Source organism: Acinetobacter sp. ANC 4636 (assembly GCF_054454555.1).
The window spans coordinates 1-57671 of record NZ_JBTKVD010000013.1; the positions used below are offsets into that span (position 1 = coordinate 1).

At 40.8% G+C, this 57671-nt stretch carries 60 protein-coding genes and 4 pseudogenes (1 of these 64 running past the window's edge); 18 read left to right on the forward strand and 46 right to left on the reverse strand.

What is annotated here, in order from left to right; all coding sequences use genetic code 11:
• The 9 genes from ACX1N5_RS12905 to ACX1N5_RS12945 all read right to left on the reverse strand — a co-directional run.
• Positions 1-432, reverse strand: a 432-nt coding sequence (locus tag ACX1N5_RS12905; protein ID WP_458802559.1) for a 3-oxoacid CoA-transferase subunit A, incomplete at its 3' end; no start/stop codon positions are given.
• A gap of 12 nt (positions 433-444) precedes the next feature.
• A complete protein-coding gene (locus ACX1N5_RS12910; RefSeq protein ID WP_116730355.1) occupies positions 445-1656 on the reverse strand; it encodes a benzoate/H(+) symporter BenE family transporter in 1212 nt (403 codons plus the stop codon).
• Positions 1657-1694: 38 nt separating this feature from the next.
• A complete protein-coding gene (locus ACX1N5_RS12915) occupies positions 1695-2477 on the reverse strand; it encodes a 1,6-dihydroxycyclohexa-2,4-diene-1-carboxylate dehydrogenase (RefSeq protein WP_458802561.1) in 783 nt (260 codons plus the stop codon).
• Between the two features lie 40 nt (positions 2478-2517).
• Positions 2518-3534, reverse strand: coding sequence for a benzoate 1,2-dioxygenase electron transfer component BenC (gene benC / locus ACX1N5_RS12920; RefSeq protein ID WP_458802563.1), 1017 nt, complete (start codon positions 3532-3534; stop codon positions 2518-2520).
• A gap of 90 nt (positions 3535-3624) precedes the next feature.
• Positions 3625-4116, reverse strand: coding sequence for a benzoate 1,2-dioxygenase small subunit (gene benB, locus ACX1N5_RS12925; protein WP_131381613.1), 492 nt, complete (start codon positions 4114-4116; stop codon positions 3625-3627).
• Positions 4113-5498 carry a benzoate 1,2-dioxygenase large subunit gene (gene benA / locus ACX1N5_RS12930; RefSeq protein WP_458802566.1) on the reverse strand — a complete coding sequence of 462 codons (1386 nt, stop codon included), beginning with the start codon at positions 5496-5498 and terminating at the stop codon, positions 4113-4115. The genes benB and benA overlap by 4 nt, the downstream gene beginning before the upstream one ends.
• A 90-nt stretch (positions 5499-5588) precedes the next feature.
• Positions 5589-6509 (reverse strand): catechol 1,2-dioxygenase, encoded by a 921-nt coding sequence (catA, locus tag ACX1N5_RS12935; RefSeq protein ID WP_131389777.1) that lies wholly within the window; start codon positions 6507-6509, stop codon positions 5589-5591.
• Positions 6510-6626: 117 nt separating this feature from the next.
• On the reverse strand, positions 6627-6917 hold the full coding sequence (gene catC, locus ACX1N5_RS12940) for a muconolactone Delta-isomerase (RefSeq protein ID WP_004752227.1): 291 nt from the start codon (positions 6915-6917) through the stop codon (positions 6627-6629).
• A 21-nt stretch (positions 6918-6938) separates the two neighbouring features.
• Positions 6939-8048 carry a muconate/chloromuconate family cycloisomerase gene (locus ACX1N5_RS12945; protein WP_458802568.1) on the reverse strand — a complete coding sequence of 370 codons (1110 nt, stop codon included), beginning with the start codon at positions 8046-8048 and terminating at the stop codon, positions 6939-6941.
• Positions 8049-8159: 111 nt separating this feature from the next.
• Between ACX1N5_RS12945 and ACX1N5_RS12950 the strand changes: the two genes are divergently transcribed.
• The gene (locus tag ACX1N5_RS12950; protein WP_458802570.1) at positions 8160-9089 is read left to right on the forward strand and encodes a LysR substrate-binding domain-containing protein; all 930 of its coding nucleotides are present in this window, start codon (positions 8160-8162) and stop codon (positions 9087-9089) included.
• A 277-nt stretch (positions 9090-9366) separates the two neighbouring features.
• Here the strand turns inward: ACX1N5_RS12950 and ACX1N5_RS12955 are convergent, their stop codons facing one another.
• The 7 genes from ACX1N5_RS12955 to rpiA all read right to left on the reverse strand — a co-directional run bounded on the left by ACX1N5_RS12955 (position 9367) and on the right by rpiA (position 15796).
• Entirely contained in the window at positions 9367-9726 is a 360-nt protein-coding gene (locus ACX1N5_RS12955) for a YnfA family protein (protein ID WP_458802572.1), read from the reverse strand.
• A gap of 6 nt (positions 9727-9732) precedes the next feature.
• Positions 9733-12006 carry an ATP-dependent Clp protease ATP-binding subunit ClpA gene (clpA, locus tag ACX1N5_RS12960; RefSeq protein WP_458802574.1) on the reverse strand — a complete coding sequence of 758 codons (2274 nt, stop codon included), beginning with the start codon at positions 12004-12006 and terminating at the stop codon, positions 9733-9735.
• Positions 12007-12019: 13 nt separating this feature from the next.
• Positions 12020-12424, reverse strand: coding sequence for an ATP-dependent Clp protease adapter ClpS (gene clpS, locus ACX1N5_RS12965; protein WP_155757307.1), 405 nt, complete (start codon positions 12422-12424; stop codon positions 12020-12022).
• A gap of 26 nt (positions 12425-12450) precedes the next feature.
• Positions 12451-13206, reverse strand: coding sequence for a DUF6776 family protein (locus ACX1N5_RS12970; protein WP_458802576.1), 756 nt, complete (start codon positions 13204-13206; stop codon positions 12451-12453).
• A 63-nt stretch (positions 13207-13269) separates the two neighbouring features.
• The gene (argC, locus tag ACX1N5_RS12975) at positions 13270-14319 is read right to left on the reverse strand and encodes an N-acetyl-gamma-glutamyl-phosphate reductase (RefSeq protein ID WP_458802578.1); all 1050 of its coding nucleotides are present in this window, start codon (positions 14317-14319) and stop codon (positions 13270-13272) included.
• A 120-nt stretch (positions 14320-14439) separates the two neighbouring features.
• Positions 14440-15108, reverse strand: a complete 669-nt coding sequence (locus ACX1N5_RS12980) for a M48 family metallopeptidase (protein WP_458802580.1) — start codon at positions 15106-15108, stop codon at positions 14440-14442.
• 1 nt (position 15109) lies between these two features.
• Entirely contained in the window at positions 15110-15796 is a 687-nt protein-coding gene (rpiA, locus tag ACX1N5_RS12985; RefSeq protein ID WP_458802582.1) for a ribose-5-phosphate isomerase RpiA, read from the reverse strand.
• Positions 15797-15906: 110 nt separating this feature from the next.
• Here rpiA and ilvA point away from each other — a divergent pair, with 110 nt between their 5' ends.
• Complete coding sequence (ilvA, locus tag ACX1N5_RS12990; RefSeq protein ID WP_171458748.1) at positions 15907-17451, forward strand: threonine ammonia-lyase, biosynthetic; 1545 nt, start codon at positions 15907-15909, stop codon at positions 17449-17451.
• Between the two features lie 426 nt (positions 17452-17877).
• On the opposite strand, the gene ACX1N5_RS12995 is transcribed toward ilvA, so the two are convergent.
• Entirely contained in the window at positions 17878-19074 is a 1197-nt protein-coding gene (locus ACX1N5_RS12995) for a phospholipase A (RefSeq protein WP_458802584.1), read from the reverse strand.
• 19 nt (positions 19075-19093) lie between these two features.
• The gene (locus ACX1N5_RS13000; protein ID WP_458802586.1) at positions 19094-22036 is read right to left on the reverse strand and encodes an insulinase family protein; all 2943 of its coding nucleotides are present in this window, start codon (positions 22034-22036) and stop codon (positions 19094-19096) included.
• 303 nt (positions 22037-22339) lie between these two features.
• Here ACX1N5_RS13000 and ACX1N5_RS13005 point away from each other — a divergent pair, with 303 nt between their 5' ends.
• The 8 genes and pseudogenes from ACX1N5_RS13005 to ACX1N5_RS13040 form a co-directional block, all read left to right on the forward strand.
• Positions 22340-22702 (forward strand): hypothetical protein, encoded by a 363-nt coding sequence (locus ACX1N5_RS13005; RefSeq protein ID WP_458802587.1) that lies wholly within the window; start codon positions 22340-22342, stop codon positions 22700-22702.
• 524 nt (positions 22703-23226) lie between these two features.
• Complete coding sequence (locus tag ACX1N5_RS13010) at positions 23227-24231, forward strand: adenosine kinase (protein ID WP_458802589.1); 1005 nt, start codon at positions 23227-23229, stop codon at positions 24229-24231.
• Positions 24232-24248: 17 nt separating this feature from the next.
• Complete coding sequence (locus tag ACX1N5_RS13015; protein WP_165494849.1) at positions 24249-24554, forward strand: Rieske (2Fe-2S) protein; 306 nt, start codon at positions 24249-24251, stop codon at positions 24552-24554.
• Positions 24555-24561: 7 nt separating this feature from the next.
• On the forward strand, positions 24562-25197 hold the full coding sequence (locus tag ACX1N5_RS13020) for an OB-fold-containig protein (protein ID WP_034426237.1): 636 nt from the start codon (positions 24562-24564) through the stop codon (positions 25195-25197).
• A 109-nt stretch (positions 25198-25306) separates the two neighbouring features.
• Positions 25307-25870: a 1-acyl-sn-glycerol-3-phosphate acyltransferase gene (locus ACX1N5_RS13025; RefSeq protein WP_458802591.1), complete on the forward strand. Its 564-nt coding sequence runs from the start codon at positions 25307-25309 to the stop codon at positions 25868-25870.
• 108 nt (positions 25871-25978) lie between these two features.
• The gene (locus tag ACX1N5_RS13030; RefSeq protein WP_004752261.1) at positions 25979-26728 is read left to right on the forward strand and encodes a YebC/PmpR family DNA-binding transcriptional regulator; all 750 of its coding nucleotides are present in this window, start codon (positions 25979-25981) and stop codon (positions 26726-26728) included.
• 204 nt (positions 26729-26932) lie between these two features.
• Positions 26933-27667 carry a COG4705 family protein gene (locus ACX1N5_RS13035; RefSeq protein ID WP_458802593.1) on the forward strand — a complete coding sequence of 245 codons (735 nt, stop codon included), beginning with the start codon at positions 26933-26935 and terminating at the stop codon, positions 27665-27667.
• 236 nt (positions 27668-27903) lie between these two features.
• Positions 27904-28029 (forward strand): annotated as a pseudogene (locus ACX1N5_RS13040) (IS5/IS1182 family transposase); the annotation flags it as partial.
• Between the two features lie 37 nt (positions 28030-28066).
• On the opposite strand, the gene ACX1N5_RS13045 reads toward ACX1N5_RS13040, so the two are convergent.
• Together ACX1N5_RS13045 and ACX1N5_RS13050 are read right to left on the reverse strand one after the other, a co-directional pair.
• Positions 28067-29116, reverse strand: coding sequence for an MBL fold metallo-hydrolase (locus ACX1N5_RS13045; RefSeq protein ID WP_458802595.1), 1050 nt, complete (start codon positions 29114-29116; stop codon positions 28067-28069).
• Positions 29117-29274: 158 nt separating this feature from the next.
• Positions 29275-29405, reverse strand: a pseudogene (locus ACX1N5_RS13050) (IS3 family transposase); the annotation flags it as partial.
• 344 nt (positions 29406-29749) lie between these two features.
• Here ACX1N5_RS13050 and ACX1N5_RS13055 point away from each other — a divergent pair.
• The 5 genes and pseudogenes from ACX1N5_RS13055 to ACX1N5_RS13075 all read left to right on the forward strand — a co-directional run bounded on the left by ACX1N5_RS13055 (position 29750) and on the right by ACX1N5_RS13075 (position 33288).
• Positions 29750-30139 carry a PAS domain-containing protein gene (locus ACX1N5_RS13055; RefSeq protein ID WP_458802597.1) on the forward strand — a complete coding sequence of 130 codons (390 nt, stop codon included), beginning with the start codon at positions 29750-29752 and terminating at the stop codon, positions 30137-30139.
• Positions 30140-30239: 100 nt separating this feature from the next.
• A pseudogene (locus tag ACX1N5_RS13060) lies at positions 30240-30334 on the forward strand (transposase); the annotation flags it as partial.
• Between the two features lie 53 nt (positions 30335-30387).
• Positions 30388-31107, forward strand: a complete 720-nt coding sequence (locus ACX1N5_RS13065; RefSeq protein WP_458802599.1) for an ABC transporter ATP-binding protein — start codon at positions 30388-30390, stop codon at positions 31105-31107.
• Entirely contained in the window at positions 31104-32057 is a 954-nt protein-coding gene (locus ACX1N5_RS13070; RefSeq protein WP_458802601.1) for an efflux RND transporter periplasmic adaptor subunit, read from the forward strand. The genes ACX1N5_RS13065 and ACX1N5_RS13070 overlap by 4 nt, the downstream gene beginning before the upstream one ends.
• Before the next feature lie 37 nt (positions 32058-32094).
• Entirely contained in the window at positions 32095-33288 is a 1194-nt protein-coding gene (locus ACX1N5_RS13075; protein WP_458802603.1) for an FtsX-like permease family protein, read from the forward strand.
• A gap of 330 nt (positions 33289-33618) precedes the next feature.
• Here the strand turns inward: ACX1N5_RS13075 and ACX1N5_RS13080 are convergent, their stop codons facing one another.
• Positions 33619-34611 (reverse strand): NAD(P)H-quinone oxidoreductase, encoded by a 993-nt coding sequence (locus ACX1N5_RS13080; RefSeq protein ID WP_458802605.1) that lies wholly within the window; start codon positions 34609-34611, stop codon positions 33619-33621.
• Between the two features lie 132 nt (positions 34612-34743).
• Here ACX1N5_RS13080 and ACX1N5_RS13085 point away from each other — a divergent pair, with 132 nt between their 5' ends.
• Entirely contained in the window at positions 34744-35070 is a 327-nt protein-coding gene (locus tag ACX1N5_RS13085) for a thioredoxin family protein (RefSeq protein WP_131381637.1), read from the forward strand.
• Between the two features lie 410 nt (positions 35071-35480).
• Here the strand turns inward: ACX1N5_RS13085 and ACX1N5_RS13090 are convergent, their stop codons facing one another.
• Together ACX1N5_RS13090 and arsH are read right to left on the reverse strand one after the other, a co-directional pair.
• The gene (locus ACX1N5_RS13090; protein ID WP_131381639.1) at positions 35481-36539 is read right to left on the reverse strand and encodes an ArsO family NAD(P)H-dependent flavin-containing monooxygenase; all 1059 of its coding nucleotides are present in this window, start codon (positions 36537-36539) and stop codon (positions 35481-35483) included.
• A gap of 476 nt (positions 36540-37015) precedes the next feature.
• Positions 37016-37720: an arsenical resistance protein ArsH gene (gene arsH, locus ACX1N5_RS13095; RefSeq protein WP_458802608.1), complete on the reverse strand. Its 705-nt coding sequence runs from the start codon at positions 37718-37720 to the stop codon at positions 37016-37018.
• A 589-nt stretch (positions 37721-38309) separates the two neighbouring features.
• Between arsH and ACX1N5_RS13100 the strand changes: the two genes are divergently transcribed.
• On the forward strand, positions 38310-38705 hold the full coding sequence (locus ACX1N5_RS13100; protein WP_458802609.1) for a universal stress protein: 396 nt from the start codon (positions 38310-38312) through the stop codon (positions 38703-38705).
• 140 nt (positions 38706-38845) lie between these two features.
• Here the strand turns inward: ACX1N5_RS13100 and ACX1N5_RS13105 are convergent, their stop codons facing one another.
• From ACX1N5_RS13105 to ACX1N5_RS13135, 7 genes are all read right to left on the reverse strand, one after another.
• Positions 38846-39085, reverse strand: coding sequence for a thioredoxin family protein (locus tag ACX1N5_RS13105; RefSeq protein WP_131381642.1), 240 nt, complete (start codon positions 39083-39085; stop codon positions 38846-38848).
• 18 nt (positions 39086-39103) lie between these two features.
• Positions 39104-40123 (reverse strand): permease, encoded by a 1020-nt coding sequence (locus ACX1N5_RS13110; protein ID WP_458802611.1) that lies wholly within the window; start codon positions 40121-40123, stop codon positions 39104-39106.
• A gap of 226 nt (positions 40124-40349) precedes the next feature.
• Positions 40350-40652: a hypothetical protein gene (locus tag ACX1N5_RS13115; protein WP_458802613.1), complete on the reverse strand. Its 303-nt coding sequence runs from the start codon at positions 40650-40652 to the stop codon at positions 40350-40352.
• 1 nt (position 40653) lies between these two features.
• Positions 40654-40950 carry a hypothetical protein gene (locus ACX1N5_RS13120; RefSeq protein ID WP_458802614.1) on the reverse strand — a complete coding sequence of 99 codons (297 nt, stop codon included), beginning with the start codon at positions 40948-40950 and terminating at the stop codon, positions 40654-40656.
• A 1032-nt stretch (positions 40951-41982) separates the two neighbouring features.
• Positions 41983-42183 carry a hypothetical protein gene (locus ACX1N5_RS13125; protein ID WP_458802616.1) on the reverse strand — a complete coding sequence of 67 codons (201 nt, stop codon included), beginning with the start codon at positions 42181-42183 and terminating at the stop codon, positions 41983-41985.
• Positions 42184-42203: 20 nt separating this feature from the next.
• Positions 42204-42632, reverse strand: a complete 429-nt coding sequence (locus tag ACX1N5_RS13130; RefSeq protein WP_458802618.1) for a lipoprotein — start codon at positions 42630-42632, stop codon at positions 42204-42206.
• Between the two features lie 322 nt (positions 42633-42954).
• The gene (locus ACX1N5_RS13135) at positions 42955-43323 is read right to left on the reverse strand and encodes a hypothetical protein (protein WP_458803639.1); all 369 of its coding nucleotides are present in this window, start codon (positions 43321-43323) and stop codon (positions 42955-42957) included.
• A 334-nt stretch (positions 43324-43657) separates the two neighbouring features.
• On the opposite strand from ACX1N5_RS13135, the pseudogene ACX1N5_RS13140 reads away from it, so the two are divergent.
• Positions 43658-43808, forward strand: a pseudogene (locus ACX1N5_RS13140) (IS1595 family transposase); the annotation flags it as partial.
• Between the two features lie 43 nt (positions 43809-43851).
• On the opposite strand, the gene ACX1N5_RS13145 reads toward ACX1N5_RS13140, so the two are convergent.
• The 16 genes from ACX1N5_RS13145 to ACX1N5_RS13220 form a co-directional block, all read right to left on the reverse strand.
• Positions 43852-45525 carry a sigma 54-interacting transcriptional regulator gene (locus ACX1N5_RS13145; protein ID WP_458802621.1) on the reverse strand — a complete coding sequence of 558 codons (1674 nt, stop codon included), beginning with the start codon at positions 45523-45525 and terminating at the stop codon, positions 43852-43854.
• 268 nt (positions 45526-45793) lie between these two features.
• Positions 45794-46825 carry a 4-hydroxy-2-oxovalerate aldolase gene (gene dmpG / locus ACX1N5_RS13150; protein ID WP_458802623.1) on the reverse strand — a complete coding sequence of 344 codons (1032 nt, stop codon included), beginning with the start codon at positions 46823-46825 and terminating at the stop codon, positions 45794-45796.
• Between the two features lie 3 nt (positions 46826-46828).
• The gene (locus tag ACX1N5_RS13155) at positions 46829-47785 is read right to left on the reverse strand and encodes an acetaldehyde dehydrogenase (acetylating) (protein WP_458802625.1); all 957 of its coding nucleotides are present in this window, start codon (positions 47783-47785) and stop codon (positions 46829-46831) included.
• 11 nt (positions 47786-47796) lie between these two features.
• A complete protein-coding gene (locus ACX1N5_RS13160; RefSeq protein ID WP_458802665.1) occupies positions 47797-48594 on the reverse strand; it encodes a 2-keto-4-pentenoate hydratase in 798 nt (265 codons plus the stop codon).
• 7 nt (positions 48595-48601) lie between these two features.
• Positions 48602-49474 (reverse strand): SphA family protein, encoded by an 873-nt coding sequence (locus ACX1N5_RS13165; RefSeq protein ID WP_458802627.1) that lies wholly within the window; start codon positions 49472-49474, stop codon positions 48602-48604.
• A gap of 61 nt (positions 49475-49535) precedes the next feature.
• On the reverse strand, positions 49536-50369 hold the full coding sequence (locus ACX1N5_RS13170) for an alpha/beta fold hydrolase (protein WP_458802628.1): 834 nt from the start codon (positions 50367-50369) through the stop codon (positions 49536-49538).
• A gap of 37 nt (positions 50370-50406) precedes the next feature.
• Positions 50407-51327 (reverse strand): catechol 2,3-dioxygenase, encoded by a 921-nt coding sequence (locus ACX1N5_RS13175; RefSeq protein WP_458802630.1) that lies wholly within the window; start codon positions 51325-51327, stop codon positions 50407-50409.
• An 11-nt stretch (positions 51328-51338) separates the two neighbouring features.
• The gene (locus ACX1N5_RS13180; protein WP_131389871.1) at positions 51339-51647 is read right to left on the reverse strand and encodes a 2Fe-2S iron-sulfur cluster-binding protein; all 309 of its coding nucleotides are present in this window, start codon (positions 51645-51647) and stop codon (positions 51339-51341) included.
• A gap of 15 nt (positions 51648-51662) precedes the next feature.
• The gene (locus tag ACX1N5_RS13185; RefSeq protein WP_458802632.1) at positions 51663-52724 is read right to left on the reverse strand and encodes a 2Fe-2S iron-sulfur cluster-binding protein; all 1062 of its coding nucleotides are present in this window, start codon (positions 52722-52724) and stop codon (positions 51663-51665) included.
• 11 nt (positions 52725-52735) lie between these two features.
• On the reverse strand, positions 52736-53086 hold the full coding sequence (locus ACX1N5_RS13190) for a phenol hydroxylase subunit P4 (protein ID WP_458802634.1): 351 nt from the start codon (positions 53084-53086) through the stop codon (positions 52736-52738).
• Positions 53087-53167: 81 nt separating this feature from the next.
• A complete protein-coding gene (locus ACX1N5_RS13195) occupies positions 53168-54697 on the reverse strand; it encodes an aromatic/alkene/methane monooxygenase hydroxylase/oxygenase subunit alpha (RefSeq protein ID WP_458802636.1) in 1530 nt (509 codons plus the stop codon).
• A gap of 58 nt (positions 54698-54755) precedes the next feature.
• Positions 54756-55028 (reverse strand): MmoB/DmpM family protein, encoded by a 273-nt coding sequence (locus ACX1N5_RS13200; protein WP_004752315.1) that lies wholly within the window; start codon positions 55026-55028, stop codon positions 54756-54758.
• A complete protein-coding gene (locus ACX1N5_RS13205; protein WP_458802638.1) occupies positions 55025-56029 on the reverse strand; it encodes an aromatic/alkene monooxygenase hydroxylase subunit beta in 1005 nt (334 codons plus the stop codon). The genes ACX1N5_RS13200 and ACX1N5_RS13205 overlap by 4 nt, the downstream gene beginning before the upstream one ends.
• A 30-nt stretch (positions 56030-56059) precedes the next feature.
• Positions 56060-56308, reverse strand: coding sequence for a phenol hydroxylase subunit (locus tag ACX1N5_RS13210; protein WP_004752319.1), 249 nt, complete (start codon positions 56306-56308; stop codon positions 56060-56062).
• A gap of 554 nt (positions 56309-56862) precedes the next feature.
• Positions 56863-57480 (reverse strand): LysE family translocator, encoded by a 618-nt coding sequence (locus ACX1N5_RS13215; protein WP_458802640.1) that lies wholly within the window; start codon positions 57478-57480, stop codon positions 56863-56865.
• 51 nt (positions 57481-57531) lie between these two features.
• Positions 57532-57671: the 3' portion of a helix-turn-helix transcriptional regulator gene (locus ACX1N5_RS13220; protein WP_458802667.1), read on the reverse strand. 709 nt of this gene lie beyond the right edge of the window; 140 of the gene's 849 nt are visible here — the last part of the coding sequence; the start codon falls outside the window, past its right edge — the gene reads right to left on this strand; the stop codon is at positions 57532-57534.

The window sequence follows — 57671 nt, forward strand, 5'->3', positions numbered from 1 at the left end:
ATAGTCCTTGCCATCGATATGGCGGGTTTCTTTACCTTCAGCCAGTAACGTGCCATAGCCTGTAGGCGTAAATACTGCACCCAAGCCCATACCCGCAGCCTGAATACGACAAGCGAGGTTGCCTTGAGGCACCAGTTCCAGCTCGATTTTGCCTGCACGATATAGCTCATCGAACACCCAAGAGTCAGACTGGCGTGGGAAAGAACAGATGACTTTTTTCACAGCGCCTGCTTTGAGCAATTTCGCCAGACCATAGTCGCCATTACCTGCATTGTTGCTGACAATGGTCAGGTCTTTGATGCCCAAATCCAGCAAGCCATCAATGAGTTCGGCAGGCTGACCTGCGGTGCCAAAGCCACCAATCATGATGGTCGAACCATCTTTAATTTGCGACAGCACTTCTGTTATAGAAGCTGAACTTTTGTCAATCATAATATTTCCTAATCAAACCTTACTGTGCTTGAACTTTAAAGAATGCGTTGTTTTGAAGCTCAAAATGAAATGGGCAAGCATGCCGATACAAATGCCCCAAAACACCGAACTTAAACCAAGAAAATGCATACCTGAAACACTGGCTAAAAATGTGATCACGGCAGATTCACGTTGCTGTTCGTCACGCAGTGCAATGGTTAAGTTGTTGGTAATGGCACTGAGCAATGCCAAACCTGCTAAAGCTGCAATTAACTCTTTGGGAAATAAGCTAAATAACAACACAATACTACTGGCAAACAATCCACCAAGCAGATAGAACAGCCCATTGGCAATACCTGCAATATAGCGGCGCTGCGGCTGTTCATGACAATGTTCACTCATACATAGTGATGCAGTAATTGATGCCAAAACAATACTAATGCCACCCGTACATGCAACGAGTAATGAGGCCAGACTGGTCGTGCCAATCACGGTACGCCCAGACACCTCATAATCATGCAATTTAAACAGCGCCATGCCTGGTAAAAATTGTCCTGTAATACTCACCAAGATAAGAGGTAAAGCAAAATTGAGCGTCGATGCCCATGTCCAGTGTGGGCTAATCCATTCGGGAACAGTCAGTGACAATTGCAAAGCCACAGGATGTAATTTCCCGAGAAATAGACTAAGGAGAATGCCCGTACACAAGACCCATAACATGCTATAACGCGGGTTGTAACGTTTGGCACACAGATACACCACGAGCATGGTAAATACGATGGTCGGCATATGATTGGTGGCTTGAAATACACCTAAACCAAATTGAAATAAAATACCTGCCATCATACCTGCGGCAATACCCGATGGAATCCAGCGCAACAAACGATCAAATGAACCACTGACACCAATCAGCAGCATGACGACTGCTGCGGTTATATATGCAGCAACGACTTCATTTAAACTAATATGTGGAAATAACGTCACCAAGAGCGCTGTGCCTGGTGCTGACCATGCGGTAATTACAGGCACTTTGTAACGAATTGACAGGTAAATTCCTGAAATGGCAGCGCCAATCGAAATGCCCCAAATCCATGAACTGAGCATATGTGAATCGATCTGCGCTTGTTGAGCCGCCTGAAAAAAGATAACCAATGGCCCAGAATAAGAAATCAATACAGCCAGAAAACCTGCAATGGTGGCTGAAATTGACCAATCTTGTTTGAGGGACTGGATCAGATTAGACATCGTATGCCTCCATGCTCACGATATTATTCATTCTGAATTTAACCGAGGTCACCACCGCCGACAGGTACAACACTACCTGTAATATACGAAGCTTCATCAGACGCAAGGAAAGTAATCACATTGACTTGTTCATCAATTGTGCCGTAGCGTTTAAGGAACGTACGATCCACAGTTTGATCTACAACTTCTTGCATCCACGCTTTGTCCTGTTCAGACATTGGTGCGCTATTACGCGGCACTTTACGTGGCGGAGCTTCTGTTCCACCTGTTGCCACAGCATTCACGCGAATCCCATCATCAGCATGTTCAAATGCCAAAGATGCAGTTAAACCATTTACACCACCCTTTGCAGCAGAGTAAGGAATACGGTTAATACCACGCGTTGCTACAGAAGATACGTTTACAATGGCACCAGACTGCTGAGCGATCATGCTCGGCAATACGGCATGGCAGCACCACAGGGTTGGAAATAGTGAGCGGCGAATCTCCTTCTCTACTTCTTCAGGTTTGAACTCCTGAAAAGGTTTCATCCAGATTGCGCCACCCACGATATTGAGGAGTACATCCACACGGCCATATTTTTCCAAGGCAGCATCAACAACTTTCTCTGCACCTTCGAACTGTTCCAGATCTGCACGTACCGTGATAGCTTCACCGCCAGCATCAATGACTTCTTTAAGGACGTCTTCGACATACTCGGAAAAATCTGCCATGACAACTTTTCCGCCTTCACGGGCAACGCGTAGAGCTACACCACGACCAATACCTTGTGCCGCACCTGTGACAATAACCACTTTATTGCTGAAACGTTGTTGACTCATCTTTACTTCCTTATCTTGCATGAATGAACCATGTTAAAATTTAGTTCGCAGAGAATTTCTCGAACAAGAAGTTAGCAGGTTTCACGCCTTCTTTATCTAACCAGCCACGCACTGCTTCAACCATTAGCACTGGACCACAAAGGTAGATATCAACATCACCGCGATTGAGCCATTCATTGTCGACATGTCCAGTCACATAACCTTTACGTTCATGTGCAGATTCTGGGTTAGCAACGACTGTACGGTATTCAAACCATGGGAATTTCGCTTGCATTTCATTCAAGCGTTCGATTGCAACCAAGTCAAAGTCATTGGTTACACCAAACACAAGACGTACAGGTTGTTCAGAACCTTTTTCTTCCAGTACTGAAAGCATAGATAAGAACGGTGCAATCCCTGTACCGCCAGCCAGCATAAGAACTGGACGAGTCACGCTACGTAAATAGAAGCTACCAAATGGACCAGTGAAAGTCATTTTGTCGCCTACTTTTGCAGTTTGGCTGAGGAAACTACTCATTTTGCCATTTGGTACGTTACGAACAACGAAACCTGTTTGACGATCGCCTGGTTTAGAACTGAATGAATAAGAACGAGTTTCAGTTGTGCCAGGGATACCAACATTGACATATTGACCCGCAAGGAAGTTGATGTCTGGTTCTGCTGCATCAAGTTCAATGCCAAAGGTAATCGTAGAATCAGACAGGTTTTCAACCGAAGTTAACGTACCTTGATATGTATGAATTTCAGTTTTACATACATCTGAAGTTGCGTGAATCTGGAAAACTGCATCTGATGTAGGGCGGCATTGACAAGCCAGAATATAGCCTTCTGCGGCTTCTTCAGGCGTTAATGCATCTTCAATATAAGTGTCTTCAGGCATGTCATATGAACCTGATTCACAAAACGCTCGGCAGGTCCCGCAAGCACCGTCACGGCAGTCTAGCGGAATATTGATCTTTTGACGGTAAGCAGCATCAGATAGTGTTTCACCATCTGTAACACTGATAAAACGTGTAACGCCATCTTCAAATTGAAGTGCAACATTGTGGTTTGACATGGCTGAATATCCTATATAAAGCTTTAAAACTAGACCTTTCAACCAATTTTCCATTTGATTGAAAGGTTTTTCCTTGCTGTATGAACAGCTTTAGAGATGGTAAATATCGATAACCTGATTAATGTAATCGTTTTTCAACACGACATATTTGTTGACGATTTTTGGCTCATCACCAGAAAAATCAATTACATAACGAGACATACCGAAATAGCTATAGCTAGTTTTGTAACGGAAACTTAAAGTATTCCAGTTAAAACGAACTGTAACTAAATCACCATCTTGTTCCACAATTTCAATATTGCTAATGTTGTGGCTAGTACGCGTATCTGGCATGGTTGCAGATGAGCGTTCTGTTTTGATACGGAACACACGATCTTCTAAACCTTGACGATCTGGGTAGAAAATCAATGAGATTTCAGACTGTGGGTCTTGGGTTAGCTTGTCATCATCATCCCAAGCTGGCATCCAGAATTGTGCAGTTGGTGCATAACATTGCAACCAGTTATCCCATTGTTCGTCATCTAAAAAACGTGCTTCGCGATAGAGGAACTGAGCAATATTTTCTAGCGTAATCGTGCTCATGCGTTTTCTCCTTCAGTTACAGCCATTTCTTTTTCAGTCGCAATTGCTTTTTTCATGAGTTTTAACCAGTATTCATGTTGAGCAAGGTACAAACCTTCATCTTCAGTTTTGATACCAGAAAGTTTTGGTTTTAGACCAATTTCATTCGCAGCATCATCTGGTCCTTGAACCCAGTGTTTTGCACCACGGCTCATGTCGTTCCATTCAAGGGCGATTCCTGCATAACCTGCTTGGCATGCACGGAATTCTTCCAAGTCATCTGGAGTTGCCATGCCTGACGCATTAAAGAAGTCTTCGTACTGGCGAATGCGGCGTGCACGTGCTTCAGGTGCTTCACCCTTAGGCGCGATACAGTAAATGGTGACTTCAGTTTTATCTACAGACAATGGGCGAAGAACACGGATTTGTGAACCGAACTGATCCATGAAGTAAACGTTTGGATACAAGCAAAGGTTACGAGAACGCTCGATCATCCATTTTGCCATTGCAGCGCCATAACGCTCAGTGTATTCGTCTTTTTTCGGGAAGTTTGGACGGTCTTCAGGGTTTGCCCATTGTGTCCAAAGCAACATGTGGCCATTTTCAAAACCGTAAGAGCCACCACCTTGTTTACCCCAGGCACCAGCGCTCATAGCACGAATGTTATCGCCACCTTGTTTTTCTTTACGTTGCTGCGTAGTTGCAGCATAGTTCCAGTGTACAGCAGACACGTGGTAACCATCGGCACCGTTTTCAGCCGTGAGTTTCCAGTTACCTTCATAAGTATACGTAGACGCACCACGAAGAACTTCAAGACCGTCTTCAGATTGACCGACGATCATGTCAATGATTTTAGTTGCTTCACCCAAGTATTCTTCAAGAGAAGGAACATCAGGGTTTAAGCTACCAAACAAAAAGCCTTTATAGCTTTCAAAACGAGCAACTTTTTTCAAGTCATGTGAGCCATCTTGATTAAAGCAGTCTGAATAACCCGCATCGCTTGGGTCTTTAACCTTAAGCAATTTTCCTGAGTTATTGAATGTCCATCCATGAAATGGGCAGGTATAAGTGGCTTTATTACCACGTTTATTACGGCAAAGCTGTGCACCACGGTGCGAACAAGTGTTAATCATTGCATTAAGTTCACCATTACGGTTACGTGCAATAATGATCGGCTGACGTCCGATATAAGTAGTGTAGAAATCGTTATTATTCGGAATTTGGCTTTCGTGTGCCAAGTATACCCAGTTACCCTCAAAAATATATTTCATTTCAAGGTCAAAAATGTCCTGATCGGTGAAAACAGAACGATGGAGTTTAAATTCACCTGTTTCATAATTTTCAACAAGTAATTCATCGATACGATCTAAGTGACTGGTATTGATTACAGGAATACGTGGCATGTCCGTTCTCCGACTTTCCAAAAGTTAGGAAGTCACCAAAACGCTTGAGTGTAAAAAATTAAGCGTTTTGGTTCCTTAAGATATGGTGAGTTAAGCGCTTGCGCGACGACGTTCAACTTCAGTAGAAGGAGCGCCAGTTTTGTCTTTTTGCAGCACAACATTGAACTGGATGTGTTTGAAAGGACCTTTCAAACCGCGACGTGCAATTTCAGCTTCGTCAGTTACATCAACAGCAGTTGCAACTAGGCCTTCACGAGTACCGAATGCAAAGTCGTCCCAAAGGTATTTGTCACCTTCGATGTTGAACTGAGTCGTCAATTTACGGTGACCTGGTGCAGAGATGAAATAATGCACGTGTGCAGGACGTTGACCGTGACGAGAAATCTGGTTCAACACACCTTGTAGTGGGCCTTCAGGGTTCAAGCCATAACCTACTGGCATAGTTGTTTGCGCAGTGTAGTTACCGTTTGCATCAGATAAGATTGTACGACGCAAGTTGAAGTGAGACTGTGACTTGTCGAAGAACGAGTAGTTACCATGGCTGTTTGCATGCCACATTTCAACTTTCGCACCAGGAATGATGTCACCATCAGTATCTGTTACTGTACCGTCGATGATCAAAGTTGCGATTTTACCTTCTTCAGAACCGTCGTCCATACGTGCAAAACCAGTAGATTCAGGTGCACCAGCAACGTATAAAGGACCTTCAATCGTACGTGGTGTACCACCTGTCAAGCCAGCTTTAGCATCAGCTTCATCGGCACGAAGGTCAAGGAAGTGTTCAAGACCTACCGCAGAACCCATAAGTGCGAGTTCATCAGCTTTAGCGATATCGATCATAGTTTCGATACCTTTCCAAACTTCAGACTGGCTGAGGTCAAGATCTTCGATTGCTTGGAACAAATCCGTAACCAAACGTACAAGAACTTGCTGTACACGTGGATTTACTGGACCTTCAGAAGTGTCCACGTTACATGTTTTAACTATATTTTCAATTGTTTGGCGATCCATATAAATTCTCCTTGAATATGAATACTGGCTAATTGTGGCAAGCTATTCCTAAAAGCTGGCAAATGTTGCTAACCACATCCTTGTTTAAAAACTAAATTCTGTCCGTGCCTGTATCGACTAGCGATCATCTTCACGAATAGATGACGGGTGACGATTAAGTGCCATCACTTCAACATTCATGTATGGGTACAATGGCAACCCTTGTAAAATCTGGTGCAATTCTTCATTGCTCTCAACATCAAAAATACTGATGTTGGAATACTGCCCTGTAATACGCCAAATATGGCGCCATTTACCTTGACGTTGCAATTCCTGTGAGTAGGCTTTTTCAACAGCTTTGATTTCAGCTGCTTTCTCTACTGGCATATCTAATGGAATATTGACATCCATGCGTACCTGAAAAAGCATATGCGCGACTCCTTTTAAACCTTACTTACGACGTAATTGATCAATTTTATCTTCATCCACTTCAATCCCAAGCCCAGAACCTGTTGGAATCTTAAGCTCAAAGTTTTCATATTGGAGTGGAGTTTTGAGAATGTCCTGAGTCAGTAGCAATGGCCCAAATAACTCAGTGCCATAGGCAAGCGATTCAAATGTTGAAAAAGCATGTGCTGAAGCAATTGTGCCAATAGGACCTTCCAGCATCGTACCGCCATACAGATCAATACCTGCAAGCTTGGCAATTTTGGCAACTTCACATGCTTCGATCAGACCCGCAGACTGATTAATCTTGACAGCAAAAACATCTGCACCATGCTGTTTAGCAAGACGGTATGCACTATCTGGTCCAGTTAATGCTTCATCTGCCATAATCGCGACATCAAAACGCTGGGTTAAACGAGCAAGAGCATTTGTATTTTCAATTGCACAAGGTTGTTCGATTAAATCAATGCCGCCATCTTGTAACTGTTGAATTCCTTTAATGCATTCAATTTCAGACCAGGCACGATTGACGTCTACACGAACACTAATGTCATCACCAAGCGCTTTTTTAATTGCAATAACGTGATCAACATCTTGTTGTAATTTGTTGGCACCAATTTTTAGCTTGAATGCATTGTGACGTTTAATCTCAATGAGTTGCTGCGCTTCAGCAATATCTTTCGCAGTATCGCCAGAAGCTAAAGTCCAAAGCACAGGTAAGGCATCACGTAAACGACCACCAAGTAATTCGCTGACTGGAACACCTAAGCGTTTACCCTGAATATCAAGCAAAGCCGTTTGAATTGCACATTTCGCAAAACGGTTACCATTAATGCTCTTACGAATCATTTTTAATGTTTGAGCAATATTCAAACCTTTAACTGATTTCAATAAAGGTGCGAAATAAGTTTCAACATTTGTTTTTACACTTTCTGGGCTTTCTTCACCATAATTCAAACCGCCAATAGTGGTTGCCTCACCCCAGCCAATAAAACCATCGTCTGTTGTAATTTTTACCAATACCAATGTTTGTGTACTCATCGTTGCAACAGAGAGTTTATGTGCACGAATTGTTGGTATATCAATCAGAATTGTTTCAATGGATTTATACATGGTCTTTAGTGTCCAAAACATTCTTGCTTGTGTATACTTTAAATGAATGATTAATTTATGTGAAAGACTGTTTTTGCATTTTTATATATCTTTTAGGTATGGAGTAAGGGTATGGAATTACGTCATCTGCGCTATTTTGTGGCGGTGGTAGAGGAGCAAAGCTTCACAAAAGCAGCTGAACGATTGTTCATTGCTCAACCTCCCCTTAGTCGGCAAATTCAGAATTTAGAGCAAGAGCTTGGAATTCAGTTATTTGAACGGGGAAGCCGCCCTTTAAAAACAACACCCGCAGGGCAATTCTTTTATCAGCATGCCATTAAACTTTTGTCGAATGCAGAACAAATGGTATCAATGACTCAGCGCATTAATGCTGTACAGACCACCATTCGTATTGGTTTTGTCAGCTCATTATTATTTGGTTTATTACCTAGAATTATTTATTTATATCGACAAAAGCATCCTGAGTTAAAAATCGAGCTGATTGAAATGGGTACGCAAACACAAATTGAGGCATTAAAAGATGGGCGAATCGATGTTGGATTTGGGCGCCTTAAAATTAGTGATCCTGCAATTAAACGTGTTTTATTACGCAATGAAAAACTGACTGTCGCAGTACACGCCAGTCATCCACTCAATCAACATAAAGATAAAGGGGTTCATTTAGCGGATTTAGTGGATGAAAATATTTTACTTTACCCGTCTACTGCCAAACCAAATTTTTCAACACATGTGCTCTCTATTTTTTCAGAGCATGGTTTAGAGCCGCAAAAATTAACAGAAGCTCGTGAAATTCAACTGGCTTTAGGGTTAGTGGCTGCAGGTGAAGGCGTTTGTATTGTGCCTGAGAGTACAAATAGTATTCAGTTAGCTCAATTGAATTACTTACCATTAATTGATCCAAATGCTTTAAGCCCTATATTTTTGGCTATTCGTAATATGGAAGATAGTAATTATATTTATACTTTATTTGAAACAATTCGGCGTATCTATGATTATGAAGGATTTCTCTATGATGATTATATTGATTTTAAGAATTTTTAATTTGCTTAGGCTATTATGATTACTAAATTTTAAAAGATTGTAGCACAGAGGTATTCTTATAAGAGCTTTTGTGCTGCTCCATTAAGTTGTTAGCTAGATGATATAAATGAGTTTTCATAATAAATAGACTTTTTCCATAATTGTTTATGTTCTTTTTTATATTGAGATATAAAGCAGATTTATAAAAACATTGGATGCATATTTATAATTTTTTAGCTGAAATATTTAAAATTACCCGTTTTATTTTTTTATTACTCTACTTAGGCTATTTTAATGATTAACGTAATAAACCTTGTGGCTGTAATATGATGATTGCAGCACCGACAAGTACAATGATCCCACCCAAAACATCCCAACGGGTTAAGGCCACTTGATCAACAAAGCGTAGCCAGAGCAAGGCCGTAAAAATATAAACCCCACCATATGCTGCATAAATTTTACCTGAAGCGGCAGGATGCAATGTCAGTAACCAAACAAATAACATCAGGCTGATTGCCGTTGGCAGCCAGAGCCATACACTCCTCCCCTGATTCAAAATTAAATAAGGGAAATAACACCCAAGTAGTTCAGCAATTGCTGTAATAAGAAATAACCCAAATACACGAAGTATTTGGGTTATAGGTAAAATTTCATTCATAAATAATTATGCAGGTTCAGCAGTTTGATCTTCAAATACAATAAGTTGTAGACCAACATCCTTCCCATTCTCTTTTTTAACAGTCACAGCAACATTGCCGCCATATTCTGCTAACTCTCCAAACAGGATCATTTCAGCCAATGGTTTTTTCAAGTGTTCCTGGATAAGACGCTGCATTGGGCGAGCCCCCATGAGGCGATCATAGCCATTAACTGCCAACCAATCACGTGCGCTTTGATCCACTTCAAGCACCACTCTTTTATCATCAAGCTGTGCTTGCAATTCAGTTAAGAATTTATCAACCACAGATTCGATTACCACTGGTGGCAAGGCTTTAAATTGAATCACACTGTCTAAACGGTTACGGAACTCAGGTGAGAATGCTCGTTTCATTGCTTCCTGATTGTCATTGCTGTTGTCTTGTTCAGTAAAACCAATGCTGCTTCGTGAGATACTCTCTGCACCAATATTGGTAGTAAGAACTAAAATAACATTACGGAAATCAGATCTACGACCATTATTATCGGTTAATGAACCATGATCCATAATTTGCAACAACAAGTTATAAACGTCAGGATGTGCTTTCTCAATTTCATCAAGCAGCAACACGCAGTGCGGATTTTTATGAATTGCGTCTGTGAGCAATCCGCCTTGATCAAAACCGACATAACCAGGAGGCGCGCCAATTAAACGAGAGACTGCATGACGCTCCATGTACTCAGACATATCAAAACGTACTAGCTCTACACCTAAGATTTTTGCCAATTGTTTGGTGACTTCGGTTTTACCCACCCCTGTTGGACCTGCAAATACAAAACTACCCACAGGTTTATCTGGTGATTTCAAACCAGCACGCGATAGTTTAATCGCAGAAGCCAAAGCTGTAATTGCTTCATCTTGACCAAAAACCACACGTTTCAAATCACGTTCAAGATTTTCCAGAACGGTTTTATCGTCTTTCGATACTGTTTTTGGTGGAATACGGGCAATTTTAGCAACAACATCTTCAATGTTTTCAACCGTAATCAGATTGTTATCTTCTTTTGGTTTTAAGCGGCGCTGTGCCCCTGCCTCATCGATGACATCAATGGCTTTATCTGGCAAGAAACGGTCTGTAATGAATTTCGCTGCAAGTTCAACGGCTGAAACAAGCGCTTTATCATCATATTCCACATGATGGAATTCTTCGAATTTGCTTTTCAATCCACGAAGAATATCGATGGTTTCTGAAATGCTTGGTTCATTGACATCCACTTTTTGAAAACGACGTGACAAAGCATGATCTTTTTCAAATACCTGACGGTATTCTTGGAATGTGGTTGAACCAATGCAGCGCAATGTACCATTTGCTAATGCAGGCTTAATCAAGTTTGATGCATCCATCGTGCTGCCCATGCTTGAGCCAGCACCAATAATCATATGAATTTCATCAATAAATAAAATTGCATTTGGATTTTTTTTCAACGCATTCAATAATTGTTTCAAGCGTTTTTCAAAATCACCACGATACTTGGTTCCTGCAACCAATGCACCAATATCTAGACTATAAACTTCAGCTTTACTCAGTGGTTGTGGTGCTTTTCCATTCACAATCAACCAAGCCAAGCCTTCGGCAATTGAGGTTTTACCTACGCCTGGATCACCCACAAGAAGCGGGTTGTTTTTGCGGCGGCGGCAAAGAATCTGTGCAGTACGTTCAATTTCTTTTTCACGACCAATGAGCGGGTCAGTTTTACCTTTGGCAGCTTCAACATTTAAATTGGTTGTGTATTGTTCTAGTGGACCTGCTGCCGTGTTGGTGGTTTCACCTTCAAGATCATCAGATTCTTCTTCAACCTGAATTTCTTCTTTACGTGAACCATGAGAAAGATATTGAGTCAAAGTTAAACGATTAATTTGATGGCGTTTTAATAAATAAACAGCAAAAGTATCTCGTTCAGAATACATGGCAACAAGGACATCTGCACCTTCTACAGTACGGTCTCCGCCGCTAGATTGCACATGGAAAATCGCACGTTGCAAAATGCGATCAAAACTTTCAGTCGGATGTGGTGCCTGCTCGCTATTTTCGCCAAGTTTTGGCGTATGTTGCTCAACATATTCTTCTAACTCTTTGCGCAACGTAACAACATCTGCACCACATGCTTTTAAGGCATTGACCGCAGAATCATTGTCGAGCAATGCAAGGAGTAAATGTTCAACCGTCAAAAACTCATGTCTCTTTTGCCGAGCCATGCTTACAGCTAAACGCAATGATACTTCTAATTGGCGACTGAGCATGTTGACCCCCTTATTATGATTTTGGCTCAATCTGGCAAAGTAATGGATGACCTTGTGACCGAGCGTAATTATTTACCTGATTTGCTTTTGTCTCAGCAATATCTCGAGGATAGGTGCCAGCGACACCTTTCCCCTCATAATGTACAGTTAGCATTACTTGAGTGGCTTGGTCAAGATTCATTGCAAAGAATTCTTGTAAAATTTCAATAACAAAGTCCATAGGTGTGTAATCATCATTCAACAACACCACAGCATACAATGGAGGACGCTTTAGTTCGGGCGGAGCCGTTTTAACAGCGAGGTCAGAATCAGGGTGTTCTTCAGACTGATCATGCAAAGACGGGTTGAAATGCCAATCGACATATCCTGATTGCTGAAAGGTCATTTTGACATCATTTAAACAAATTTTTCGTTTCATATTTGCTGTAATATCTAATTTCATGGTTATTCTGCTCGAGCTTCGGCTTGTGGGACTTCGGAAACGAAAGCTGATGAATTTTTCACTTCTTCTCCGCGTAACCAGCTAAAGCGTTTGACTTCCGACACAGCACCATTTAAATGAATTTCAATATATTGTGGCACAAAGTCTTTTGGCATCGTCCAACGCCCTGTAAGCCGCTCAAAGTCCATAAAGTTGAATTGGCTATCTTCCATAGGTACAGTCAACACTTCAGTACCACGAATCAGACGAATTTCAACTGAGCCAACTGCACGGCTGTTATTTGGACTGACTTGTGCCAAATCAAGCTGATATTCATAGGCATTTTCAGGTAATGGCTTAACACTTAAATTTTGAATGCTTAAACTTAAACCGCCACGCTGACGTAAAACATCGCGATAAATTTTACTTTGTGATTGTGCAATCGATAAATCATCTCTGGTCTTTTTCAAAACTGCCGTCAAGTCATTGGTATTGCTCACAGCGATATCACGTTCCTGAACCGCCATGTTATAACTTTTATTGAGATTACTCAGGTTATCTTTTTGCTTTTGTACAATCCCGACTAACTCCTGAGCGTCAACATCGTAACCAACCACTGACAAACCTTGTCGATGCCCTACAGAATACCCCAGTATTGTTCCGCCACATAGCAGCACAATACCAGCCAATATCAAAAATTTATTGGATTGTAAAAAGGGAGTTTTTGGCTCAGAGTATGAATCTAAAGGATTATTCGATTCTGTAGTTTGATCTGTCATCTCGAATGCTCAATTTTTTACTGTGCCATCACAATAATGGCACTTCTTTTTTGCTTCAAAAAATTATGGTAATAAACCAATACCTGCCAAGCCTTCATCTTCTGCAAAACCGAACATGATGTTCATATTTTGCACGGCTTGCCCTGCTGCACCTTTCACCAGATTATCTTGTGCAGACAGCACGATCAGCTTGTTTGGATGAGGTTTATGTAAAGCAATACGCAACTGGTTTGCACCACGTACACTACGAGTTTCTGGTGAACTACCCGCTGGCATCACATCGACAAATGGCTCATTGGCATAAAACTGCTCGTACAAGGCTTGTAAATCGGTCTGAGCACCTGCTTCAGTCAAGTCCACATAAATGGTGCTTAACATGCCACGAATCATTGACACTAAGTGCGGAACAAAAATAATGTGCTCAAATACGCCTGTTTTACCTGAAATATTTTCAAGTGCTTCAACAATTTCAGGATGATGGCGATGCCCTGCAACCCCATACGCCTTGAAGTTATCGGCATTTTCTGAGTAGATCATACCAAGACTGGCTTTACGACCAGCACCTGAAACACCCGATTTAGCATCAATGATAATACTTTCAGGTTTAATGAGGTCTTGTGCTGCTTTTAACACAGGCGCCAAACCCAGTTGTACAGTTGTCGGATAACAACCTGGGTTACCAATCACGCTGGCCTGTTTGATTTTGTCACGATTTAATTCAGACAAACCATAGACCGAATCTTTTAACAACTCAGGGCAAGCGTGCTGCATGCCATACCATTTTTCAAACTGTTCAAGGTTTTGTAAGCGGAAGTCAGCCGCTAAATCAATCACTTTGGTGTTTGCTTCAGTCAGTGCTTTAGCATGTTGCATGGCAACCCCATGCGGTGTCGCAAAAAACACCACATCACACTGTTTCAGCACATTAATATCTAAATCAGAAAATTCTAGATCGGTATGCCCGCGTAAATTCGGAAACATATCGGCAACACGTTTACCAGCTTCAGTCCGTGAAGTGAGAACTTGCACTTGAGCTTGCGTATGTCGAAGTAAAATACGCAAAAGTTCAACACCTGTATAACCCGTGCCACCCACAATACCCACTGAAATCACTTTGTGTTACCTCATGCTGTACTTTAAAAAAATAGGTCTAGTATGACAGGAAGATTGGCTTTTCTAAACCTATTTCATAATCAACCGGATAGATTTTTCAAGCCTTGAATCAAAATCGCTTTAACCAAGCCACCAATTTGACCACTGAAATTTTTTCAATATCTGCCGATGTTGCTGAAAATTGACATCGTGTCGAGCAACTTCCTGCCAAAATTCAGCACTATGGTTAAAATGGCGTGTATGCGCAAGCTCATGCACACAGACATAGCGAATAATTTCTTTGGGCAATAAAACCAGCGCGGCATTCAGCATAATTTTGTGCTGAGTACTACAACTTCCCCAACGCGACTTGGCAAAACGTATCTGATAAGACTGATAAGGCAAGCTGATCTGCTGGCTTACATCTTCAAGAAATTCTGGTAACGTATTTTTGGCATGGGCGATCACAAAACTCTTCAAAGCTTTAGCAGACTGTTGCTGATGTAAATAAACACAGTTATTTTCAGGCTCAAAGACAAAGTTTTGTTGCTGTAAGCGAGGTACAATTGCCAGTTGAGGAAAGTTAAACAAATCTAAATATTCAGGAAAATCACTAATTTTTTGTTGTTGGATTTTTTGCCAAGTGTCTTGTAGCCAAAGCTGTGAATCTTCTAAGAATTGTTGAACCTGTTTTTGTTTGCAGCGCAATGGAACTGTTAAGCGAATCTCATGCGTGTAGACACGCAAGCGCAACTGAGTTGCTCTTGCGTGACGTACAATTTTAATTTCAGGTAGTGCAACCTGCGACATATTAAACTGCGATACGCTCTTCAATGCCATTGTTAGTGGCAACAATCGCAATATCAGCTTTGTTTAGCGCAAAAATACCATTGGTCACGACACCTGGAATGTTATTGATGGTTTTTTCAAGTTCCAGTGCATCTAGAATATTTAAGTTATAAACATCCAGAATCACGTTGCCATTGTCTGTAATGACTGCTTTTTCCTGATCATCTACACGAAATACAGGATCACCACCCAAAGCGACCAGTTTACGTGCAACAGCTGAACGCGCCATAGGAATCACTTCTACAGGAAGCGGGAACTCACGGCCTAGTTGTTCAACCCATTTTGAGTCATCAACGATACATACAAATTTACGTGCAATTGATGCTACGATTTTTTCACGAGTTAACGCTGCGCCACCACCTTTGATCATATGCAAATGACGGTCAATTTCATCTGCACCATCAACGTAGGCATCGAGACTTCCCACCTGATTCATATCAACAACTTCAATCCCTAGCTTTGTTAAACGCTCAGCAGTTGCTTTTGAACTTGCCACAGCAGCTTCAAGTTGTAGTTCTGGTAACAAGTCAATTAAAAAGTTAACTGTACTGCCTGTACCAACACCTAAAATGCCGCCTTTAGGCAAATGTTTCAATGCGGCTTGTGCTGCAGCTTGTTTTTTCGCATCTTGGGTTGCATATAGACTCATAATGGTTTTAACTCAATATCTCAAATGATGAAAGATTTAGCGTAATTTAGCCGCCCAAAAGACAAGCGGTTTGTTACAATGTAAATCTATTTTAAACTGTTAAATGGAAGATGAACATGTTGTTTCGCTTGGTAAGACAAATTTTACAAGCAACAGTCTATGACGTTGCAATTGAATCTCCTCTCGAAGCGGCACCACGAATTAGTCAAAAACTCAATAATAATATTCGTCTGAAGCGTGAAGATTTACAACCTGTTTTTTCTTTCAAGCTGCGTGGTGCTTATAACCGTATCAGCCAACTTCCTAAAGAACAGTTAGAACGTGGCGTGATTACGGCTTCGGCAGGCAACCATGCACAAGGTGTGGCATTGTCTGGCGCAAAACTCGGTATTCCAGCAATTATTGTCATGCCACAAACCACACCAGATATTAAAGTTCAAGCGGTAAAACGCCTTGGCGGTCAAGTGGTTTTACATGGTGATGCTTTTGACGCAGCCAACAAATACGCACAGCAACGCGCTCAGGAAGAAGGTCTCACCTTTATTCCTCCGTATGACGACGAACTGGTGATTGCGGGTCAAGGTACAATTGCCAACGAAATTCACCGTCAATGGCGCGAAGTGGATTATATCTTTGTTGCTGTTGGTGGTGGTGGTCTGATTTCAGGTATCGCGGCTTACTTTGGTGAAGTTGCACCTCATGTCAAAGTTGTCGGCGTTGAATACGATGAATCAGCCTGTTTAAAAGCAGCGTTAGCAGCCAATGAACGTGTGGTTCTACCACAAGTGGGTTTATTTGCTGACGGTACAGCTGTTGCACAAATTGGCGCATTGCCATTTGATATTTTGCGTATGGAAAAATCAGATGGTTCAGGAAAAATCATTGAGCCTGAAGTCATTACTGTAAACACCGATGAAATCTGTGCGGCAATCAAAGACACTTATGATGAAACCCGCAGTATTGTCGAGCCATCGGGCGCCATGGCACTTGCTGCGATCAAAAAATTTGTGGCTGAAACCAATATTCAGGGCAAAAACATGGTGTCTATCGTATGTGGCGCCAACATGAACTTTGACCGTTTACGCTACATTGCAGAACGTACAGAGCTTGGTGAACATCGCGAAGCAATTTATGCAGTAACTATTCCTGAAGAAAAAGGTTCATTCCTGAACTTCTGCCGTGCCTTACAAGGTCGCAACATTACCGAATTTAACTACCGTTGTAATGATGAGCATTCAGCACAAGTCTTTGTCGGCATTAGCTTAAAAGGTGGTCAGGCAGAACGTAAAGAAATTTTTGAATCGCTCAAAGCCAGTTACGATGTGGACGATTTATCTGACGATGAAGTTGCAAAACTACACATTCGTTATTTGATTGGCGGACATGCCAGCATCAACAATGAACGTCTGTTCCGTGTCGAGTTCCCTGAGCGCCCAGGCGCATTACTTACTTTCCTAGAGCGTTTAGGGCCAAACCATAACATTACCTTATTCCACTACCGTAACCACGGTGCGGCTGAAGGTCGTGTACTCGTCGGTTTACAAGCGACTGATGCAGATGAACAACCAGATGTGCTGATTGAAACATTAGAAAAGATTACTTATCCGTATGAAGAAATTAGCCAAAACTTAGGCTATAAACGCTTCTTAAAATAAGTTGTTTGAAACAAAAACCGATGCCTCATGCATCGGTTTTTTATTTTTGGCGAAAACTTATTGCTTATAATCTGTATTTAAACTAAAGCTTTGACTATAGCTTCATTACCTATCTACTGATTTTTGTGGTTTATGTATTTTAAACTTAATAAAAATCTTTAGATTGACTGTTTATCTACTGTCATGTCTGTGATACGCAAAAACGATTACCAATAGAAAATTGGTTACGTAACATATTTAGTTGTTTATTTGGCTTATTTAATTGCAGCATCGAAGACAATCCATTTGAATTATTTTATGACTGGGATTCAAATTAATTTAAGGTTTAATTTTAGTTTTGAGTAAATTTAAACCTTGAATTACTTAGGCTATTTAAAATTTGTTTATAAAAACCATGCTTAGCATGGTTTTTTAAAGTGGAAGAATTTAGAACCAATCCATCAAGGAAACCCCCACCCCGATATAATTGGCACGATGGTTATAGTCAATCAAACTTTCACCATAACCGCTAAAGTACTGAATTTGACCACGTAATTTACCTTTAATCGGGAATGTCCAGTCAAACTGTACTGCACCATGCGATGCATCGCCTGTACGTAAAGAGTGGCGTAACATTAAAGAAAAGTCATTGTCATTTACGCGGTAAAATGCCGTAATATCACCACGCCCCATATAGTTTTCAATATCAGGGTTGTTATCATCCCGTGTATTTTCAGGAATTCGATACCACGGACGAATCATAATTGCAAAATTGTCACGTTCAAAACCAAGGTTTAACATGACACGATTCCAACTACGCGAAAATGGATCAGCTCGCCCATTGGACTGATGGTTAAAACTTATACCCAACAAACGGCCATCTAGCCCCATCAGATTATAATTGGTGCGAAAAATCAAGCTGGCTTCAGGTTCATAGTTGGTTTCACGAAATGGGCGTGAATTTTCTGCATTATAGACTTGCCAACGTGACGACTGAGTATAACCAATCCATAAATCACCATTATCACCAAAGATGTTTTCCCATGCTTTGGTTTTTAGAGACAACTGGAATTTGGATTCTGTAAATTTCAAATCTTGCCGCTCGGTCACAGTATTCAGCGGATTTGGGCTGCTCGGGTATACATTACGATTGCTTGTCCAAAAAATTGGTAACGCATAAATCGGCTTATACCCCCGAATATTCCATGTACCCAATTTACTTTTTTCAGACAACTCCCAACGGCTGTCTAGCAAAGAGTTTTGGGTATTCAAAGGTTGCCGCGCATCATTTGAATAAATATAGTGCAAAGAGCGGGCTAGCTTTTCTTTTAAACTGGCTTCTTCTGAGCTTTTCGCTACGGTTGTAGCAGGCACAGACATGAATTGACTTGGTTGAGTAACTGTCTCGGTCAAAGCATTTAAAGGCGCATTATCTTGTAACTGCTTCGGCTTAAAATAACTGTCATAACAGGCAAGGCGGTCAGAATCACCGATAATTCCTGCACAGGCCTGTCCACTGGTAGGATGGAAATTTTCTGATGCTTTTTCTTCAGCAAAGCTCATAGAACAACACAATAAGCCGCCACCAAGCACTGGAATAAATCGCAGTGCTTGATAAGTACGTTCAATCGCTTTGAACGGCATACATTGAATCTCCAACAGATTAATTGACTTGTTGAATCTCAAAACCTAGTTGTTCCAGTTGTTCTCTCTTCGTGAATGGCGCGACAACCGCTTTTACTGCTTTCTGGTTGAGTAAATACTGCTCTACAACACGTTTTAAATCATCTAATGTGACTGCCAATATTTGTGCACGTAGCTGAGTTCTAAATGCAGGTGAACGTTTATGCAACAAAGCATAACATGCACTAATTGCTTCACCTGCTGGAGAACCTGGTTTATCCATACCAGCAATCAAGCCCAAAATCGCCTCTTCAAGCTGATGCGGTAACTGCGGTGCTGTCATCAACCAATTCAAGCTTGCTTCAAAATCCTGAAAAGTTTCAGTTAGACGCGGGTCGCGGTAGCTATAGAATCGGAATGAACATGCATTGCCATCGTAGCTCGCTCCACCACCATACGCACCACCCTTTTCACGAATGGCACTGTGCAAGAAGCCATTGCGCAAATAACCTGCCAAAACCATAAATACAGCAGCGTCAGGGTGTGATACTTCTACAGCCTTATAGGCGGCCGAACAGAATTGTACGTTGGTCTGAATGAGCCATGCCTGATCCTGCTTAGAATCCTCGCGACATACTGTGCTTAATTCGATTGGCTCACGAGAAAATTTAACTTTATCCCAAACATCCTGTACACGTTCTACCAATACTTGACTGTGCATGTCTTCACAAACCAGCAAGAATTGTTTTGGTGCTTGCAATAACAACTGATGAATATTTTTTAATTCCTGAATAAAATCAGTATAAGCCTGCTCATCTTTTTGAATTTTCTCAATCAGCTCTGCCAGCCAGTTCAATGCACCCAGACCCGTGTTGAAATAATCACGTTCTGCCAAAGCACTCATGTGGCGTGAAGCAATCTGCATGGCATAACTGTGTCCTGAACCAGACAAACGTGACTGCCAGCGTGTCTTACGTTGTTGCAGCAATTCTAAAATGCGGTCTTTTTCATCGAAACGTAGCTTTTCAAATGTCATTTTCAACAAGCTAATCGCATCAAAACGATCTGCTAAAGACTTCGTAGTTAAAGTTAAAAATGCACTGATCTGATTTTTATCGTTCAAACCACTACGTAACGATGCTCCCATGCCCAAACCGCCACTCACAGCAGTTTGTACATGTTGAAGTGCCAAGTAGTCATACTCACCAGCACCAACTTCGCCAACTAAAATTGACAGTAAATTGAAATATGGCGATTGCACTACAGCGTCTGGAATTTCAACAATCACTTGTTGATAATACAAACCATTGGTTCCTGCATGATACAAATGCAATGGCATATCGTGGTTATTGCTAATAATTTCGCGCAGCTCACCTTGTACAATCTGGATTTCCGCAGGAATGTCTTCTAAACCGACTTTAGGTAACAGTTCAAGGTTATCTGGTGTTTCCTGACGCTGTTTTAGCGCTTGTGTATTTTCAAGAATCGCAACACGATCAGCTTCCGTTAAACCTGCTTCAATCTGGTCTAAACGTGCCTGTTCCTGTTGCTGTTCCTGCACTGATTTATTGGCGTCTGGCACTAAAGTAAGCTGTACACGATGCGTGTTATCGAGCAAATAAGTTTGTATGAGGTTAGACAACCACATTGGGTCTTTTAGCTCTTCTTTCACAGCTTCCATAGCAGCATCAACATCCCATACATGTATAGGATCACTGTGATGAATCGCACTACTTAAACCATTTAAAATCAGACTTAAACCATACGGCGTACCATCCCCACCGACTTCACGCTGATGCAATTCAATCTGATGTAAAATTGAATCAACCATCTTGGAATCAACAGGTTTAGAGGCAACTTCTTGCAGTACTTTTAATACGCCTTCTTTAAAAGTTTGAGCATGTTCAGGATCTGAACCCTGTAGCGCACAGTAGAAGGTCATTTCAAAGTTGCTGTCATCGACACCCATAAATGGACCTGTAGAATCAGCATAACCACATGTTTCCAAATAATGACGCAGTGGCGATGCAGAATTTTCCAGTAAAATCCCTTCAACCAGACGCATACCTAAACGCAGTTTAATATCACTGGCTTCGGGTAATAACCACGCAAGTACATGATACGTTTTGTCTTTGAGATCTTCAGCATCGACCGCATACGTTTCAGTGACTTCAATCGGTGCAGCCAACCGCTGCTCTGGAGTCGAGTGTAAAGTTCGCCCTGCCTGGAATTTGTGCAATACCTGAGTTTCGATCTGCTCTTGCAACTCATATGCGGTTTGATCACCAAAGGTCATAAACACGGCGTTACTTGGGTGATAATGCGTTTGATAAAATTCAAGCAGTTCGCCATAGGTCAAATCTGGAATATCTTTTGGATCACCACCAGAGTTGTAATGATAGGTCGTGGTTGGAAATAAATGATGCGCCAGTTGATGGTAAAGCTGATCTGAAGGCGAACTCATTGCGCCTTTCATTTCATTAAAGACCACACCTTTAAATACAGGCTTGCCTTGCTCATCTAGCTCGACCCGAATCCCTTCTTGGGCAAAATCTAAAGGATTGAGGTTTGCAGCAAATGCTGCGTCCAAATAAACTGCAAGCAAATTCTGAAAGTCTTTTTTGTTTTGTGTTGCAAATGGATATGCCGTCCAGTCTGCTGAAGTGAACGCGTTCATAAACGTATTTAATGAACGGCGAATCATTAAAAAGAACGGATCACGCACAGGAAAACGCTCTGAACCACAAAGCGCTGTATGTTCTAAAATATGGGCTGCGCCCTTTGAGTCCATCGGTTGGGTACGGAACGCGACTAAAAATACATTTTCATCATTTTCACTGGCTAAATGATAATGTACAGCACCAGTCACTTTGTGTTTATATTCATAAACATCGATGTCTAAAGCCTCAACATGATGCTGACGTAACAGCTGAAACGCGGGATGAATCGTTTGAGTAATGGTTTCAGTGACATCTACAGTCATGTGCTCTCCTAAATAAAAATCATCATCAATCATATTTTTATATTATGCGACAGATGCTCTAGATTTTCATGTAAAAACTTGAGTATTTTGGTTTTATCTCGTACAACATCAACCAAACAGTAAAAATAATGCAGATTCAAAAATATAAGTTGAGTCACTTGAAGATTCACTCAAAGATTTGATAAGCGCTTAAAAATACGCCATCATCAATGATCTGTTTTTAACAGAAAAACCGATGCATAGATTAAACTCAAACAAAATAAAATCTTAACTTTCACGACAAAACATAAAGTGTAGACGATAATGAAAAAACCTCTTTTATTAACAGCTTTCTGCCTATTTAGCGGTAGCTTGTATGCTAGCCCCAATTGTGACCGTCTCGCCAAAATTGCCGATGACAATGGTGCAATCTATGGCACTAAATACAGCTATACAGTCAAAGGACCTCAGAGTTATCGTAGCTATTTTCATACTGCGCCTTCTGAACAATGCAAAATCAACAATGTGTTTATCATTCCGAAAGATTCAGTGATTGCATATCAAGAATTTAAAAATGAAAATGAGCTATGGCTATATGTCATGTATATCGGTAAGGATGGTATCGATACCGAAGGTTGGGTGAAAGCTAAAGACTTCAAAGTATCAGGGCGAATCAGTCCAGATTAATTGCATAAACCTTGACCCGAGTGATTTCAGAAAAAATTTGAATGTGAAATTGAGAATGCTATCTAACATAGAATAAAGCTCAAATCATTTATCTATACTTGCATTAAAACAGCTTCTGCGGCCTCAACGGTTATGATTTTTAAAGTAGCGAAACCATAACTATGAGTGCATAAAAAAATTAAACTATTTTGAATTAGATCTCTTTCATAATCCCCTTTTATTTATTTCTATATGAGAAAAATGAAGCGAGTAAACTGTTATGTCAGAGATTTATTCTTTTTGATCGGTTTTAGATTTAATGGGGTCTAAACTATAGTTGTTTAGGCTATTTTAGAGCCATTGAATATAACCTTAGAAATGATCAGCACAACGAAAAATCCAGCTACTATTGACTGCTTAATTCATTATTTTTGAATAAAAATCCATTTTTATAATCAAAACCTGAATTTTATTCATCTTAACTACTGTATTGTTTTAGCTTAGTGTAAAATGTTGAGCCTTAAAAACTTGCAATGAGCCCACACATGTCAAAAATTGCCCTTTTTGCACTTGGTAATGCCCTGATTGACCAAGAATTTCAGGTTTCCGATGACTTTTTAGCAACACACAATTTGCAAAAAGGTACCATGCAACTGGCTGATGGTGAGGCTCAGGCACATCTTTATACAAATTTGCAAGCCTCTCAAACACATAAAGGGCAAGCAAGTGGCGGTTCTGCTGCTAATACAACTGTAGCATTCAGCGCTTTAGGTGGTCGTGCCTTTTATGGTTGCCGCGTGGGTCATGATGAACTCGGTCAGATCTACCTTGATGGTTTAAATGAAGCAGGTATTTTCACAGCGCAACAATCTATTAGTGAAGGTGTAACTGGAACCTGTATGGTTCTGATTACTCCAGATACTGAACGCACCATGCATACCTATTTGGGGATTACCGCAGAGCTGTCTGTCGATCAAATCGACTTTCAACCCTTAGAACAAGCACAATGGCTGTATATTGAAGGTTATTTATCTACCAGCGATACTGCCCGCCAAGCGGTTGCCAAAGCACGTGAAATTGCCAAAGCCAATGATGTCAAAATTGCATTGTCTTTGTCTGATCCAGCCATGGTGCAATATGCTCGTACAGGTTTAACCGAGTTATTGGCTGACGGTGTTGATCTATTGTTCTGTAATGAACAAGAAGCACTCATGTTTACCGAAACCACTGAACTTGATGCAGCTTTACAGGTTTTATTACAAAACAATCAAAATGTTGTGATTACTCTAGGTGCAAAAGGCGCATTGGTTGCGAGCCAAAACGAGAAAATTCATGTAGAAGGTCGCAAAGTTAAAGCTGTTGATACCAACGGCGCTGGCGATGCTTTTGCAGGTGCATTCTTATATGCCATTCACCAAGGTTTAAACCTAGAGCAAGCAGCTGAGCTTGCAATTTTAATTTCAAGCGAAGTTGTAGCTCAGTTTGGCCCACGTCTCGCAATTGAAAAATATGCTAGACTACAACAAAGTATCGAACTGGATCTTGCATAATGACTCACAAAATTTGTATGACTGAAGATATTCCTGAACGCGAAGCACGTGCCTTTGACAATGATAAAGGCGAAACTATTTTTGTGACTCAACGCGATGGAATGTTTTACGCATATAAAAACCTGTGTCCACATTTGCAAGTTGAACTTGAATTTCTAGAAAATCAATTTCTGGATCAAGATCAGGAATTTATCCAGTGCTCTACTCATGGCGCGTTATTTAATGTAGAAACAGGTGAATGTATTTCTGGACCATGTCTGGGCGAATCCCTACAAAAAGTAGAGCTTCGGATACATTCAGATGGTGGTATTTACTCGTCTTGAGTTGCTCATGATCAGTTTACATGCCTTTCTGACCAGTTATGAATTGATGCCATTTCACGCCAGTGTGATGGCATTGGTGCTTTTGAGTCTGGTTGAAACAGTCGGGTTTTATTTAGGTGGGCGTCCTTTCGCCTCGTTAAAACATCTGTTTCCACATATCACCAAAACGCCACTGTTAGACATCAAATTTTCAAAAATCCTGATTGTGGTTTTTTTTCTGATTAACTTCAGCTTTGCTGGTTATTTTTTGCAATTGTTCTTTTTTGCATACCAAAACCATTTTGCCCCTGTTGTCTATCTGCTTTTACCCGCACTGGTCATTGCTCTATTCTTTACTGTGTTTATGATTCACTGTTTAGACCAGGTGATTCGACCAAAATTTGAAAGCAAACAAAAAAACCTGATTGGCCGACTTGCAACGATTTGCAACGGCAATGCTCGCCCTGAAAGTACAGCTCAAGCCCGTGTACGCGATGAATATGGTCAATTGCATTATGTACAGGTTCGTTCAGAGTTTGGAGAAATTGAACTCAACTCGCAAATTATTTTAATCCGTAGACGCGAATCTTATTACATCGCTAAAAAAATTGTCGAATCTAATCATTTATTTGACGACGATATGTTTAGCCCTCACGATGCCTAAGCACAACCACAATTTAACTTGTCGAAACCCGATTTGAGTCATACAATCCAGCATCTTTTTTGGCGTTTACCGCCATTTGTCATTAAAATACAAGCTGTAAGGTTATCTCATGAAAAAACAACTTGGAAAGCTCGCCTTTAAACTTTCAGGTTGGACATATCATCTTCAAGACGACATTCTTGAGGACAAACAAGTAATTATTGGTTTTGAACATACATCCATGCTTGATGGTGTCTTATCTATATCACTCTTTCAAATTTTGGGTTTACAAACCCATACCTTAATGAAAAAGGAACTATTTAAAGGTCCTATTGCACCATTACTCAAAGCTGTAGGTGCAATTCCCGTTGATCGCAAAGCCAAACAAGATACTGTTTCACAAATGGTGGAACTTTTTCAAAGCAATAATAAATTTAATCTGGTGATTGCACCTGAAGCCACACGTGCCAAAAATGGTGAACCCCGCAAACCAATCCGCACAGGTTTTTGGCATATTGCCAAAGCGGCAAATGTTCCAATTGTTATGATGTATGCCAACCCTACAACAAAACAAGGGGGCATTATTGGAAAAATTTACCCACATGATTTTGATCAGGACATGCAAACGCTGAAAGGCATGTACAAAGAACTTGCAGGGCTGGATATTATTATTCCAGAACCCAAAAACACATAAGCTTTATAGGGATTTACCGAAATCTTCTTGGTGAAATAAAAGTGATTATGCTAAAATCACGCAGTTTTTTGATCTGGTATAGACCAATCTTTTGAGGAGCATATTTACATGGCGGGTCATTCCAAGTGGGCAAACACAAAGCATCGTAAAGCAAAACAAGATGCCAGCCGTGCTAAAGTTTTTACCAAATATATCCGTGAAATTGTAACCGCAGCAAAGTTAGGCGGTGGCGATGCAGCAAGCAACCCTCGTTTACGTGCTGTGGTTGAAAAAGCTTTATCGGTAAATATGACTCGTGAAGCAATTAACCGTGCCATTCAACGTGGTGCTGGTGGTGAAGATAACGACGATTTAAACGAAGTAACGTATGAAGGTTACGGCGTAGGTGGTGTTGCAGTACTGGTTGAAACCATGACTGATAACTTAAACCGTACTGTTCCAGATGTTCGCCATTGTTTTAGTAAAACCAATGGTAACTTGGGGACTAATGGTTCTGTATCTTACCTGTTTACTAAACGTGGTGAAATTACATTTGAAGATGTGTCTTTAGAAGATAAAATCATGGAAGTGGCTTTAGAAGCAGGCGCAGATGATATCGAAATTGATGAAGACGAAATCTTGGTTATTACCTCACCTGAAAGCTTTGGTGACGTACAAGATGCTTTAACTGCAGCTGGTCTAAAATCTGACAATGCTGAAGTAGTCATGAGCCCATCGACTAAAGCTGAAATTACAGACATCGACCAAGCTAAACAAATCATGAAAATGATTGATATGCTTGAAGATCTAGATGATGTTCAAAACGTTTATACTAACGTTGAATTTTCTGATGATGTGCTTGCACAGTTAGATGCTTAATTCGCTCGCTTCAGCTAAAAACGAGATTTAAAATTTTAAATCTCGTTTTTTTATGCTTATACAATCAACATATGAAACTTAAGCAAAATTAAGAATTATAAAAAAATTAGTATTATCAAAAATTTATTAACCAAATTACATTAAGCTGCAGCTCATATCCGATCTTTACACTATTGCCCATTCATAAGAAGTGGGAATTTACACATGCTGAATAAAGTACCTCAGGTCACTTTAATTTTCTGGATCATTAAAATTGCTGCTACAACACTTGGTGAAACGGCGGGAGATGCCCTCTCAATGTCACTAGATTTGGGGTATATCCTCAGTAGTGCTATTTTTTTCTTGCTCTTCGCTTTTTTTGTGAGTTTACAGATTAAAGCTAAACAATATCATCCATATCTTTACTGGCTCACGATTATTACCACAACAACATTAGGCACAACCATTGCAGATTTTGTCGATCGGTCACTAGGTATTGGGTACTTAGGCGGAAGCCTGATGTTGCTTTCACTGTTATTGTGTTCACTTGCAATCTGGTATTACAGTGATCGCTCTCTTTCCGTGCAAAATATTCAATCCACGAAAACCGAGATGTTTTACTGGGTGACTATTATGTTTTCACAAACGCTAGGAACAGCTTTGGGAGACTGGGTTGCAGACACTCAAGGCTTAGGCTATTTATATTCTGCGATTATTTTTGGCAGCGTGTTATTGCTGCTAACACTGAGCTACTTTTGGACAAAGATCTCACACACTTTTCTATTTTGGAGTGCCTTCATTCTTACTCGCCCATTAGGCGCAGTTTTAGGTGATTTTCTGGATAAACCTATTTCTCATGGTGGTTTAGATCTAAGTCGTTTTGGAGCATCATTCGTTCTTATTTTATTTATTTTTATCTTTATTGTCATTTCCACACGTACTTCAAAAGCAAACGCATAAATCAAAAATAAATAAGGGAGATCACACTGATTTGGTCTCCTTTATTTTAAAATCGCTTGGAGTGAAACCAACGACAGTCCAGTTGCAGAACATTTGATCTCTGAGATAGATCAGGCGGATTATCTGATTGCAGATAAAGGTTATGATTCAGAAAAAATGTGAATATTGGCAAAAAAGCAAAATATTGTGCCAATCATTCCGATAAATCAAATTGTCAGAGAGTAAATAAAGAATTTGATAAGGACTTATATCGCTTAAGGCATTTAATTAAAAATGCCTTTGCGAGATTAAAACAATTCCGTGCGATAACAACCCGATTTGATAAGCCTGCTCGAAATTATCAGTCTGAGGACAAGCTCTAGTGATGATCTAGATCGAAATAAAGATGACTTAGCAAAATCAAGGTGTGTAAGTTTCTATTTTAATGGGCGTTAATAAAAAACTCATTAAGTCTCGGCCCACGACCAATGGACCTTGATAATTTACCCTAGTCCGTTGGATTAACACATCATCAGGAATACCAATAATTTTAGATGAAACTCCATTTACGATGTGACTATATACTGCCAGTTTAGGTTTAGTTTGATTAAAAATTTCACCTGCCTCTCGAGGATTGGTATGGTGAGCATACACTTGTGGCACGGCATGAGTATCTTGAAACTCTGCGACTTCATGGATCAATAAATCTACGCCTTTGCCGTATTTAAGTATATTCGCAGTGGGAATCGTATCACCACTTATCACGACTGAACGTCCAGCATAATCCACTCTATAACCTAGCGCAGGTCGAATAGCACCATGATGGTCATGTTCAACTTTAAAGGCTGTAACGACTACGCCATTTTGATTAAAAACAACACCACCTTCTTCAGGAAATTCATGAGCAACAATATTAGTCGTCTCTTTTTTTAGCTCGCCATCTGCTACCCTGACTCGAATGTCATCCGCATGGGCTATCTTCAACCCTTCTACTAAAGCACGGACGCCAGTTGGTCCATATACATTAAAATCACCTTGACGACCTCCAAAAGCAGGTATGTAGCCTGTCATCCACATATCACTAAGGCCATTGACATGGTCGGAATGATAATGGGTTAAAAAAACACCATCTATCTTTCCTAACGGTATACCTGCTTGAGTTAAACGAATGACTGCCCCTCGCCCTGCATCAAAAACAAGATTATATCCTCCAGCTTGTACCAATGTGGACATACCAAAACGTTGTTCACTAGGGACAGGACTGCCTGTTCCCAATAAAGTTACACGCATTTCATCTTTATTTGGAGCAATATGTGCAGGATGAGTACTGGCAAGGTGCAAATATTCATTATTACTCGTTACTGCTTTGGCTCTGTCTTGTGAAACGAATGTATGGGTATGAGCACAAGCAGTAAATAGTAAAGGTAGAGTGAGACCATAAACTGCTGTTACTATTGTTTTTTTATTCATAACTTTTCCTTGTTTAGCTCTTAAATATCGAGGCTGGAATCTTATATCCTTAATGGTATGACTTTACTCAGAAATAGATTGTCACCTGAATAGCCACCAAAATTATAGACACATATAATCATCTTTTGATGGATCTTTTCATAATCTACTGGAGAACATTAAGTCATTAAGTATTGGAACCATGCCTACGTTTTGAATTGTAGAACATTGCAGTATATTCAAAGACATCAGATCTGGTTCCCATTCTTGATGCGTATATTTTCTTCTTGATTCTTTCGCTCTTTAACAAATGCGAGCTTTAAGCTCGTACTTTGACGTCGTATAACCTGTATGATTTTAATTTTAGAGAAACTTTAAAGTAAATTTTCTATAGAAATACAGTTAGCCCACTTAAATGAACTAACTGATGCCATTTTGCGCCGTCTTCTATTTAAAATAATACTAACCTCTAAGAGAATAGAGCATAAATTAGTGAAAAAATTATAAAAGATGTATTCTAAACACATTTAATAGTTATACAGAACTGATGCTATATGGTAACTCTATTTTTAGCGGTGGTAACACTATACTAAATAGATCTACTGCGTCGCATCCATTAAACCGTAGAGCTTGTATATTAAAAGGAATTATATGATGAATAATAATGAACTTGCTGAATTGATTATAGAACAAACTAATGATGCAGTCATTTATGCAGATAATCATGGCAATATTCAGCGTTGGAATGCTGCTGCTAGCCGATTATTTGGATTTTCTAAAGCAGAAATACTTGGGCAAAGCCTTGATGCGATAATTCCTGAGCGTTCACGTAACGCTCATTGGCAAGGGTTTAATATGGCCATCCAAAATGGAAATCTTAAATTATCAGGCAAACCGACTTTAACCCGAGCAGTTCATAAAGATGTAGATAAAAAACTCTATGTAGAAATGAGTTTTTCTTTAGTTAAAGATAATGATGGTCATGTGCAAGGAAGTGTTGCTATCGCTCGCGATGTGACAGAATCCGTTGCACAAAAAAATTAAAGTAAAAGCTTTCATAAATTAAGTAAATTGTAATAAAAGTGGGCTGCCACCACTCTCCTAGACAAATTTCGTCTAGTCTTTTTGCATGGGAGAGAACACTATGAATGGGCAACGATATACCCCAAAATTTAAAGATGAAGCTGTAAAATTGATACTGAACACGGATATTCTGTTATTGATGTAGCAGAGCGTTTAATTGTTCGGCTCAAACCTAGCTTTCCATAATAAGATATAGGGACAAAAAAATAATGAAATCGAGTCAGGATGTTGCCATCAAGTGTTCTGGTGTTACGAAGGATTATGGTATCGGTGATGCGAAAGTGACCGCATTGCGTGGTATCAATCTTGATGTTTACCGAGGCGAATTGCTCATTCTGGCTGGCCCTTCAGGCTGTGGAAAAACAACTTTGATTTCAATTATTGGCGGTATATTGAAACGCGATGCAGGCAACTGCACGATACTCGGCAAAGACTTGGAAAACATGAATACAGCCGAGCGAGCACGTTTTCGTGGAACTTCGATCGGTTTTGTTTTTCAGAATTTCAACTTGCTCCCTTCATTGACCATCGCTGAAAATGTTGCTGTACCGCTATTAATCAGTGGCGAAGATCGCAAGTTTGCCCTTCAACGTGCTGGGGTCGTTCTTGAGCAGGTTGGACTTTCGGAACGCGAAGATGCACTTCCTAGCCAACTCAGTGGTGGGCAACAGCAGCGTGTGGCAATCGCGCGTGCGCTTGTGCATGAGCCTAAAATCATTATTTGTGACGAACCGACGAGTAATCTGGACCATGCTACTGGGCATGCCATGATGGAGATCCTGCGAAATGTAGCGCAAGCTCCAGACCGCGCACTGGTCGTCGTAACACATGACACTCGCATTTATGAGTTCGCAGACCGCATTGCCTACATGGATGATGGGAAGATTGCCAAAGTAACTATTGAAACTGAAGAGGTGCAAGCGAAATGATGCGTAAATATTTGCTCCCGATACTCGCACTGATTGGTCTACTTCTTGCCGTCGCGATAGTACTGATCGGTAATAGGCAATCATCAACATCTCAACCAGTAGTGCAGCCGCCAAAATCACCGTTTGAAAGCTTTGTTGCTGGGGCTGGTATTATCGAAGCAAGCACTGGAAATATTGTTGTCGGCACGCCTGTATCAGGTGTTGTGGTTGAGCTCTATGTACATGAAGGTAGCCCAGTGGAAGTTGGTGATAAATTGTTTAAGATTGACGATCGCGAACAGCAAGCACAACTTATCCCCGCAGTGGCGAAAATCTCAGAAATTGCTGCGCGTTTGGCACAAGCCAAGAGCCAATTTGGACTTGCGAACAGCTTATCGGATAAACGCGCAATCAGTGTTGAGGAGCTAAATAATCGGCGCTTTGCAGTCATGCTTGCCAAAGCTGAGCTGGCATCAGCTCAAGCGCAGGTCAAACAAATTCAGATGGATATTGAACGATATACCGTACGTGCGTTAGTCCGTGGCCGAGTATTGCAAAACAAGATACGCATCGGCGCATTCATGCAAGGTGGTGCTCCGAGTGACTCTTCAATGTTGCTCGGGAATGATAATCGACTATTCGTACGTGCTGACATTGATGAGAATGATGCTTGGCGGATTCAACCAGGTGCACGTGCTGTGGCATTTGTACGTGGCAATCCAACGCTACACACTGCACTGAAATTTGAACGAGTTGATCCGTATGTATTGCCTAAAACCTCGCTAACGGGTGATAGCACCGAGCGGGTCGATACCCGTGCCTTGCAGGTTATTTATAGTTTTGATCACACCACTTTGCCGATCTACGTTGGGCAGCAAGTCGATGTGTTCATTGAGACCAAAGCGAGTAAATCTTCGAATGGCACACATCCTCAATCCACGTCAACGCCATCTTCCATGAAGATATCGTAATGATCCTGTCAGCCTGCATGCATGAAGGAGTACCAAAATGTTACGTATCGCCTTAAAAATGCTGCTCGGTGATCGTGCCAAATACGTGGGTTTAATCTTTGGGATTACCTTTACATCATTCTTGGTGACATTTGCTGCATCGTACTTCGCAGGAATTATGACGCGCGGTTATGCACCGATTGCTGAAAATAGTACAGTCGATGTCTGGGTGATGGATCCTGCCGTCACTTCAGTTGAGCAAACGACCAATATGTCGCTACAAGCATTGGCAAGAGTCCGCAGTGTCGCAGGAGTACAGTCAGCGGTACCACTTATGTTTGCCACGGCAGATGTCCGTTTTCCAGACGGGCGTTACCAACCCTTTCAGGTTATTGGTGTTGATGATGCAACCTTGATCGGCATGCCATCTATCCAAAATGATGTAATGCCTAGCTTGCTGCGAGTACCTGATGCCGTGGTGATTGATGCAGGAGGAACTAGCGGTAAGCTGGAAACCTCATTTCAAAGTTCAGTTCAATCGCCACGTGGAAAATTGGATTTTGATGCGCCAACCCGCGAACTGGCAATAGGTGATGAATTACTTGTCAATGATCACAGCGTGCGGATTCTCGGTCAATCACAAGGGCTTCCCCGATTCCCACCTCGTCCATTGCTATATACGACTTTTTCGAACGCGACTCGAATTTTACCACCGGAACGACGTCGGCTCACATTCGTGCTTGTAACCGCTGCACCGAAGGTGAGCCCCGAAGACTTGGCGATTCGCATTGAGTCGGCAACGGGTTTGCGTGCGCGTACGTCTGCAGATTTTAAATCCGATACGGTTAATTGGTTTCTGGTTAACTCTGAAGATGTGGGCGATATCGCAGCAATGCTTACTTTGGCTATGTCAGTTGGCTTTGGCGTAACAGGAGTAATGCTCTACATGTTCACCAATGAAAACCTGCGTAATTATGCTGTACTCAGTGCGATGGGTGCCACACCGAGGCTTCTTTTGACGATGGTGTTCGCTCAGGCTGGTCTATGCGGGCTGCTTGGAACTGGTCTCGGGCTTGGACTCTGTGCCATTATCGGGCAGTTGGCAATCATGGCTGGGTATCCGTTTCGAATGATGTGGTTCACGCCTTTGCTGGGTGCGATGACTGTTGTACTAGTTTGCATGGTTGCCGCTGCGTTGAGCGTGCGCCCTGTATTGAAGCTGGAACCAAGCCAGGTATTTTCTGGACGTTGAGTGGGGTTTGTTAGATGTGCATGGTTAGGTAGATATGAAAGGTATCTATTAGCAAACAAAGTTGGATTAAATTTATTCAGATGCAGCCATTCGCAGGCTGCGTCTGTTGTAACAATCAAACGGATTTCACGTTTTTTGACTGCAGATTTAATCACTTCACAATTAATACTATTGAATTGTTCATCTCTAAATAGCCAACTTTTACCAACACCTGCATCGCCTTTTTCAGATTCAAGAAGTAAGCGAAACTCTCTTTCTTTGATTTCAGGGCTATATGGAGAATGTTGGCCATTGTAGAACATCTCGATTGTACTAGCTCACTGAACTGGTTTAAATCACTTGCACCACAATCTTACCGACATGTTCGCCAGTATCCATTGCCATGTGTGCCTGTTGAATTTCTGCAAACTTGAAAGTTTTGTAGATCATTGGCAAACATTGCCCTTGAGCCAATAACGGCCATACATGCTGTTGCAAACCTTGTGCAATTTCAGCTTTTTCTGCAGTATTCCGCGCACGCATAGTCGAACCAGTAATGGTCAGGCGCTTCATCATGATAGGTCCCAGTTTGGCATCTTTGACCTTGGCACCACCCAAGAATGCGATATACACCAAGCGGCCATCCTTACGCAGTAAATTCAGATTACGCTCCCAATACGGTGCCCCCACAATATCAAGAATCACATCAACACCGTGATTGTCGGTTTTTTCATTGATATAACTTTCAAAATCCTGAGTTTTATAGTTAATCGCATCCGTCAAATGGGCAATCGCCTGAACTTTGTCTTGTGAACCTACTGTGGCAAAAGTCTTGATACCCAAAGCCTGACATAGCATCAAAGCCGTGGTACCAATACCACTACTACCCCCATGAATCAACACAGTTTCACCCACTTGGGCTCTGCCCATCTGGAACAGGTTCGCCCAAACTGTAAAGAAGGTTTCCGGAATCGCTGCGGCGTGAGTAAAGCTGACGCCTGTCGGAATGCTCAATGTTTGACTGGCTGGCACCACGCAATATTCGGCATAGCCACCACCATTGGTCAAACCACAGACCTTATCCCCTACTTTAAACTCGGTTACTTCACTGCCTACCGCTTCCACAACACCTGCGACTTCCAGACCCGGCACCGGTGTTACGCCTTTCGGCATTGGGTATAAACCTTGACGTTGCAGAATATCCGGACGGTTCAGACCAAAAGCATGGACTTTAACCAAGACTTCATTGGCTGCAGGTACTGGAATATCTGTGGTTTGTATTGCAAGTTTTTCCGGGCCACCCGGTTCAGTAATAACAACCTGTTGCATTTGTGTCTGTGCCATTCACTCGATTCCTTGTTTGCTCTATTTTTTTCAACCTTGATTTAAACATAAACACTGGCAGGAAAAAACACATCAGAACCAGTTATAATCCAAAATCAGATCTCGGCACCATTTGGTCATCAGGAGTAATGCATGACAAACATCGTAGAATATAACGAAGATAATTTTTCTGACTTTGAACGTTATGAAGGCGTTGCCATGATTGGTTTTTATGCGCCTTGGTGCGAGTCTTGTGGACTACTAAATTTACGTCTGCAGCAGTTGGCTGCACAATTTGACGACGTTAAATTTGGTCAGGTGAATGTCGATCAGGCACCCATTGTGACCCTACGCTACAATGTATATGGTTTGCCAACGGTTCTACTTTTTAAGAATGGCGTGATTATTGAACGAATCGCGGGGTTGCAATCCCTAGCGCGTTATGCAAAAGCCATCCGCACTGCACTGGCTGACGAGTAAATTCTACTCATCCACAGCCTAAAGTGGGTTAAAAGTTTCAGGAATTATTAGGGCGTATCCTCATTTGAAAACATAGTTTTAAAGGTTTAAAAGAGTTCTTTAAACTCTTTTAATTTGTATATTTTTCAATAGCATGCATCCTATTCAAAGATGATATTTGGCAATAGATTCAATGCACAATACTGTTTCATGGTTGTTATTGTTCAAAGAACAGTAGGAATATCATGGAAGCGATCTTATGGAAGCGATCTTATGGAAATTACGTACAGTTACAACATGGCATGATATTCCTGAAGAGTTTTGTCCTTGGCAAATAAAACATATAATCGGTTTAATCGTTAGGCAGTTAAGGAATGTTTATAATTCTTGAAGCGACCTACGATCAGAGGTTGATGCAACATAAGTCAAATTCAGTCAAGAAATTCAGAAATTTCTTCAGCAGTTGTTCTCGCTGTTCTTGAAACACCAACCAGTGTTGCTGAACCTAGCCCAGTCCATTCTCCATATCCGACTAACCACAGATTAGGTTGTTTGACTGACCTTGTTCCTTCAACCAGTATCGTATTGTTTTCCTCTAAGATCCCAAGAGATTTTAAATGCTCTAAGGCCGCTTTAAATCCAGTACACCAAATCACTGCATCAATCTGTTGAGAAGAGCCATCTTCCCAAATTACACCATTTTCAGTAAATATAGAAAATGGAGGCTTGCTATGCAAAACTCCTCGTGCGCGTGCCTCTTTAACTGAGTCAATCATAACAATATCGCCCAATCCTCCAATTGGTTGATCTACTGTACGACCTTCTAGTTGAGCCTTTAAACGTTCTGTTGCACGTAAAAATAGTACACGCCCATCCACATCATCTGCTAAAAATTGAGGAGGTGTTGGTGTAATCCAAAGTGTATTTGCCACTTTAGACACCTCTGCCAAAATTTGCGCACCAGAATTTCCACCACCGACAATCATCACGTTTTTATTTTTGAAGGTTTCTGCATTTTGGTAATACGCAGAATGTAATTGTAGTCCTTTAAAATTTTCCTGACCTGGATACGATGGAATATAAGGGTGACTCCATGTACCAGTTGTATTCACTACAGCCTTGGCTCGCCATGATCGTTCACCTGCATAGACTCTTAAGAGGTCTCCCTCAACCTCGACACGATCAACATGCACAGGACGAATCACTGGAAAATGATAACGTTGTTCATATTGTCCTAGGTATTCAATGACTTCATTACGAGTCGGATAGGTTTGCTCGGTCTCTGGCATCATCCAGCCTGATAATGAACTCCAGCTATTTGGTGAAAACAGTCTCAAAGAATCCCATGTATGTAACCATGCACCACCCGCCTGTGCCTGCTCATCTAAAATGATAAAAGACACACCTTTGCGCTTTAAAAAATAAGCTGTAGCTAGTGCTGCCTGCCCCCCGCCAATGATGATAACGTCTGTTTCTCTTGTTATTGACATTTTTTCTTTCCCACAACTTCATTATTATCAAAAGTATATATCTATCTTGGTAGTTCTGCCTAAAAAACCAATATCAGGATGAACTGATATTAGGCATGTACAGCATTACCTTTCTATATTCGAGAGCAGAAAAAATGAGAGTGTTACTTCTATTTTCGGCATCTAAAGCTAACATGTAGCCAGCTCCACCTTTTGTAGCTGAATATAGCGTTTCATAACTCAAACATACTGGTGTTTGGCTTATGATCAACGGGTGCGTATTCAAACTGATTTCATTTATTATAGTTATAGACCAGTTTAGTACCCATTCAATTGGTGGTGGTCAATTGATCGCCGATTTGCATAACAGCAATCGACGATGGTTTTCAATTGGCAGATGCTGATTACCGCTGCACTATAATCAACAGCCCCCAAAGAGCCTAACTGAAATAATGCATTTTGAATGGCATGTTGGGATTTTTATATTCTCTAACAGATTAGATGTTACGTTGATTGACGCGTTTAGATAACTCTTCAGCCGATTCCTTACGTTCCGAATAACGATTGGTTAAGTAGGCACTTTGACCACGCGTTAACAAGGTGAATTTATATAACTCTTCCATGACATCTACAATACGGTCATAGTAAGCAGATGGTTTCATCCGACCATCTTCGTCAAACTCTAAAAAGGCTTTGGCTACGGATGACTGGTTCGGAATCGTGATCATACGCATCCAGCGTCCGAGAATACGCATCTGATTCACCGCATTAAAGGATTGTGAACCACCACAGACCTGCATCAAGGCCAAGGTTTTTCCTTGAGTAGCACGAATCGCACCAGCTGCGAGTGGAATCCAGTCAATCTGTGCTTTTAAAATGGAACTCATCGAACCATGACGCTCTGGGGATGACCAAACCATGCCCTCAGCCCAAGCCAGTAGCTCATGTAATTCCTTCACTTTCGGATGGTTCATATCCGCATCTTCAGGTAACGGTAAGCCTTTCGGATGAAATATTTTCACTTCCGCACCAAAGTATTCCAAAATATGTCCCGCTTCGAGTACCGCCAGACGACTATAAGAACGTTCACGATTCGAGCCGTAAAGTAAAAGAATACGCGGTGGATGATCAAGTTGCTTGGCTTGCACCTGCTCAAAGGTTAGCTTTTCCAGCAAATCAAGATCAATATTTAGCAGTGTCATTCGCTTTCCTTTCCCATAATTTAAGCAAAATATTTTTTCAGCCAGAAAGATACACCGATCAAAGAAATCAGCACTGGCACTTCACCAAAAGATCAATCATGGTGATCATAAGCCTGTCCAAAAGTTGCAATCGCTACAGCCAGTGAAACTCAAAGTTATTACCTGTGACAGTAAATAAAACCACGGTCGTTTTGGGTAATCATGTCCTCATTGGCTTTGATTGACAATCATTTAACAAGCCATTGAACTCAATAGAGCTAGATGATGTGAAATTTTTAGTTGACTCACTTGCAGTTTGTCTATGACATCAAAACACATTGCTCATTACTTTCTGCAATCAGCAGAATAATACTGAGACATATCTCACCCGATAAACCTTTAAAAAACTGAACGTAGTCCACAATTGATTCCATTCTATATATTCAAACATCCATATATCCACATATATAGTAAAGAGTATAAGTTAAAAACTTATAATTGAGGATTATAATGCAGCTAGAAAAATATCGATTTAAAAAATTGTCTGCTTTTCTCAGCTATGTTATCAATAAAGAAAATTTTAACGATTAAAAACTTTAAGGAATATCGAATGATTAATAAAAACATTTTAGTTCCAATTGACGGTTCTGATCAGGCACTAGCGGCAGTCAAACAGGCTGCTATTATGGCGACTGCCCTAGATAGCAAGCTAATGCTTATCAGCATTGTCGAAGAGAACCCATTTTCCAACACCGATTTTTATTATTTCGGTGCAGATGCAACAACGATGAAAGCATTTTTTGATGATGCCTGCCACAATGCCACAGATGCTTTAGCAAAAGCAGAGAAATTATGTGTAGATCTCGGTGTAAATGAAGTTGAAACCAAACTCATTAAAGCAGAAGTCTCAGCTAAAACAATTCTCAATGTGGCTGAAGAGTTTGATATTGCCCTGATTATTATGGTGTCTCATGGGCGTAAAGGTATTCAAAAATTAGCGCTGTGAAGTGTCGCAGAAGAGGTATTAAAATTGTCACAAATACCCGTATTAATCGTTAAGTAATAACCAATAGATTGCGATTTATAAGATAAAGAACCAATAGTTAAGACTTCTGGTTCTTTATCAATCAAAGTGAGCGGCTTAAATTACTTATTTTTTTCAATCAGTTCAGCCACCGCCTGAGCTTCCAACACTTTACCGCTCGACACAATTTTATTATCAATAATGAGACCAGGTGTACTTAACAGACCTGTTTCCGCGATTTTCATCATATCGGTCACGTATTCAATTTCAGCTTGTACACCACTGCTCTTCACGGCTTCTTCTGTTGCGGCCAAAAGCGCCTTGCATTTACGACAACCTGTACCAACGACTTTAATTTGCATGTTGTATTCTCCAATGTTTTATATAAGCCAGTAACCCACCGTATTTAAACTATAACCAATAATTAAAATTCCGACGAATATAATCGCGACAAATAAGTTAAGTAAAGGAAGTTTTACAACCTGCTTTAACAGAATCAAGGAAGGTAGGGAAAGTGCTGTAACGGCCATCATAAAGGCCAAGACCGTACCTAGTCCTACTCCTTTCGCGACCAATGCTTCAGCGATAGGTAAAGTGCCAAAAATGTCCGCATACATCGGTATGCCTACGGTAGTCGCAATCAGTACTGAATACCAGTGCTCTTGACCAAGAAGAGCTGTAATCCACTGTTCTGGAATCCAGTTATGTATCGCTGCGCCAATTCCTACCCCAATTAATACATAAAGCCAGACTTTACTGAAAATTTCGGCCACCTGCTCCCAAGCAAATGCTCGTCGCTCTTTAGAAGTCATGGTGAAATCTTCTTCACTCTGTATAGCATGCTGCTGAGTCACAAATTCAGCTACATACTTTTCCATTTTTAAATAACTAATCAAGGAACCGCCCAGCACTGCTAGCACCAAACCCAGCAATACATAGACCATTGCAATTTTCCAGTTAAAAATACTGGCCAACAAAATAATTGAGGCTAAATCAACCAATGGCGAGGAAATTAAAAATGAAAAAGTTACACCAACTGGTAACCCAGCACGGGTAAAGCCAATAAACAGCGGAATTGAAGAACAGGAACAAAACGGCGTAATCGTTCCAAGTAATGCCCCCATGATATTGGCTTTCATTCCAGTCATTCGACCTAGAATCTGTCGGGTACGTTCAGGTGGGAAATAACTCTGAATATAAGATAGTGAATAAATGAGCACTGACAGTAGAATAAAAATCTTAAAAACATCATAGATAAAAAAATGAATACTGCCACCGATCCGAGTCTCGACTGATAATCCAAATACCTCGTCAAGGAACCAGCGCACTCCTCCTGAAAGCCAAGTCATTTTGAGCAGGACATTATTTAGCCAAGCAAAGATCGCAATAATGTGTTCCATTTAAAACTCCTGATCTTGGGGAAATATTGTGCTTATGTAAATAAATATAGTTCTTAGGCACGTACAAGATAAGTGAATAATGTATCTAGCAACTATCTTTTCTTACGTTGACCAAGCCGATTCAGTCAAGCATTTCATGTAATGTGATAAAGTAAACGTATGATAGCCCTAGGTCTTAATTGTGAGTGTCCGTTTCAATTAGGGGGTAATACATTATTATCGCACTTCATGTTTGAATCTGCTCTTTTACTAGAGTGACAAATTCATTTATTAGTTGCAACGCTTCTTCTTTATACTTCCTCTTCCACTTTGCCTCCCATTTCCTTGGCATCCCGTCAGATTCCCACTCATCTAAAGCTAACGCATTAATTATTTCTAGTTCAAACCATTTATTCTTAAGTATTTTAATTTCATCAACACTAATATCAATATCATCAAAAATGAACTCAATTTTTTTCACAAATTGAGAAAAAGAAAATATATTATTCGCAGCAAAATCTATGTTTTTTTGAAAATCAAGAATATTCATTTTATTCACTATACTTAACAGTAACTACTTTACCTTGTGAATTAGTTATAACAGATACATTATTAACTTTATCATAATATATTTTTGTTCCTCCTCTACTATACGCCAATACAGCCCCAAGGGTCGCATGTGAAGCTAATTGGGCTGCGGTATTTTTATCTTCACCATGCCTAAAGGATTCACCCATTAACTGAGATGCATAGGGTGCTAAAGTATTAGTGATGACTTGCAAGTCAGTCTGTCCACCTAGTGCTCCTGTAATCGCAAGCATTAAAACTTGAATCTTATCTCCACCCATACCTCAGTCTTAGGCTCGATCCGATACAGCTTGGTAACTCGGTGAGTTATTTTTTAGAATTTGCTGTTTTTCATTCGGATTTGTCTTATTTGGATAATGGAATACAATCTAAAGGTTCATAAATATAAAATATACGCTTTTGATCTTTAAATCTCTCTATCCTTTTTAGTTTTATTGAAGCAGAATTTTGGCATTTGTAGTCATTAAGAATTTCCCCATCCTTTTCAAATAAATATTGAGATTCAACTTCACCTTCATAATCCACTTTAAATCCATCCCGATATAACTTAACACCATTTTTATAAAATGTAATTTTCTCAAAATCTTTATTTGAAAGAGATATTAATGCATAATCCTAGCTAAAATTCGTCAAATTTGATAACTTTATTACTGTTGAGTTTTCATGCATGAGTACGTCACTATCAAATCTTTTCTGTAAAAATAAGTAATATATAATAATTAGAACAATCACGATTAAAATAATTTGGAGACCTTTTTTCATTGTTTAATCCCCATAAAAATTGCAGTACTACTACTTTTTACCTTTTGACGTGTTTCACGTTGATTTTGCATCTCAATACCAGCACCTGTTTGATCTAAAATCTTTAGCTTACGTTTAGCTAACTCTATTGAGGATAGTTCATAAATTCATAACTCTCCCCATTTTCAAGAATATTCTTCTCAATTACTTTTTTTATTTTTTTCATTATTTTATCTCCTTCATTGAAATAATTTTAAATAATTCAGGATTAGTATAGGGCGATTTATCTACAAAATTCATTTGCTAGGCATGACTAGGCAAAGCTTGTCTGGTCTTATAGTCATACATAGAGCCAGCATTTCCTTCTCTAATGCCTACATCAGGCTGTACCTCAAATTCAACAACATAGAACTTAGATGCAGCAACAAAACCAATGACATTAATATTAATGATAAAATTATACCTATTAAAAAAGATATAATTAACCTAAACTTCAGGTATTGTACCAGTAATGGTACAGCATCTTGCTCCACCTGAAGTTATATATAGTATCAAATCGGTTCTACTTTTTTAAAGTCTGGTACACCTTTACACTTTTTTAAATATTCATTTTGTTCTTCTGATTTTAAATACTTAAAATTATCTGGGTGTATCGCACAATCTTCGTAGTAATAATCACTTAGAATAGAGCAACCCGATAAAAAGTTAATAATCAAAATAATAACAACACACTTAAATTTAAAGTTTTTCATACTTCTTCACCTAATCAAAATTAAAGTATTGGTATATCGAAGACTGACTGACATCCTGGCATTTTTTTACTTTCACCAAAACAAACAGTCGGATGATTTCTTTTTATGCCACGAGGATAAAACTTAAATCCATGATCTAAATAACATTGCTCTTGTAATTTAGAAATATTTTGACTATTTTCACTTGTCAGTATTTTAATAATATTTTTTTGCTTATCCGAAGTAATTTCACTAAATTTTTTAACTCCTATTACAGAATTTATAGCCATATCAGAACACTTAAGTGCTATTTTATCTGCATCAACTTTAGATAAATTCGGATGTACCCATAACTCCTCATCTGTTGCATAATCATTATTCCACCAGTTTCCTGTTGCAAATAACACTCCACAACCAGTTAAGGAAGTGCCTAATAGTAAAACAAGTATAAAATTAATAATGTTTTTCATTAAAGTTCTTACCTTCTGCTTCTTTTACATTTAGTCTTATGCGTGCGGATGTTGATTTATCAACATACCGAAGAAATTCCAAAGAGTACATTTGCTGATGTATTTAAGCTTTTACTTTTTTTATAATTAGCCAACATAGTTTGAGATTTTTGGATATTCGCTTCAATCGTATTGCAATCATTCATGTTATTTAAATCGCTATTCTCTGCTTTATAAATTGGTGTTACAGGTGATAAATTAGAATTTGTAGTACATGCAACTACTAATAGCAAGACAGGCAATAACGTCATTAATTTAAAGATTTTTATCTATTTCCTATAATTTAATTACAAAAACCTGTTGGTTTCCCATTGATTGTACAGTTTTCGTAATTACTAATAACATAACCCTTATTTTTCATGCAATTATCAATACGAATACGACGCGGTGTTACTTCTGCATCTGTCATATTGGGATATAGTGCATTACTATCCAAATTACCTTCATTATAGTTTATAACTCCACAAGAAAATATATCTCGCTTACGTTGCTCAACATCGGTATGCCCTATAGTGTCACTTTTTTGATAAGCCTGAATTACTTTATAACCATTATAAGTATCTGGACTATATTTAGGAATGACCCGTATAGGGACACAGCCATTTAAAAATAAAGCGATTCCTAAAATGAATACCATTTGATTGTTCATCATTATTTTCCTAGTGACAAAAGAAATTGCACAGTATTAGAATCTAACAAATCTGCCAAGGCAAAAGGTGCAGCAACTGGAATGGCTGTTACTGTCGTTGCCGTAGATGCGGTATTTTGAAATGTAGTACGATTGGTAGAGGTATTTCCATCTTTTCCATACCATCCATATTTGAGCGATTTTAACGATCCTATAAAGTAACATTAAATACTGTAATCGTGAATTTTGGGCATTATTATAATGGGTCACTGTGTTCAAAATATTTCATGTTGAGGTAATTGAACTTTCAGGATAATGTGTTGCGATTCAAACTATTTTTCAGCTAGTCGAACCATTCAATGGCATTGAAAATTTATGGAACCAAGCAAAAAGAATTTTAAGAAAATACATGGACTTCCTAAAAAATCTTTTTACCTGTTTCTGAAATATGTGAGTTTAAATTTAAGTATGGCAGTTTAAAACATCTGTTAAAAACTTTACGACTTTAGACTGGCATTTATAAACCTGATCTGGCATAGCTCTTAAAATTTTTTACTGTATATCCGTCAGTTTCTTTTTCTTATAACCAATTTGCGCTCGGGTTATGCCCAAAGTACGAGCAGCTGCACATAAGTTTCCTTCAGAACGTTTTATCGCAGCATCAACCAGAATAGATTCCACATCTTCCAAAGTAATTGATTCATTAAAAAAATGGTCTATAAATAAATCCACGGCTTGGCTATTTGATTTATTTTCAACTTTGCCAGTCGTATTTAATACTCTATTTTGTTCTTTATCAGCAAAATTGAGGCTAAATGAAAATAATGTGGATGCATCTATAAGTTCATCCTGACCCGTGAGAATCATGCCGCGTTCAATCACATTTTCTAATTCTCTGACATTCCCTGGCCACTTGTAATTTAGCATCATATCAATTGCTTTATCTGTAAAACCTTTGATTCTTTTACCTTCTCGAGCTGTAAATTTTTCTACAAAACGCTGTGCAAGAATTAAAATATCTTCTTTGCGTTCACGTAAAGGTGGAATAAATACAGGAAAAATATTAAGACGATAATATAAATCTTTACGAAAAGTCCCCTTCTCTACAGCCTCAGCCAAATCAACATTAGTTGCCGCAATGACCCGTACATTCACTTTACGTGTTGTGGTATCACCTAAGCGATCAATCTCACCAGATTGTAAAGCTCTTAATAACCGAGTTTGTGCGCTTAAGCTTAATTCACCGATCTCATCTAAAAACAATGTGCCGCCATCAGCGCGCTCAAAACGCCCAGCACGTGAACTCTGCGCTCCCGTATAAGCGCCTTTTTCTATGCCAAATAACTCTGACTCAATTAAGTCATTCGGCAATGCACCACAATTTACAGCAATAAATGCTTTATCTGCTCGTAGGCTAGCCTGATGAATTGCGCGAGCAAAAACATCTTTTCCCGCGCCCGTTTCACCCTGTAGCAATACAGTTGTTGATGTTTGTGCAGCCTTTTCTGCCAACTGCCATGTCTGTTTAAAACGCACAGATTTACCCACCATATCGGCGGGAACTAAACGTTCAGTTAAAGACGCTCTGAGATCATCTACCTGATGTTGCAACGATAATAATTGTTCAAAGATAGAATCGGTTTGATAATATTTTAGGTCATTCTCAAAATCATCCCACTCTTCAATTGGCTTGCCAATAAAGTTACAACTGGCTCTTGAGCAGGAAATTTCTTTATGCAAAATGAATTTTCCCATAATTGCACTCACATAGCCTGTTGCATGACCAACCTCAGTCCAGCAGACAGGGTCTTCATTTACACCATATAAATTATGATGGATATAACTTTCAATCGAGTTTTCCCAAGTACCGTCCAGGAAATATTGACCTTTTTGAATATCAATCTTCACCTGATTAAAAGTTACCTTTACAATTCCCTCTAGAGAGTGAAATAAGGGACCTTTTTCTAATAGCTCAAGGTCAGATAAGTTTTTATAGGTTTTACGTACAATTTCTGCGTCTCGTACACCCGATGCATAACCGAACCGCGTGAAAATTCCTCGTGCACGATCAAATCCAACAGAATCAATTAACTCTTTACGTAATGTAGCCATTGCAGATGAATGCATCAGCATCATCCGCTCTTCATCGAGCCATATTTGTCCAGTTTTAAAAGAAAATCCTAAACGAGAAGCAACTTCCTGTATTCCCAACAAATCCCGATCCATGAGATCTTTCCTCTATCTATTCGTCTAATCATCTAAATAAATGAGTAGCAGCCGACCATCAGCAATATTTTAAATTTTTAGCTCTCAGACTAGAGTATCTCGTTCTTTCATTTCAAAGTGAAGAATTTTTCTTTTAGATTTAGAAATTGTTTAGTTTTTAATAAAAATCTTTTGAAATAATAGATTTAGTTTTTATAAATTCGGTTTAATCCCTACTCAAAAATCGTTTTGAAGTAGGGATGAATAGATTTAATGCTATACCTCTGTATTAAGACGCAGCTTTGACTTGATTTAACATGTCTAAGGCAACATCAACAATCATGTCTTCTTGCCCACCGACCATGCGGCGTTTACCCAGCTCAACCAAGATATCGAAAGCAGAAATGCCATATTTTGCAGCCGCAGCTTCAGTATGGCGTAAAAAGCTCGAATAAACTCCAGCATAGCCCAAAGCCAGTGTTTCACGATCGACTCGTACTGCGCGCTCTTGTAACGGACGTACAATATCTTCAGCAGCATCAATCAGTTTTTTTACATCACAGCCATGCTTGAGTCCCATGCGGTCTGCTGCTGCAATAAAGACTTCGAGTGGGGCATTACCTGCACCTGCTCCCATGCCAGTGAGACTGGCATCAATCCGGTCACAACCATGCTCTAGCGCGACCAAGCTGTTTGCTACACCTAAACTTAAATTATGATGGGCATGCATACCGGTTTCCGTTGCAGGATCAAGCCTGTCTTTAAGTGCTTTAAAACGTTCGGCAATATCATACATATTCATGGCACCGCCTGAGTCGACCACATAGACACACTGGGCACCGTAACTTTCCATCAGTTTGCCCTGTTCAGCAAGCTGTTGTGGCGTAGTCATATGACTCATCATTAGGAAACCCACTGTATTCATGCCTAACTTGCGGGCATATTCAATATGCTGTTTAGAAACATCAGCTTCTGTACAATGGGTCGCCACTCGGACAATACGTGCACCTGCATCATATGCAGATTTTAAATCATGTACAGTCCCGATCCCGGGTAGCAGCAAGGTCGCAACCTGAGCATGTTTCAACTGACTGGAAACTGCTTCGATCCATTCCAGATCGCTATGCGCACCAAAACCATAATTGAAACTTGAGCCTCGTAGACCATCACCATGAGCCACCTCAATGCTATCCACTCCAGCCGCATCTAAAGCACGTGCAATGGTTTTCACTTGTTCTAGGCTATATTGATGGCGAACCGCATGCATTCCATCGCGTAATGTAACATCCGAAACGTATATTTTCTTTTTATAATCAAACATCTGTTAGATCTCCATAGCTGTTTTTGCTAAGATTTTAATTTCAGCAATCTGCTCTGCTGCTGCCAAAGCTGCGCTGGTCATAATGTCCAGATTACCCGCATAAGCAGGTAAATAATGAGCCGCACCTTCTACTTCCAGAAAAATCGACACCTTTAAACCTGATTTCTTTCCAAGATCAGGAATATGAACTGCATGATCCTGAGTGAGAAGTTCAAACTGCACATCCTGTTTTAAACGGTAACCTGGCACATAACGTTGTACTTTGTGTGCCATCTGCTCTACAGATTGACGAATCGTCTGTTGGTTCGCCTGTTCATCCACCAGACAGTAAACCGTGTCACGCATAATTAAAGGTGGCTCCGCAGGATTCAGAACAATAATCGCCTTGCCTTTTTTCGCCCCGCCAACCTGCTCAATTGCGGTAGACGTTGTTTCGGTAAACTCATCAATATTGGCGCGTGTACCTGGTCCTGCGGACTTACTGGCAATCGAAGCCACAATTTCTGCATAATGCACTTGTGCGACTTGAGATACGGCATACACCATTGGAATTGTGGCCTGTCCACCACAAGTCACCATGTTGATATTCGGCGCATCCAGATGCTCTTCCAGATTGACCACTGGAATGACATAAGGCCCAATCGCAGCAGGCGTGAGGTCAATAACCTGTATGCCATACTGTTGTAAAATGGCATTATGTTTTGAATGGGCATTTGCTGAAGTTGCGTCAAAAGCAATCCGGATATCTGCAAAATTCGGGAGGTTAACAAGACCTTCAATCCCGTCGGCAGTAATTTCTACACCCAAACGTGCTGCACGCGCCAAACCATCAGATGCAGGGTCAATTCCGACCATTGCTGCAACTTTAAGATGTTTGGAATAACGCATAATTTTAATCATGAGGTCGGTGCCGATATTTCCAGACCCAATAATAGCCACGGCAATTTTTTGTTGTTTCATATTCAAGTCTCTTATTGGGTAAAATGGATGCGAACTTGGCCCAAGCCTTCAACAATCGCATGATAGGTTGCACCCGCTTTTGCAGGCACCATTGGCCCAAGCGCACCTGTGAGTACGATATCTCCAGCACGTAAAGGTGTGCCAAGTTCTACCATTCGATCAGCCAACCAACAGGCCGCAATCAATGGATTACCCAGACACGCTTTGCCTTGCCCATGTGAAATCGGAATATCATTTTCAAATAACTGCATATTGCAGTTAATTAAATCTAATTCACTTAAGGGCTTAGGCTGACTGCCCAAAACAAACAAACCACAGGATGCGTTATCGGCAATCGTATCGACCAAAGAAATGTCCCAGTTTTGAATTCGGCTATCGACAATTTCTAAAGCAGCCACTGCATAATCGGTAGCACTTAGAATATCAGCCAGAGTGTGTTGCTGATGCGTCAGATCCTGTTTGAGGACTAATGCGATTTCTGCTTCGATTTTGGGCTGTAATAAGTTCTGGATCTGAATTTCATCATTATCTGCATAGGCCATGTGTGCAAAAAGGCAGCCATAATCTGGCGAATCGACACCCAGCTGTTGCTGAACACTGCGTGATGTCAGGCCAATTTTACGCCCGACGATACGTGCACCCTGACTCAACTGCTGCTGAATGTTATGTTGCTGAATCGCATATGCCAGTTGAATACGATCGTCTCCTTGCAGCGTTGAAGATTCACGTAAAGGGGGGCAGGTCAGCATATTTTGAGCAGCTAAACGTAGCTGTTCGGCATGAGAATGAATAGTAGCTTGTTGCATAATAGGTTTCCTAAAAAGTCCAGACGAGTTTTAACCAAGTGCTGTCGCCTTCCGGGCGGTTTTCTACATTCGTTTCTTTTAAGTATTTAGCTTCAATTGACCAGCCTTTCTGCTGATAATGAATCGCTGGACCATAAGCAAGGCTTTGACCTTTAAATGCGATCTTTTCACCATTCACTTCATCACTACTTAGCTGCTTAAATGCATACCCTTCAACGCCTAGCGTTAAACTGGGATAAAATTGATAACCAATTGCATAGTCAGCCGCAAAATAATTACCTGACTGATAATGCGTGTCTTTATTTTCACTATTTATACTGTAAGAAATTTTGGTCGAAATATCCCAACCTTGAGGTTGATGGTAGGTGTAGGCTAAAATCGGGCGTACGGTATAGTAATTTTTGCCGATATTTGCCATGCGACTGGCTTTATAATCTCCTGTAGGAAAAACTCCTTCTATTGCAGCCGCCCAATGTTGATTGCCCTGATGCCAACCCAGCATCGGTGCAAAAATAAAGTCTCCTAACCCTGCCTCACTCGCCTTCTGACCATTAATTTTCAAATCTACATTAACTAGAGGCTGTACTGCATAAAACCCAAGTTGCCCGTCAAAAACTTTTTGTTCTGTCATCCAGACGAAACGGGGCACTACAGCATTTGCTTCAAGATTAAAGTTCGGAATGATGCTTTGCCCTTTTGAACCTACAAACTCTGAAGCCTGATAATGCTGATAGTAAGACAGCAAATACAGCCCTGGTGGTGGCAATGCGCCTGCGAGTACACCTTCTGCGCCTAAAGCGAAAGTATCAGTCCCGTTTTCTGTCGCGTTTACTACACTAGAAAAAAGTGCCAGCCCACTCGCTAAAATGAGTTTTTTATTCATGTCACATCCTTTATGTTGTCATGGTTGGTCTAAGGCGATCCTGCCTTAGACCAAAAGCCGCTTATTCTTCGTTGAAGAAATCGCTGACTAATCGATTAAAACGGGCATTGTGTTCAATTTGCGCCCAATGACCGCATTGACCAAAGACATGCAGTTGAGAACGTGGAATGAGTTTTAATAATGTCAATGATGTTTGTAATGGAATGACCTGATCATCGCGCCCATGAATAATGAGAGTTGGCTGTTGCAACGACTCAATCAGTTCTGCTGGGCTTTCCAAAGCATCGACCCAACGTTGACGCGGTGCAGGGAACATGGCAGAAAATGACTCCTGAAAACCTGGACGAATACTGGCTTGATAACGCAACTCTGCGAGTTCATCAGTGATCAGTTCACGACTATAGGCAAAAACATCCATCAACTTGCGCATATTCTGGAAAGAAGGCTCATAACCCCAAACATTATCCAGACCTCGAGTGATCTGGAATGGCACACCCACACTACCCATCAATACCAGGCGTCGCACCCGTTCCGGATAAGCGATCGTAAATGCCAGCGCGATACTGCCACCAAATGAATTTCCGACCAGATCGACCTGATCAATATCCAGTGCATCCAGCAGGTCTTTGACCTGTTGAACCCAGACCGCCTTGTTATAGCTCACGCCATCAGGACGTTCGGTATAACCAAAACCGAGCATATCTGGCGCAATAACACGTGCCTGTTTGGACAATTCAGGCATCACCAGACGCCAGTTGGCCCATGCTGTCACTCCAGGACCTGAACCATGCACCATCAGGATGGTGCGTTCGCCACTGCCCATATCATGGTAATTTGTTGAAAAGCCACCAGTTAAAATCGAATTAGCAATTTCCGGATTTACACTTACATTCATTTTCTATCTTCCTGATTCATTATTTCTGCGGTTGTTTTTAGGTCATGACGTTAAAGAACGTTTCATTCAGCTTGCGCTCATGAAAGAAAATCGCTTTAGGCAGTTCATCTGCTGTCCATGTCAACGCGGGACGATCGGAATACCAGATATATCCGCCACTAAAGACTTCATTGCGATTACCTGACGGATCAAAGAAATACAGCGTTTCACCACGGGTAATACCGTGACGGGTTGGGCCAATTTCATGTGGCACATCATGATTGGCAATGGTGTCAGCAGCAGATAGCACTTGTGCCCAGGAATCAACAAAGAAAGACATGTGATGGATCTTGCCTTTGTCTGGTGTGAAGATAAAAGCCACATCATGCGGCTTATTACTGCAGGACAAAAATGCAGCCATCATGGTATCGCCATCTACCACCTGTTCAGTCAGGTCAAAGCCCAATACTTCGGTAAATAGACGATAGCTGCCAGCGACGTCATCGCCCATTAAGGCACAGTGATCAAGTCGGCTTGGGTGAATTCCTTTCAGGTTCTGCGCCTGAACACCAGGATTGGTGGTTGGCATGCCATTACCGTAGATTTCTTTATTCGCATAAAGTTCAATCACATGGCCAGTTGGCGTGATAAAACGGGCACGCTCTCCAGTTGCCAGATTTTCACCTGCTGGCCGCCATTCAATACTGACGCCATAATCCTGCAATGCCTGAGCTAAGCGTTTTAATTCGGCTTCATTCACAACCTTAAAAGCCATGCATTCCAGCCCAGGGCTTTCTGCTTCACGCAAAATCAGCGAATAGTGATCATGCTCATCCCAGGCTTTTAAATAAACGCGTCCCTGATCATCCCGTGCTGTTTCAATCAAACCCAGTACATTGGCGTAATGATTGACTGCATCTTGCAAGTCCAACACACGAAGTTCTACATGACCTGGACGTGAAACTGATTTTTTGCTCATTGTGTTCTTCCCTATTGTGTATTTCCATTTTTTGTACTGTTTTTAAGCCCCAGAAAGGTGACATCCAAATCACTTTCTGGGTAAATACGGCAAGCCAAGGCAATTCCTGTCTGTTGCTCAAGTTCACTCACCTGTTCACGGCTCATGCGCTTGCATTGGTAATTGCCTTGCAGAACCTGCACGCGGCAGATGCCACACCCACCGCCACGGCACCCCACTGGAATGCCTTTACGTGCCAGACTTTTCATGCCATCCAGCAAACTCAGACCGGAATGGCAGTGAAACTGTTCATCACTGCTGTGTAATCGAATCAGGTGCATTGCTCAGCTCCTTATTCAAATATTCCTGAATAGTGGGCTGCGCGTTGCCTGATTGGCAGCATCGGCAGCGCTCAGGAATTTTTCCATGTGAATATCACGTTCATATAAACGGCCACGCATCAGACTGCGGATTGATGCTTCAATCATGGGTGGCGGCCCACACAAATAAGCTTTGTGATCGCGGAAATCTTCGTTAAAAGCGCGCCCAGCAGCTTCATGGACAAAACCACGCTCACCCTGCCAATCACTGCCGTCAGTTTCATCGGAAAGCACCGGAATGTAACGAAATTGTGGATACCGATTTTCAAGCTCAGTGAAAAAGTCGTAGTAATACAATTCGGCAAAATTTCGCGCGCCTTGCAGCAGGGTAATCTTGCGTTGATCACCCGCTTCCAGCAGTTCCAGAATCATGGATTTCGGGCTGGACAGTCCTGAACCACCAGCAATAAAAATGACGGGCTTCGGGTCAGAATGACGCAGATAGAAACGTCCCAGTGGCCCGCTGAATTTAAGTGTCTGACCAACACTCAAGTCATCATGTAGCCAACCTGTTCCAACACCGCCCGGCACTTTACGCACATTCAATTCAATCAAGTTTGCTTGCGATGGCGCACTGGCAATTGAAAAGGCACGTGGTTCGGGCAAGCCAGGAATATATAAGTTGATATATTGACCCGCCTGAAAATCCACATCTTCTGCAACCCGCAAGAAGATGCCACGAATGGTCGGCGTCAGTTCCACAATTGACTCAACAGTTGCCTCAAAGTCACGCAGTGGAATGGCTCTGGCATCTGGGTCTTCGTCCATTTCCACTTCAATGGTTAGATCAGACTGTGGAATCGCACAGCATGCTAAAGCTTTACCTTCCGCACGCTCCATATCCATGAGGGCAAATGGAGAAGCCTCACCCAAATCCACCTCACCTTCCACCACATCCACTTTACAGGTGGCACACAGACCATGCCCGCAGGCATGTGGCAACCACACACCTGCACGTAAGGCAGCATCCAAAATGGTTTGACCTTCTTCCACTTCAATGACTTGACCTAAAGGCTCAATCGTTACTTCATAGCTCATCAGATTTCTCCTTAAATTCCGTTTAAATCAGGAGTGCGCAAACGCAGATAGCTTTTATGGTTAATGCCCAGATTTTCAAAAGTTGAATCTTGATCGTAAGTTAAGGTTTGTCCTTCAAAGAACCACTGCACATTTAACCAGTCAATTTTTGCCCAATCCGGATGGCTGGCAAACACGGTCTGCCCCATGACCTGCTCAATAAAATCACTGAAATGCTGATGAGCATCGACTAAAATGGCAATCGGGGCGCTGATGCTAAGATGACCAAGCCATTCAATAAACAACACTTGCTGACCGTTAAACTGGTCTTTGGCATCACGTACGACACCGACATAATTTGGCTTTAAAGCAACTACAGACATAAAACTCTCCTTTGGCGATGTCTATTCCTTGACATCACCCTATTGTTATTGGATCTAGAGATTGGCGATTAAATCGGTTGACTATGAACCGTTCTGTTTCCATTTCGCCCAGTTGGCAGCATCAGGTGATGTTTCATAAGCACCGGAATCTACCCCCGGCTCGACATATGACCAGCGCACCACATCTTCAATTCCTGGTCCACCTGCTTTACCTTTGAGGATTTGCTGTACTGGCAACCATGCCTGTACATATTTTTCTGGTTCATTATCAAAAATATCTTTACAGCCATCCGAGCAGAATTGATATTTTTCATCTTTATAGATACTTTCACGCTGACGACGAGTAAGCGGATCATCCACTTCAGTAAAGATCATTGGAATCTGACAGGTTTGGCATAAACAAGGCAAACTGGTGTTGTACCAACGTTTTCCGGCATCTTCCTGCTGTTTCCAGTGTTCAAAACGTGGCTTATAGATTGCATCAAAACTGTTTGGATATTCTTTCGATAACCAAGCCTGTTCTTCTTCGGTTGGCAACCAGGCATGCAAGCCAGTTCCCCAGCAGTATTGATAGAACATGGCCCAAGCCTGATGGGTAATATGGTCTTTTTCCTTGACTGAATCTTCCCAGTATTTCGGCTTGCGAATGCCGTAACGCTCAAGGTCAGCAAATAATGCACCGCCACTTTGCTCGAAATAGATTTCCCAGCCTTCACGCCAAGACATGATTTTCTTCGGCAGCATGTAATCCATCATCATGCCCACCAAAGTCAACAAGCGGTAACCACGCCAGAACCATTTATCAATCCATTTCTGTACGATTGGTACGTTATCTGGATCTTGTTCCAACAAGAATTTAATCACTTCTAGGCCCAGCGTCATATGACGGGCTTCATCAGATTGCGCCGAGAAACCAAAGGTCACTGTAGCCATATCACCATTAAAAGCAGCACCAGACATAAATGGCATAAACAGCAAATTGGTCAGCACATACTCAAAGGAAAAGGAAATTGACACCAGATATTCAAATGGACCTGCGGTCATGGCATCGTTAATAAATGACTTCGGTACAGACAGATACCACAAGCGGTCAAAATTCTGTGGCCAAGAGTGGAAACCATTAAAATAACGGTTGTAATGACTTAAGGTATGCACCTGGGTTTGGCAATGACGTAATTCATCAATCGCCTGCATCTGGCAAGCAACACGCGAACCTACACCGCGTAACTGGCGTCCTGCCATGGCAAAGCCACGATGAGCATTGTATTCAATGGGTGTTACGCCCGTTAAAAACAGTTTAATGGCATTGATATAACGTGCATCAGTCACATTTAAATGACCATTATTTTGCGAGAAGGCATCAATAATGGCATACAGTTTGCGCTCTTTTTCTGCCTGATATTTCCAGTAAGCATCCATGGTCAAACGGAACGGGTCTTCCCATTTATCCCAGTCATGAATTTTGATGCCTTCGAATTTGTCATAAGGAAACACCTCGTCCATATCGACATAACTGGTTTCCCAACCCAAACCACGTGTCATCAATCCATATTTATCTTTAAGACTTAATTTTCGTGTGGTATCTGTTACTTTGTTAGCTTGCACATTCATGTGACAACTCCATTTTTATTTATTGCTATCCATACGTGATTGTTGGTGTTCTGACGGTTTATCTGAACCAGCCCACGGTAAAACTGTCCTCAGTTTCTTCAATATTTCCGGAAATACTAATCAGGTTGATATGAATTTCCTGCAAGTCCCAAGCACGTCCCAACAACTCTTCCACTGAATCCCGACGAATGACCAGTTGTCCTGGAGCATCAATTTTCACCATCGCAGGGAAATATTCGATTTTGGCCTGTGGGTTATCCTGTTCAATCGCTTCAATAATTGGGCGGGTGTCGTCATTGGTTTGAAAAGCCATAAATACATTGGTGCTCATGCTGCAACCTCCACCAGATTCAGTCCGATTTTGCTTAGACGTTTAGCGAAAAGATCATCTAACAATTCAAGATCAGTTTCGTCACCATCGAAGGCTTGCAGTAAAGCCAATACTGCGCTACGTGCCTGCCCATGCCAGTTCGCAATCCAGTTTATAAGCTGTTGACGGTTGTGTTCCGATTCTGCAGCAGTGGTTTTCAGTACTGAATTCACCCAAGGCTGTGTTTCTTCAAACCATTCATTCATAAAAGCAGTGAGCAGGCTAATTGCCGCAGCACCATGTGCCACCAAGTCACGGTCAACAATCAATTTAACCAACGGATAGAAATAACCATCAAAAACCAGATTTTGTGCAATAAACAGTTCATACCAGTCTTTTACAACAAACATCTGTTCCATACTTTGACGTAGCGGTTGCCAGTATGCACAACCTAGCCAGTCCTGCTTGGCCTGTTCTAAAGATGTGCCTTGATTGCCATCTAGCAATAAACCAATTCGGCTCAAATACTGGGCTGAACCTAAACGGTCCATGGTGGCAAACATGGTGGCATTGGTGAGCGTTGCACCGTAGGCATAGCCAGTAATAAAACTGTTGTTCATATTGGCACCCCACTCATAGTGACGTAGCGGCAATAACAGTTTTTCTGCTTTTTCCAATAAAGCTGCCGGAATGTTGCCTAGCAGGTGATTTTTTTCCACAAACGTAAAATTACTTTCTAGCACTTCCTGCTGGCGCGCACGTGTTTGGGTATAGCTACCGTAATACAGTTGGCGTGGATCTTTCAGTACATACCAGTCTTGCATTTTGATCACGGTACGTGCGGTATCAAAAATTTCATGTTCTGGTTGCCATAACGGACGATAGTGAAAATTAATTTCTTCCTGAATATCGTAGCTGGCTTCCTGATAACGCGAAGCGACTTTATCGCCAAAACGCTTCTCAACATATTTATAGGTATTTCGAATGGGTTTTACATTCGAGGTTTTAATATCAATTTGCATGCAAGATCTCCCTGATCATTTACATTTGTTTTATTCATTAATTCCAGGCAATCCAAAGCGCCATTTCATCCGTTCATATTCAAGCTGTGCAATTTCATCATGACTCAGGTTTTTCACCTGATGCCGCTGACAAAACTCCTCAAAGGCAGCAAAAGGCATAATCATTTCCACTGCAAGCTCCGGATCACCAATTGAAAACTCGAACTCGACAAAGCGATCTCGTTGTGTTCCGGTAATATGTACATAGCACTGGGACTCTTCCTGATTGAGTAGTGGCATAACTGCATCCTCACCTTTCCCTGCTTAATAGTTTGCAAAGGCTATGCCAACTTATAAATATTATTATTTATCATATACTTGTTATTATTTTTGAATATTTATGAGTTTTATTTCTTTATAAAATTATCAAGTTCATCTTTGGACTTGCGAAAATTCTTAAGTCAAACCTATAAATTAAAAAATATTAGAATAAATAATGTACTACCAATCACTAAACATAAGTGTTACTCGGTAATTAGGGGAGCTAGTGCGATTAACCAAATAGATCACTATAAGAGTGATGTAGAATTGCTTAAAAAATAAACATATTTAAATTAGTTTTTAAAGTTTAAAAAATTTTTTTAACTCTTTTTCATTTGTATATTTTTCAATGGTACGCACTCTACTCACAGATGATATTTGGCAACAAATTCAATCTACAATGCGGTTTCATGGTTGTTATTATTCAAAAAACAGTAGGAATATTATGAAAATGACGTACAGGTGCTACATGCGTGATATTCCTGAAGCGTTTTGTCCTCTTGCAACTGGCACGCATGGATTAACGATTGATTTTAAATAAACAGTAGCACTACAGCAAAAATAGAAAAACAGATGCCTGATAGATAATAAATATGTGGCGTATAACGCTGTAGATATTGCAACCATTGCGGTTGGGTCAGCCATGTCACCACACTTATATTCCAGATCAAAACCACCATCACCATCCAGATACTTACGGAAATTTTATAAACAACACTGGTCTGCTGTGGGAGTAAAATCATTAAGCTACTATAAAACATCCAGTTTTTAGGATTGAGTAAACTTGATTGCAGCCCCATTCCAAGCAAAGATCGCCAACTCACCTCAACACTCATCTGCTGATGTGCTGGCTGTTCTAACTTCAAATGATGGTGAGCGTAGCGAATACAGATACCCGAAAGATAAAACAAATACAGCGCTCCCACATAGCGTAATCCGAACAAGAAATCCGAACTCAACTGCCCAAGAGTACTAAGTAGTAATATCAACACCCCAAGAATGAAAGCATTTCCCAATGCAATCCCCCAAGCAACTCGATAAGCTACCCGATGTGAATAACGCAGTAATGTCATTAATAAAAGGAAAAAATCGGGACCTGGAGAAAGCAAAGCAAGAAAATGCGTAACAGCAATAACAACAAAAAAATTCATAGCACACTCAAATACTGACGTGGCTTAAGCTTATGAAACTACTGAACAATTTTATTGTACAAAAGTGCGAGAAAAACCTTGCTGATACTGTTTCGGAGTCACACCAGCATGTGCCTTAAAGACTTTATGAAAGTGGCTCTGATCACTAAAACCCAGATCGGTTGCGAGTGTACTAATTTTCGCACCTGTTT

Excerpts from the sequence above, each read along its gene's own strand:
- ACX1N5_RS12950 (WP_458802570.1), top strand. The coding sequence starts at position 8,160 with ATGGAATTACGTCATCTGCGCTATTTTGTGGCGGTGGTAGAGGAGCAA.
- ACX1N5_RS13045 (WP_458802595.1), bottom strand. The coding sequence starts at position 29,116 with ATGAATAAAAAAACAATAGTAACAGCAGTTTATGGTCTCACTCTACCT.
- ACX1N5_RS13180 (WP_131389871.1), bottom strand. The coding sequence starts at position 51,647 with ATGCACCTGATTCGATTACACAGCAGTGATGAACAGTTTCACTGCCAT.
- clpS (WP_155757307.1), bottom strand. The coding sequence starts at position 12,424 with ATGAAACGAAAAATTTGTTTAAATGATGTCAAAATGACCTTTCAGCAA.
- benA (WP_458802566.1), bottom strand. The coding sequence starts at position 5,498 with ATGCCACGTATTCCTGTAATCAATACCAGTCACTTAGATCGTATCGAT.
- ACX1N5_RS13195 (WP_458802636.1), bottom strand. The coding sequence starts at position 54,697 with ATGAATGTGCAAGCTAACAAAGTAACAGATACCACACGAAAATTAAGT.
- ACX1N5_RS13055 (WP_458802597.1), top strand. The coding sequence starts at position 29,750 with ATGAATAATAATGAACTTGCTGAATTGATTATAGAACAAACTAATGAT.
- ACX1N5_RS12980 (WP_458802580.1), bottom strand. The coding sequence starts at position 15,108 with ATGTCGCAGGTTGCACTACCTGAAATTAAAATTGTACGTCACGCAAGA.
- ACX1N5_RS13130 (WP_458802618.1), bottom strand. The coding sequence starts at position 42,632 with ATGAAAAACATTATTAATTTTATACTTGTTTTACTATTAGGCACTTCC.
- ACX1N5_RS13205 (WP_458802638.1), bottom strand. The coding sequence starts at position 56,029 with ATGCAAATTGATATTAAAACCTCGAATGTAAAACCCATTCGAAATACC.
- ACX1N5_RS13010 (WP_458802589.1), top strand. The coding sequence starts at position 23,227 with ATGTCAAAAATTGCCCTTTTTGCACTTGGTAATGCCCTGATTGACCAA.
- ACX1N5_RS13030 (WP_004752261.1), top strand. The coding sequence starts at position 25,979 with ATGGCGGGTCATTCCAAGTGGGCAAACACAAAGCATCGTAAAGCAAAA.
- ACX1N5_RS13170 (WP_458802628.1), bottom strand. The coding sequence starts at position 50,369 with ATGAATGTAAGTGTAAATCCGGAAATTGCTAATTCGATTTTAACTGGT.
- benC (WP_458802563.1), bottom strand. The coding sequence starts at position 3,534 with ATGTCAAACCACAATGTTGCACTTCAATTTGAAGATGGCGTTACACGT.
- ACX1N5_RS13110 (WP_458802611.1), bottom strand. The coding sequence starts at position 40,123 with ATGGAACACATTATTGCGATCTTTGCTTGGCTAAATAATGTCCTGCTC.
- ACX1N5_RS13090 (WP_131381639.1), bottom strand. The coding sequence starts at position 36,539 with ATGTCAATAACAAGAGAAACAGACGTTATCATCATTGGCGGGGGGCAG.
- ACX1N5_RS13175 (WP_458802630.1), bottom strand. The coding sequence starts at position 51,327 with ATGAGCAAAAAATCAGTTTCACGTCCAGGTCATGTAGAACTTCGTGTG.
- ACX1N5_RS12945 (WP_458802568.1), bottom strand. The coding sequence starts at position 8,048 with ATGTATAAATCCATTGAAACAATTCTGATTGATATACCAACAATTCGT.
- ACX1N5_RS13015 (WP_165494849.1), top strand. The coding sequence starts at position 24,249 with ATGACTGAAGATATTCCTGAACGCGAAGCACGTGCCTTTGACAATGAT.
- ACX1N5_RS13155 (WP_458802625.1), bottom strand. The coding sequence starts at position 47,785 with ATGAAACAACAAAAAATTGCCGTGGCTATTATTGGGTCTGGAAATATC.
- ACX1N5_RS12915 (WP_458802561.1), bottom strand. The coding sequence starts at position 2,477 with ATGAGTCAACAACGTTTCAGCAATAAAGTGGTTATTGTCACAGGTGCG.
- benB (WP_131381613.1), bottom strand. The coding sequence starts at position 4,116 with ATGAGCACGATTACGCTAGAAAATATTGCTCAGTTCCTCTATCGCGAA.
- ACX1N5_RS13025 (WP_458802591.1), top strand. The coding sequence starts at position 25,307 with ATGAAAAAACAACTTGGAAAGCTCGCCTTTAAACTTTCAGGTTGGACA.
- dmpG (WP_458802623.1), bottom strand. The coding sequence starts at position 46,825 with ATGTTTGATTATAAAAAGAAAATATACGTTTCGGATGTTACATTACGC.
- ACX1N5_RS13075 (WP_458802603.1), top strand. The coding sequence starts at position 32,095 with ATGTTACGTATCGCCTTAAAAATGCTGCTCGGTGATCGTGCCAAATAC.
- ACX1N5_RS13005 (WP_458802587.1), top strand. The coding sequence starts at position 22,340 with ATGAAAAAACCTCTTTTATTAACAGCTTTCTGCCTATTTAGCGGTAGC.
- ACX1N5_RS13215 (WP_458802640.1), bottom strand. The coding sequence starts at position 57,480 with ATGAATTTTTTTGTTGTTATTGCTGTTACGCATTTTCTTGCTTTGCTT.
- ACX1N5_RS13020 (WP_034426237.1), top strand. The coding sequence starts at position 24,562 with ATGATCAGTTTACATGCCTTTCTGACCAGTTATGAATTGATGCCATTT.
- ACX1N5_RS13115 (WP_458802613.1), bottom strand. The coding sequence starts at position 40,652 with ATGAATATTCTTGATTTTCAAAAAAACATAGATTTTGCTGCGAATAAT.
- catC (WP_004752227.1), bottom strand. The coding sequence starts at position 6,917 with ATGCTTTTTCAGGTACGCATGGATGTCAATATTCCATTAGATATGCCA.
- ACX1N5_RS13185 (WP_458802632.1), bottom strand. The coding sequence starts at position 52,724 with ATGAGCTATGAAGTAACGATTGAGCCTTTAGGTCAAGTCATTGAAGTG.
- ACX1N5_RS13035 (WP_458802593.1), top strand. The coding sequence starts at position 26,933 with ATGCTGAATAAAGTACCTCAGGTCACTTTAATTTTCTGGATCATTAAA.
- ACX1N5_RS13120 (WP_458802614.1), bottom strand. The coding sequence starts at position 40,950 with ATGGGTGGAGATAAGATTCAAGTTTTAATGCTTGCGATTACAGGAGCA.
- ACX1N5_RS13085 (WP_131381637.1), top strand. The coding sequence starts at position 34,744 with ATGACAAACATCGTAGAATATAACGAAGATAATTTTTCTGACTTTGAA.
- ACX1N5_RS13125 (WP_458802616.1), bottom strand. The coding sequence starts at position 42,183 with ATGAAAAACTTTAAATTTAAGTGTGTTGTTATTATTTTGATTATTAAC.
- ACX1N5_RS13105 (WP_131381642.1), bottom strand. The coding sequence starts at position 39,085 with ATGCAAATTAAAGTCGTTGGTACAGGTTGTCGTAAATGCAAGGCGCTT.
- ACX1N5_RS12970 (WP_458802576.1), bottom strand. The coding sequence starts at position 13,206 with ATGACAGATCAAACTACAGAATCGAATAATCCTTTAGATTCATACTCT.
- ACX1N5_RS13135 (WP_458803639.1), bottom strand. The coding sequence starts at position 43,323 with ATGATGAACAATCAAATGGTATTCATTTTAGGAATCGCTTTATTTTTA.
- ACX1N5_RS13000 (WP_458802586.1), bottom strand. The coding sequence starts at position 22,036 with ATGACTGTAGATGTCACTGAAACCATTACTCAAACGATTCATCCCGCG.
- ACX1N5_RS13065 (WP_458802599.1), top strand. The coding sequence starts at position 30,388 with ATGAAATCGAGTCAGGATGTTGCCATCAAGTGTTCTGGTGTTACGAAG.
- ACX1N5_RS13070 (WP_458802601.1), top strand. The coding sequence starts at position 31,104 with ATGATGCGTAAATATTTGCTCCCGATACTCGCACTGATTGGTCTACTT.
- ACX1N5_RS13100 (WP_458802609.1), top strand. The coding sequence starts at position 38,310 with ATGATTAATAAAAACATTTTAGTTCCAATTGACGGTTCTGATCAGGCA.
- arsH (WP_458802608.1), bottom strand. The coding sequence starts at position 37,720 with ATGACACTGCTAAATATTGATCTTGATTTGCTGGAAAAGCTAACCTTT.
- catA (WP_131389777.1), bottom strand. The coding sequence starts at position 6,509 with ATGGATCGCCAAACAATTGAAAATATAGTTAAAACATGTAACGTGGAC.
- ACX1N5_RS13165 (WP_458802627.1), bottom strand. The coding sequence starts at position 49,474 with ATGAATAAAAAACTCATTTTAGCGAGTGGGCTGGCACTTTTTTCTAGT.
- rpiA (WP_458802582.1), bottom strand. The coding sequence starts at position 15,796 with ATGAGTCTATATGCAACCCAAGATGCGAAAAAACAAGCTGCAGCACAA.
- ACX1N5_RS13145 (WP_458802621.1), bottom strand. The coding sequence starts at position 45,525 with ATGGATCGGGATTTGTTGGGAATACAGGAAGTTGCTTCTCGTTTAGGA.
- ACX1N5_RS13080 (WP_458802605.1), bottom strand. The coding sequence starts at position 34,611 with ATGGCACAGACACAAATGCAACAGGTTGTTATTACTGAACCGGGTGGC.
- ACX1N5_RS12910 (WP_116730355.1), bottom strand. The coding sequence starts at position 1,656 with ATGTCTAATCTGATCCAGTCCCTCAAACAAGATTGGTCAATTTCAGCC.
- clpA (WP_458802574.1), bottom strand. The coding sequence starts at position 12,006 with ATGCTCAGTCGCCAATTAGAAGTATCATTGCGTTTAGCTGTAAGCATG.
- ACX1N5_RS13200 (WP_004752315.1), bottom strand. The coding sequence starts at position 55,028 with ATGAGCACCAATGTATTTATGGCTTTTCAAACCAATGACGACACCCGC.
- ACX1N5_RS12995 (WP_458802584.1), bottom strand. The coding sequence starts at position 19,074 with ATGCCGTTCAAAGCGATTGAACGTACTTATCAAGCACTGCGATTTATT.
- ACX1N5_RS12955 (WP_458802572.1), bottom strand. The coding sequence starts at position 9,726 with ATGAATGAAATTTTACCTATAACCCAAATACTTCGTGTATTTGGGTTA.
- ACX1N5_RS13210 (WP_004752319.1), bottom strand. The coding sequence starts at position 56,308 with ATGCCACTACTCAATCAGGAAGAGTCCCAGTGCTATGTACATATTACC.
- ilvA (WP_171458748.1), top strand. The coding sequence starts at position 15,907 with ATGAACATGTTGTTTCGCTTGGTAAGACAAATTTTACAAGCAACAGTC.
- ACX1N5_RS13190 (WP_458802634.1), bottom strand. The coding sequence starts at position 53,086 with ATGTCTGTAGTTGCTTTAAAGCCAAATTATGTCGGTGTCGTACGTGAT.